General features: G+C 71.4%; 55 protein-coding genes (1 of these 55 only partly in view). 39 read left to right on the forward strand and 16 right to left on the reverse strand.

The genetic code is table 11. The annotated features are described in order from the left end of the window. The first annotated feature begins 398 nt into the window (after positions 1 to 398). From DEJ51_RS21550 to DEJ51_RS21565, 4 genes are all read left to right on the forward strand, one after another. A complete protein-coding gene (locus DEJ51_RS21550; RefSeq protein ID WP_150259052.1) occupies positions 399 to 584 on the forward strand; it encodes an SPOR domain-containing protein in 186 nt (61 codons plus the stop codon). Between the two features lie 39 nt (positions 585 to 623). Further along, positions 624 to 1,034, forward strand: a complete 411-nt coding sequence (locus tag DEJ51_RS21555; RefSeq protein ID WP_150259053.1) for a (deoxy)nucleoside triphosphate pyrophosphohydrolase — start codon at positions 624 to 626, stop codon at positions 1,032 to 1,034. A 153-nt stretch (positions 1,035 to 1,187) separates the two neighbouring features. After that, positions 1,188 to 1,616, forward strand: a complete 429-nt coding sequence (locus tag DEJ51_RS21560; protein ID WP_150259054.1) for an ATP-binding protein — start codon at positions 1,188 to 1,190, stop codon at positions 1,614 to 1,616. 209 nt (positions 1,617 to 1,825) lie between these two features. Then, positions 1,826 to 4,435, forward strand: coding sequence for a SpoIIE family protein phosphatase (locus tag DEJ51_RS21565; RefSeq protein ID WP_190620974.1), 2,610 nt, complete (start codon positions 1,826 to 1,828; stop codon positions 4,433 to 4,435). 171 nt (positions 4,436 to 4,606) lie between these two features. Here DEJ51_RS21565 and DEJ51_RS21570 read toward each other — a convergent pair whose 3' ends face one another. Together DEJ51_RS21570 and DEJ51_RS21575 are read right to left on the reverse strand one after the other, a co-directional pair. Next, positions 4,607 to 5,326: a PspA/IM30 family protein gene (locus tag DEJ51_RS21570; protein ID WP_150259055.1), complete on the reverse strand. Its 720-nt coding sequence runs from the start codon at positions 5,324 to 5,326 to the stop codon at positions 4,607 to 4,609. Positions 5,327 to 5,364: 38 nt separating this feature from the next. Then, on the reverse strand, positions 5,365 to 7,476 hold the full coding sequence (locus DEJ51_RS21575; RefSeq protein ID WP_411757335.1) for a TPM domain-containing protein: 2,112 nt from the start codon (positions 7,474 to 7,476) through the stop codon (positions 5,365 to 5,367). 84 nt (positions 7,477 to 7,560) lie between these two features. On the opposite strand from DEJ51_RS21575, the gene DEJ51_RS21580 reads away from it, so the two are divergent. Continuing rightward, on the forward strand, positions 7,561 to 7,800 hold the full coding sequence (locus tag DEJ51_RS21580) for a hypothetical protein (RefSeq protein ID WP_150259057.1): 240 nt from the start codon (positions 7,561 to 7,563) through the stop codon (positions 7,798 to 7,800). A 51-nt stretch (positions 7,801 to 7,851) separates the two neighbouring features. On the opposite strand, the gene DEJ51_RS21585 is transcribed toward DEJ51_RS21580, so the two are convergent. The 4 genes from DEJ51_RS21585 to DEJ51_RS21600 all read right to left on the reverse strand — a co-directional run bounded on the left by DEJ51_RS21585 (position 7,852) and on the right by DEJ51_RS21600 (position 11,721). Further along, positions 7,852 to 8,622, reverse strand: coding sequence for a succinate dehydrogenase/fumarate reductase iron-sulfur subunit (locus DEJ51_RS21585; RefSeq protein ID WP_150259058.1), 771 nt, complete (start codon positions 8,620 to 8,622; stop codon positions 7,852 to 7,854). Next, positions 8,619 to 10,541 (reverse strand): fumarate reductase/succinate dehydrogenase flavoprotein subunit, encoded by a 1,923-nt coding sequence (locus DEJ51_RS21590; protein WP_150259059.1) that lies wholly within the window; start codon positions 10,539 to 10,541, stop codon positions 8,619 to 8,621. Before DEJ51_RS21590 ends, DEJ51_RS21585 begins: the two co-directional genes overlap by 4 nt. Before the next feature lies 1 nt (position 10,542). Further along, on the reverse strand, positions 10,543 to 11,367 hold the full coding sequence (locus tag DEJ51_RS21595; protein WP_150259060.1) for a hypothetical protein: 825 nt from the start codon (positions 11,365 to 11,367) through the stop codon (positions 10,543 to 10,545). Between the two features lie 129 nt (positions 11,368 to 11,496). Beyond that, positions 11,497 to 11,721 carry a hypothetical protein gene (locus tag DEJ51_RS21600; RefSeq protein ID WP_150259061.1) on the reverse strand — a complete coding sequence of 75 codons (225 nt, stop codon included), beginning with the start codon at positions 11,719 to 11,721 and terminating at the stop codon, positions 11,497 to 11,499. Between the two features lie 345 nt (positions 11,722 to 12,066). On the opposite strand from DEJ51_RS21600, the gene DEJ51_RS21605 reads away from it, so the two are divergent. The 21 genes from DEJ51_RS21605 (at position 12,067) to DEJ51_RS21710 (ending at position 37,445) form a co-directional block, all read left to right on the forward strand. After that, the gene (locus tag DEJ51_RS21605; RefSeq protein ID WP_223835917.1) at positions 12,067 to 14,376 is read left to right on the forward strand and encodes an ABC transporter family substrate-binding protein; all 2,310 of its coding nucleotides are present in this window, start codon (positions 12,067 to 12,069) and stop codon (positions 14,374 to 14,376) included. A gap of 335 nt (positions 14,377 to 14,711) precedes the next feature. After that, positions 14,712 to 16,616 carry a translational GTPase TypA gene (typA, locus tag DEJ51_RS21610; protein ID WP_150259062.1) on the forward strand — a complete coding sequence of 635 codons (1,905 nt, stop codon included), beginning with the start codon at positions 14,712 to 14,714 and terminating at the stop codon, positions 16,614 to 16,616. Between the two features lie 471 nt (positions 16,617 to 17,087). After that, entirely contained in the window at positions 17,088 to 18,740 is a 1,653-nt protein-coding gene (locus tag DEJ51_RS21615) for an ABC transporter substrate-binding protein (protein ID WP_223835918.1), read from the forward strand. A gap of 198 nt (positions 18,741 to 18,938) precedes the next feature. Continuing rightward, positions 18,939 to 19,865 carry an ABC transporter permease gene (locus tag DEJ51_RS21620; protein ID WP_150259064.1) on the forward strand — a complete coding sequence of 309 codons (927 nt, stop codon included), beginning with the start codon at positions 18,939 to 18,941 and terminating at the stop codon, positions 19,863 to 19,865. A 23-nt stretch (positions 19,866 to 19,888) separates the two neighbouring features. Then, complete coding sequence (locus tag DEJ51_RS21625; protein WP_150259065.1) at positions 19,889 to 20,812, forward strand: ABC transporter permease; 924 nt, start codon at positions 19,889 to 19,891, stop codon at positions 20,810 to 20,812. 51 nt (positions 20,813 to 20,863) lie between these two features. Then, entirely contained in the window at positions 20,864 to 21,913 is a 1,050-nt protein-coding gene (locus DEJ51_RS21630) for an ABC transporter ATP-binding protein (protein ID WP_223835919.1), read from the forward strand. Further along, positions 21,906 to 22,958: an ABC transporter ATP-binding protein gene (locus DEJ51_RS21635; RefSeq protein WP_150259067.1), complete on the forward strand. Its 1,053-nt coding sequence runs from the start codon at positions 21,906 to 21,908 to the stop codon at positions 22,956 to 22,958. The genes DEJ51_RS21630 and DEJ51_RS21635 overlap by 8 nt, the downstream gene beginning before the upstream one ends. A gap of 131 nt (positions 22,959 to 23,089) precedes the next feature. Continuing rightward, the gene (locus DEJ51_RS21640) at positions 23,090 to 24,016 is read left to right on the forward strand and encodes a GNAT family N-acetyltransferase (protein WP_150259068.1); all 927 of its coding nucleotides are present in this window, start codon (positions 23,090 to 23,092) and stop codon (positions 24,014 to 24,016) included. Between the two features lie 107 nt (positions 24,017 to 24,123). Then, positions 24,124 to 25,752: an ABC transporter substrate-binding protein gene (locus tag DEJ51_RS21645; protein WP_150259069.1), complete on the forward strand. Its 1,629-nt coding sequence runs from the start codon at positions 24,124 to 24,126 to the stop codon at positions 25,750 to 25,752. Between the two features lie 31 nt (positions 25,753 to 25,783). Next, the gene (locus DEJ51_RS21650; RefSeq protein WP_150259070.1) at positions 25,784 to 26,707 is read left to right on the forward strand and encodes an ABC transporter permease; all 924 of its coding nucleotides are present in this window, start codon (positions 25,784 to 25,786) and stop codon (positions 26,705 to 26,707) included. Then, positions 26,700 to 27,722: an ABC transporter permease gene (locus DEJ51_RS21655; RefSeq protein ID WP_150259071.1), complete on the forward strand. Its 1,023-nt coding sequence runs from the start codon at positions 26,700 to 26,702 to the stop codon at positions 27,720 to 27,722. Before DEJ51_RS21650 ends, DEJ51_RS21655 begins: the two co-directional genes overlap by 8 nt. A gap of 12 nt (positions 27,723 to 27,734) precedes the next feature. Next, a complete protein-coding gene (locus DEJ51_RS21660; protein WP_150259072.1) occupies positions 27,735 to 28,718 on the forward strand; it encodes an ABC transporter ATP-binding protein in 984 nt (327 codons plus the stop codon). Further along, positions 28,711 to 29,769, forward strand: coding sequence for an ABC transporter ATP-binding protein (locus DEJ51_RS21665; RefSeq protein WP_150259073.1), 1,059 nt, complete (start codon positions 28,711 to 28,713; stop codon positions 29,767 to 29,769). The genes DEJ51_RS21660 and DEJ51_RS21665 overlap by 8 nt, the downstream gene beginning before the upstream one ends. A gap of 351 nt (positions 29,770 to 30,120) precedes the next feature. Further along, positions 30,121 to 30,315 (forward strand): hypothetical protein, encoded by a 195-nt coding sequence (locus tag DEJ51_RS21670; protein ID WP_030012369.1) that lies wholly within the window; start codon positions 30,121 to 30,123, stop codon positions 30,313 to 30,315. 23 nt (positions 30,316 to 30,338) lie between these two features. Then, positions 30,339 to 31,235 carry an N-acetyl-1-D-myo-inositol-2-amino-2-deoxy-alpha-D-glucopyranoside deacetylase gene (mshB, locus tag DEJ51_RS21675; protein ID WP_150259074.1) on the forward strand — a complete coding sequence of 299 codons (897 nt, stop codon included), beginning with the start codon at positions 30,339 to 30,341 and terminating at the stop codon, positions 31,233 to 31,235. Continuing rightward, positions 31,232 to 31,615, forward strand: a complete 384-nt coding sequence (locus tag DEJ51_RS21680; protein WP_223835920.1) for a DUF6113 family protein — start codon at positions 31,232 to 31,234, stop codon at positions 31,613 to 31,615. The genes mshB and DEJ51_RS21680 overlap by 4 nt, the downstream gene beginning before the upstream one ends. A 343-nt stretch (positions 31,616 to 31,958) precedes the next feature. Continuing rightward, positions 31,959 to 33,827 (forward strand): hypothetical protein, encoded by a 1,869-nt coding sequence (locus DEJ51_RS34620; RefSeq protein WP_317852413.1) that lies wholly within the window; start codon positions 31,959 to 31,961, stop codon positions 33,825 to 33,827. A gap of 130 nt (positions 33,828 to 33,957) precedes the next feature. Further along, a complete protein-coding gene (locus DEJ51_RS21695; protein WP_150259075.1) occupies positions 33,958 to 34,896 on the forward strand; it encodes an ABC transporter ATP-binding protein in 939 nt (312 codons plus the stop codon). Next, complete coding sequence (locus DEJ51_RS21700) at positions 34,893 to 35,657, forward strand: ABC transporter permease (RefSeq protein WP_150259076.1); 765 nt, start codon at positions 34,893 to 34,895, stop codon at positions 35,655 to 35,657. The genes DEJ51_RS21695 and DEJ51_RS21700 overlap by 4 nt, the downstream gene beginning before the upstream one ends. 4 nt (positions 35,658 to 35,661) lie before the next feature. Then, positions 35,662 to 36,828, forward strand: a complete 1,167-nt coding sequence (locus DEJ51_RS21705; protein WP_150259077.1) for a sensor histidine kinase — start codon at positions 35,662 to 35,664, stop codon at positions 36,826 to 36,828. After that, positions 36,825 to 37,445 carry a DNA-binding response regulator gene (locus DEJ51_RS21710; protein WP_150259078.1) on the forward strand — a complete coding sequence of 207 codons (621 nt, stop codon included), beginning with the start codon at positions 36,825 to 36,827 and terminating at the stop codon, positions 37,443 to 37,445. The genes DEJ51_RS21705 and DEJ51_RS21710 overlap by 4 nt, the downstream gene beginning before the upstream one ends. A gap of 223 nt (positions 37,446 to 37,668) precedes the next feature. Here the strand turns inward: DEJ51_RS21710 and DEJ51_RS21715 are convergent, their stop codons facing one another. Then, positions 37,669 to 38,463, reverse strand: coding sequence for a transglutaminase-like domain-containing protein (locus DEJ51_RS21715; protein ID WP_150259079.1), 795 nt, complete (start codon positions 38,461 to 38,463; stop codon positions 37,669 to 37,671). Next, positions 38,460 to 39,446 (reverse strand): GNAT family N-acetyltransferase, encoded by a 987-nt coding sequence (locus DEJ51_RS21720; RefSeq protein WP_150259080.1) that lies wholly within the window; start codon positions 39,444 to 39,446, stop codon positions 38,460 to 38,462. The genes DEJ51_RS21715 and DEJ51_RS21720 overlap by 4 nt, the downstream gene beginning before the upstream one ends. A gap of 117 nt (positions 39,447 to 39,563) precedes the next feature. On the opposite strand from DEJ51_RS21720, the gene fdxA reads away from it, so the two are divergent. Both fdxA and dapC read left to right on the forward strand, forming a co-directional pair. Beyond that, on the forward strand, positions 39,564 to 39,893 hold the full coding sequence (gene fdxA, locus DEJ51_RS21725) for a ferredoxin (protein ID WP_030011906.1): 330 nt from the start codon (positions 39,564 to 39,566) through the stop codon (positions 39,891 to 39,893). A gap of 113 nt (positions 39,894 to 40,006) precedes the next feature. Further along, positions 40,007 to 41,101 (forward strand): succinyldiaminopimelate transaminase, encoded by a 1,095-nt coding sequence (dapC, locus tag DEJ51_RS21730; RefSeq protein ID WP_150259081.1) that lies wholly within the window; start codon positions 40,007 to 40,009, stop codon positions 41,099 to 41,101. Positions 41,102 to 41,196: 95 nt separating this feature from the next. Here dapC and DEJ51_RS21735 read toward each other — a convergent pair whose 3' ends face one another. Both DEJ51_RS21735 and DEJ51_RS21740 read right to left on the reverse strand, forming a co-directional pair. Beyond that, entirely contained in the window at positions 41,197 to 41,565 is a 369-nt protein-coding gene (locus DEJ51_RS21735) for an ATP-binding protein (RefSeq protein ID WP_150259082.1), read from the reverse strand. A gap of 266 nt (positions 41,566 to 41,831) precedes the next feature. After that, positions 41,832 to 42,809, reverse strand: coding sequence for a hypothetical protein (locus DEJ51_RS21740; protein WP_223835921.1), 978 nt, complete (start codon positions 42,807 to 42,809; stop codon positions 41,832 to 41,834). 86 nt (positions 42,810 to 42,895) lie between these two features. On the opposite strand from DEJ51_RS21740, the gene dapE reads away from it, so the two are divergent. Next, entirely contained in the window at positions 42,896 to 43,975 is a 1,080-nt protein-coding gene (gene dapE / locus DEJ51_RS21745) for a succinyl-diaminopimelate desuccinylase (protein ID WP_150259083.1), read from the forward strand. Between the two features lie 64 nt (positions 43,976 to 44,039). After that, positions 44,040 to 44,807, forward strand: coding sequence for a TIGR00730 family Rossman fold protein (locus DEJ51_RS21750; protein WP_150259084.1), 768 nt, complete (start codon positions 44,040 to 44,042; stop codon positions 44,805 to 44,807). A gap of 109 nt (positions 44,808 to 44,916) precedes the next feature. Here DEJ51_RS21750 and folP read toward each other — a convergent pair whose 3' ends face one another. Continuing rightward, positions 44,917 to 45,777, reverse strand: a complete 861-nt coding sequence (gene folP / locus DEJ51_RS21755; RefSeq protein WP_150259085.1) for a dihydropteroate synthase — start codon at positions 45,775 to 45,777, stop codon at positions 44,917 to 44,919. Positions 45,778 to 45,853: 76 nt separating this feature from the next. On the opposite strand from folP, the gene DEJ51_RS21760 reads away from it, so the two are divergent. Both DEJ51_RS21760 and DEJ51_RS21765 read left to right on the forward strand, forming a co-directional pair. Then, entirely contained in the window at positions 45,854 to 46,207 is a 354-nt protein-coding gene (locus DEJ51_RS21760; RefSeq protein WP_150259086.1) for a DivIVA domain-containing protein, read from the forward strand. Then, on the forward strand, positions 46,204 to 46,782 hold the full coding sequence (locus DEJ51_RS21765) for a DNA-3-methyladenine glycosylase I (protein ID WP_150259087.1): 579 nt from the start codon (positions 46,204 to 46,206) through the stop codon (positions 46,780 to 46,782). The genes DEJ51_RS21760 and DEJ51_RS21765 overlap by 4 nt, the downstream gene beginning before the upstream one ends. A gap of 20 nt (positions 46,783 to 46,802) precedes the next feature. Here DEJ51_RS21765 and DEJ51_RS21770 read toward each other — a convergent pair whose 3' ends face one another. Then, positions 46,803 to 47,606, reverse strand: coding sequence for an enoyl-CoA hydratase/isomerase family protein (locus tag DEJ51_RS21770; protein ID WP_150259088.1), 804 nt, complete (start codon positions 47,604 to 47,606; stop codon positions 46,803 to 46,805). 333 nt (positions 47,607 to 47,939) lie between these two features. On the opposite strand from DEJ51_RS21770, the gene DEJ51_RS21775 reads away from it, so the two are divergent. Further along, on the forward strand, positions 47,940 to 48,107 hold the full coding sequence (locus tag DEJ51_RS21775) for a DUF3117 domain-containing protein (RefSeq protein WP_003966491.1): 168 nt from the start codon (positions 47,940 to 47,942) through the stop codon (positions 48,105 to 48,107). A gap of 137 nt (positions 48,108 to 48,244) precedes the next feature. Continuing rightward, positions 48,245 to 48,862, forward strand: a complete 618-nt coding sequence (locus DEJ51_RS21780) for a hypothetical protein (RefSeq protein ID WP_150259089.1) — start codon at positions 48,245 to 48,247, stop codon at positions 48,860 to 48,862. 31 nt (positions 48,863 to 48,893) lie between these two features. Here the strand turns inward: DEJ51_RS21780 and DEJ51_RS21785 are convergent, their stop codons facing one another. Continuing rightward, positions 48,894 to 49,556, reverse strand: a complete 663-nt coding sequence (locus tag DEJ51_RS21785; protein WP_030385883.1) for an O-methyltransferase — start codon at positions 49,554 to 49,556, stop codon at positions 48,894 to 48,896. A 178-nt stretch (positions 49,557 to 49,734) separates the two neighbouring features. Between DEJ51_RS21785 and sigE the strand changes: the two genes are divergently transcribed. From sigE to DEJ51_RS21810, 5 genes are all read left to right on the forward strand, one after another. Further along, entirely contained in the window at positions 49,735 to 50,514 is a 780-nt protein-coding gene (sigE, locus tag DEJ51_RS21790; RefSeq protein WP_190620549.1) for an RNA polymerase sigma factor SigE, read from the forward strand. After that, positions 50,511 to 51,185, forward strand: a complete 675-nt coding sequence (locus DEJ51_RS21795; RefSeq protein WP_150259090.1) for an anti-sigma factor family protein — start codon at positions 50,511 to 50,513, stop codon at positions 51,183 to 51,185. Before sigE ends, DEJ51_RS21795 begins: the two co-directional genes overlap by 4 nt. Positions 51,186 to 51,239: 54 nt before the next feature. Further along, positions 51,240 to 52,613 (forward strand): S1C family serine protease, encoded by a 1,374-nt coding sequence (locus DEJ51_RS21800; RefSeq protein ID WP_150259091.1) that lies wholly within the window; start codon positions 51,240 to 51,242, stop codon positions 52,611 to 52,613. Positions 52,614 to 52,760: 147 nt separating this feature from the next. Beyond that, positions 52,761 to 53,231 carry a sec-independent translocase gene (locus tag DEJ51_RS21805; RefSeq protein WP_150259092.1) on the forward strand — a complete coding sequence of 157 codons (471 nt, stop codon included), beginning with the start codon at positions 52,761 to 52,763 and terminating at the stop codon, positions 53,229 to 53,231. Between the two features lie 139 nt (positions 53,232 to 53,370). Beyond that, entirely contained in the window at positions 53,371 to 54,102 is a 732-nt protein-coding gene (locus DEJ51_RS21810; protein WP_150259093.1) for a hypothetical protein, read from the forward strand. Between the two features lie 84 nt (positions 54,103 to 54,186). On the opposite strand, the gene DEJ51_RS21815 is transcribed toward DEJ51_RS21810, so the two are convergent. The 3 genes from DEJ51_RS21815 to DEJ51_RS21825 all read right to left on the reverse strand — a co-directional run. Next, positions 54,187 to 55,302: an Mrp/NBP35 family ATP-binding protein gene (locus DEJ51_RS21815; RefSeq protein WP_190620979.1), complete on the reverse strand. Its 1,116-nt coding sequence runs from the start codon at positions 55,300 to 55,302 to the stop codon at positions 54,187 to 54,189. Between the two features lie 88 nt (positions 55,303 to 55,390). Continuing rightward, positions 55,391 to 55,897 (reverse strand): DUF1003 domain-containing protein, encoded by a 507-nt coding sequence (locus DEJ51_RS21820; RefSeq protein WP_223836202.1) that lies wholly within the window; start codon positions 55,895 to 55,897, stop codon positions 55,391 to 55,393. Positions 55,898 to 56,072: 175 nt separating this feature from the next. After that, positions 56,073 to 56,388: the end of a magnesium transporter MgtE N-terminal domain-containing protein gene (locus tag DEJ51_RS21825; protein WP_053613292.1), read on the reverse strand. It continues 956 nt past the right edge of the window; 316 of the gene's 1,272 nt are visible here — the last part of the coding sequence; its start codon lies beyond the right edge, outside the window; its stop codon occupies positions 56,073 to 56,075.

The raw sequence follows: 56,388 nt of genomic DNA on the forward strand, positions 1-56,388 counted from the left end.
CCCGGCTCCCGCCCCCGGCTCCCGTGACCCGGCGGGTTTCGGCGCGATGGTGAGGGCCCGTGCCGCCCCGGCGCCGGGCGTCCCCGGACCGTTCGGTCCGTATGCCGGGACCCGCTCCCCGCGCACCGCGGCCGGGGCCGCGCCGGGCCCGCCGCCGCTTCCTCGGTGCCACCTGCGCGGATCGGGGCCCTGCGGGGGTGCGTCGGCCCCGCCCGGGTCTCCGGTGCGCCCCCTTCGGACCGGCGCGCGCGGCCCACTCGTACGCGTGGCCGGATGCGTACGCCTGCGAGGTATCTCTTCGTAAAAAACCGTATCCGCTCCGTAAAGGTCGGGCGTAAGCTCGGGCATATGCGCAATGCGGTTTCCCGGACAGATGCGTCGGCGGAGGGTGAAACGCGATGAACGACAGCGGTGCGCTGCTTCCGTGGCTGGTCATACGCGAGGACGACAACGGCAACCGCTACCGGGTGGGCCGGTACGCCACCCGGTCCGAGGCCCAGAAGATCGCCGACAGCCTTGAGGACCGAGGGCACAAGCAGCTCTACTGGGTCGAGCGGATCGGTCAGACCGCCACGATGAACTGAGCGTCGCAGCGCCCCGCGACGCTGGCATAGGCTCCGCCCATGACGGTACGAGTGGTCGTGGGCGGAGCCCTTTGTCATGAGGGGCGCCTGCTGGCCGCCCGCCGCAGCGCACCGCCCGAACTCGCCGGCCGCTGGGAGCTGCCGGGCGGGAAGGCCGAACCGGGTGAGTCCGTCCCCGACGCGCTGGTGCGCGAACTGCGCGAGGAGCTCGGCGTGGAGGCCGAGCCGCTGGAGCGGATCCCGGGGGAGTGGCCGCTGCGGCCCGGGCTCGTCCTGCACGTGTGGACCGCCCGGCTGCTCTCCGGGGTGCCCGCGCCGCTGGAGGACCACGACGAGCTGCGCTGGCTCGGGCCCGAGGAGCTGGAGTCGGTGGACTGGCTGGACCAGGACCGCCCCGCCGTCGCCGAGGCGGGCCGCCGGCTGCGCCGGGACGGTGGCGGGGGCGCGTGACGCTCGCGGGATAGGCCGTCTGCGCCACAGTGCGCCGGTGGGCGGGGATCGAGTGGTACGACGCCCCGAATATCGGGTATGTCGCTATTAATCCCTATCTCGTCCCCCTTTCGTCCCCGACGAACCGGACTGGGGTCACTGCTGGCCCGGGAAGTGATCGGCGTGATCGACACAGACGGTGAATGCGCCGAGTGGGCCTTCCCCGCCGAGCCCGGTGCCGTCCGCACCGCCCGCCACGCCGTCCGTGGCGCCCTGCACGACTGGGGCCTGGAGGCCGTCGGCGATGTGACCGTCCTGCTGGTCAGCGAGCTCGTCACGAATTCCCTGCGGTACGCCTCCGGCCCCATCGGAGTCCGCCTGGAACGGCGCAATCCAGCCGTCGGCAGCCCCGCGGGCGGCCCCGCGCTGCTCGTGGAGGTTTCCGATCCGCTTCCGGATCCGCCCCGTGAGCGGGTGGCGAACCACGACGACGAGGGGGGCCGCGGCCTGCACCTGGTCGCCGTCTCCTCGCAGCGCTGGGGGACGCGGCACGGGAAATCGGGCAAGACTGTGTGGTTCGAATTGGCTATTCCTGGTGAGTAACAAGGTGAACGGTGGCGCGTGACCTTTCGGGAACACCACCTGGCGGCAGCCGGGGGGAGGGGCTCGGAGGAGATCGCGCGACATGGCTCGAAATCATCGAGACCGTGCTGTGATCGTGAACGCCGTGCCGTCCGGGGCCGTGGTGCTGAATACTTCGGTCATGGCCGGTCCGGTTGCGGTGAGCTGGAGGGGACGGTCGCGTGAGCGAGATACCTGCGCAGGCACATCAGACCGACGTGCCGCGAGAGACATGGCACGACGCCCTGTGGCACAGCAGTCCGCCTGGCTCGATATATGACTACATAAAGGTTGCCTCCTTCTCGATCGGGCCCGACGGGTTCATCGACCAGTGGAGCCTGCGCGCCGAGGAACTCTTCGGGCTCAGCGCCTCCCAGGCCGTGGGCCGCGACCCGGTCGACGCCTTCATGCCGCCCGAGCTGCGGCCCGACGCGCACCGCAAGGTCGCCGAGATCCTCGACGGCAAGGAATGGACGGGCCTGATCCCCTTCCGTATCCCGGGCGGGAACGGCGCGCACGGCGTGGCCGAGATCTATGTGATGCCCACCCAGACCGAGACCGCCGAGCGGGCCGCGCTGTGTGTCGTCGTCGACGTACGCGCGCTGCGCCGGATCGAATCCGACCTCGCGGCCTCGCAAGCGATATTCGGCCAATCTCCCTTCGGGTTCCTGCTCTTCGGCACGGACCTCACCGTCCAGCGGGCCAACCGCCGGTTCACCACCGTCTTCGGAGGCGCCGCCGAGGAGCACCGCGGCCGGACCGTGCACGACTACCTGCCGGCCCACGAGGCCGACCGGATGACCGAAGCCCTGCGCCGGGTCCTGGACACCGGCGACTCCGTCACCGATCTGCGGATCACCGGTGCCACTCCCCGCAGCCGGGAGAACCGCCACTGGTCCATCAACCTCTACCGCGTCCACGGCGGCAGCGGCCGTCCCATCGGCGTCGCCGGGATCGGCACCGACGTCACCCGCCGCCACCTCGCCGCCCGCGAGGCCGCCGGGGTCCGCCGCAACCTGGCTCTCCTCAACGAGGCCGGGCACCGCATCGGGAACTCCCTCGACCTGGAGACCACCGCCCGCGAACTCCTCGACGTCACCGTCCCCGGCTTCTGCGACCTGGCCGCCGTCGACCTCTACCAGGGCCTGCTGCTCGGCGACGACGACCGGCCCGCCCGGCCGCAGGGCCCGGGCGTGCCCAGCCTGCCCGGGCAGGGCCCGGCCCGGACGCCCTCGGCCGCCCTGCGCCGGGTGGCCTTCGCCTCCGCCGTCTCGGACGCCCCCCTGTCGGGTCCCGGCGCACTGGTCTCCGTAGGGGATGTCCACCGCTATCCGGCCGCGTCACCGGGCGCGCTGGCCCTGCGTACGGCGCGGCCGCGGCTGATCGAGGGCGGGGGACCGGAGGACCTCGTACAGTCCACCCTGGTCGTGCCGATGGTCGCCCACGACACGGTCGTCGGGCTCGCGCAGTTCTCCCGTACCAAGGGAAGCGAACCCTTCGGCGAACGCGACCGGGCGGTGGCCGTGGAACTGGCCGCGCGGGCCGCCGTCTGCATAGACAACGCCCGGCTCTACCGCCGCGAGCACGAGCGGGCGCTGATCCTGCAGCGCAGCCTGCTGCCCCCCGGCGACCCGGAGGCGGCCGGCCTCGACATCGCCTGCCGGTACCTGCCCGGCAACGCGGCCACCGAGGTCGGCGGCGACTGGTTCGACGTCATCGAGCTCCCCGGGCACCGCACCGCCCTGGTCGTCGGCGACGTCATGGGCCGTGGCCTGCGGGCCGCCGTGGCCATGGGAGAACTGCGCACCGCGGTACGGACCCTCGCGCTGCTCGACCTCGAACCGGCGGAGGTGCTGACCGCGCTCGACGAGATCGCCCGCGGCCTCGGCGCCCCCGGCGGCTCCCAGCAGGCCTCCCGGGCGGCCCTGCACTCGCGGGACGCGGACCGCTCCGAGGTGTATCTGGCGACCTGCGTGTACGCCGTCTACGACCCGGTGACACGGCGCTGCACCATCGCCAACGCGGGCCACATGCCGCCCGTGCTGGTCGAACCCCCGGACGAGGCCGGCGTCTCGCGGCCCGCGCTGCTCCTGGAGGTGCCGCCCGGGATGCCACTGGGCGTGGGGGGCGAACCCTTCGAGGAGGTCGAGGTCGACCTGCCGGAGGGAGCCCTGCTGGCCCTCTACACGGACGGGCTCGTGGAATCCCGCGACCATCCCCTGGAGGAGGGGCTGCGCGGACTGCGCGCGGCGCTCGCGGATCCGGTCCGGCCGCTGGAGGACGTCTGCGACCACGTGCTGAACACCCTCGACACCCGGCACGGCGAGGACGACATCGCCCTGCTCATGGCGCGGGTGCAGGGCCTGCCGCTGGACGCGGTCGGCGACTGGCAACTGCCGCGCGAGGCACGCTCGGTGGGCCGGGCCCGCGAACTGGCCCGGGCCAAGCTCCCGGCCTGGGGCCTGGAGGGGCTGCTGGACACGACCGAACTGCTGGTCAGCGAACTCGTCACCAACGCCCTGCGCTACGGGGAGGGCGAGATCCGGCTGCGGCTGCTGCTGGACCGCACCCTGGTGTGCGAGGTCTGGGACGCCAACCTGGTCCAGCCCCGCCGGCGCCGCGCCCGCGACACCGACGAGGGCGGCCGCGGCCTCCAGCTGGTCGGCCTGCTCTCCGCGGGCTGGGGCACGCGCCGCACCCACCGCGGCAAGACGGTCTGGTTCGAACTCCCGCTGCCCGGCGCGGCATCGGAGGCCGTCACCGAACTGTCGGCGGAGCAGCTGCTGAGCATGTACGGGTAACGGGTATCGGGTAACGGGTGGCGGCCGTGCGGGCCGCCGCTGCGGGGCGGGCCGCACGGTCCGGTTCGCGGATGCGGCCCAGCGCTCCGACCGGAGAGGTCCACGGCAGCGCGACGCCCGGACCCGGCCACGCGGCCGGGTGCCGGGCCGGCGCTGCTTTGCGGACACCCTTCAGGCTGCGCGGCCTTGCTTGAGGGCGGCCAGGCGGGCCTCGATCTCCGAGGTCCTGCCCAGGTCGTCCAGGGCTTCGAACTGGGCGTCCAGGGAGGACGCGGCCAGTTCCTGCCGGCCCAGGGCCCTGGCCTCCTCCCGCCGCACCTTGTCCTCGAAGCGCGCCAGGTCGCTCGTCGGGTCCATCACGTCGATGTTCTTCACCGCGTCCAGCATCGTGTTCTGCGCCTGGGCCGTCTTCGCCCGCGCCACCAGCTCGTCACGCTTCGCCTGGAGCTCCGTCAGCTTGTTGCGCATCGCGTCCAGGCCCGACTTGAGCTTCTCGACGACCTCCGTCTGGGCGGCGATCGTCGGTTCCGCCACGGTCGCCTCCTTCTCGGACTGGATCTGCCGGCCCAGTGCCACCTTCGCGAGGTTGTCGAAGGTGTCGGCTTCCGCCGCCGCCCCCGATGCCCGCAGCTCGTCCGCCTTCCGGCTGGCCGCCAGGGCCTTGCCGCCCCATTCGGCGGCCGCGTCCACGTCCTCCTTGTGGTCGGCCTCCAGCATCCGCAGGTTCCCGATCGTCGTCGCGACCGCCTGCTCCGCCTCCGAGATGTTGTTCGTGTAGTCCCGGATCAGCTGGTCCAGCATCTTCTGCGGATCCTCCGCCTGGTCCAGCAGTGCGTTGATGTTGGCCTTGGCGAGCTGGGTGACGCGGCCGAGGATGGTCTGCTTGCTCATGGTGGGTCTCTCCTGGTCAGGGCCGATGTGTGTGCCGTTCAGAAGCGGCCGCCGCCGCCCATACGGCCGCGGGTGCCGCCGCCGCCGAAGGAGCCGGGACCGCTGCCGCTGCCGCCCCCGCCGCCGAAGACCCCGCCCCTGCTCCCGCCGCCGAAGCCCCCGCCGCCCCGCAGGATCTCGCCGAGGATGATCCCGCCCAGCACGGCGCCGCCCTGGCCGCCGCCGGGCCGCCGGCCCGCGTACGGGTCCTGGTACGCGCGTACGTCCTGCTCCGCCAGCTGCTGCGCCTCCCGCGCGAGCGCATCCGCCCGCTGGGCCTCCGCCAGCGCCCCCGTCGGGTCGGCCGCCGTCAGGGACACCGCCCGCTCCAGGTGCCGGCCCGCTTCCGCCAGCCGGGTCCGGGCCTGGCTGCCCACCGCGCCCCGGGTGGTGGTGACGTAGTCCGTCGCCGCGCCGATCGAGCTCCGCGCCGCCAGCATGGCCTGGTCGAGCAGGGCCACCGCCCGCTGCCGCCCCGACTCCCGCTCCCGCGCCCCCGCCAGCGCCTCGTCGAGGGCCGCGTCGGCCTCCTCGATCCGGCGCAGGGCGTCGATCGGGTCGTAGCGGCCGGCCGCCTCCTCCCGGCGTACGTCGGCCAGTACCGCCTCCGCCCGGCCGATCCGCCCGCGCAGGTCCGCCGTCGAGGTGCCCTCCGCGGTGCCGGCGAGCAGCCCGCGGGCGTCCGCGAGGTCGGTGTCCGTCTCGGTCAGCGCGCCCGGCAGCTTCCCGGCCGCCTCCGCCAGCTCCTGGGCGCGCCGCTCGACCGCGTCCACCAGGGTCGCCGCCTGGTCCACCGCGCCCTCGGCGGCCCGTACGTGTACGGCCCCCGTGCCCTTCTCGCCCGCGTCGAGGGCCGCGTGGGCCAGGCCCAGGTTGGTCGCCGCGAACAGCAGCCGGTCCTTGGCCTGTTCGGCGTTGGAGGCAACGGGCGCGGACGCCGAGTCCGCGTACCGCCCGGCCAGCGCGGTCAGGGTCGCCTCGGCGGTGCTCGCGCGCCCGGTCAGGTCGAGATAGCCCTGCTCCACGTTCGCCAACGCCTGCGGGGCGTTCTTCTCCAGGTCCCGCAGCCGGTCGAAGTCCGCCGACTCGGCGTCCAGCCGCCGGTTCGCCTCGGTGCACCGGGCGACGATCTCGTCCAGCATCCGGCGCCGGGTCGCGTCGTCCTCCGGGTAGGCGTCGTCGAGCTGCTGGCGCAGCCGGAAGGCGTGCGTCAGCTCGTCCTTGGCGTATGCCACGGCCGCGATGAACGGGCGGGCCGCCTCCTCGCCGAACTGGGCCGTGGCGAAGCCGAGTTCCTCGACGCTGGTGCGGACCGCGTCGTCGGTCTCCACCAGCAGGGCCTTGGCCCTGGAGTCCAGTTCCGGGAGCGGCAGCCGGTCCGGCGCCCCTTCGGGCCAGCCGGGCCCGGTCGTCGTACCCCGCCCGCCGCCGGCGGCGTCCTTGCGCTTGCGGCGGCTGTACGTGTACGCCGCGAGCGCCCCGGCCGCGCCGACCGCGACCACCGGGAGCACGAGGTCACCGGCCCCGCTCTCGCCGTCCGCCGCGCCGCCGGGGTTCGCCGGGCCGGGGGTGATGGTCGGCACCGGGACGGGCTGACCGCCGAGGACCGCGTTGTAGCCGTTGGCCGCGCCGATGGCGGCGCCCGCCCAGTCGTTCTGCGTCAGGGCGGGCTCGATGGCGGTCTGCGCGACGGTGGCCAGCTGCTGCTCGGTGAGACCGGAGTCGACGTCGGCCGAATAGGCGTACTGGCGGGCACCGGTCGCCACGGCCAGCAGGACGTCGTTCTGGCCGAGGCCGTTGCGCTGTGCGGTGGCGTCGGCCCAGCTCTGGGGGGAGCGCCCGGAGAAGTCCCGTACGTAGGCGACGAAGAGCTGGATCCTGCGGTCGGCGTACAGCTTGTCGAGCGCGGCGGTGACCGCGCCCTTCCGGTCGCCCAGGGCCCCCACGAGGTCGGTGATCTGCCCCTGCTGCGACAGGGTGACGGGATCCTCGGCCCGCGCGGGCGGGGCTCCGGCCACGCCCCAGCCGCCGACCGCGAGCAGCCCGGCCGCCAGGGCGAGCGCGGCCCGTACGAACGTCCTGTGGCGTGGCCTGGTTCTCGGCGGAGTCACAATGGGGAGGGTATGGGGGCTTTCGCGGTGTCGCATTCGGAGGCGTCGTCCGTGACCGGCCGGTGTCCGCCTCGTTGGCAGCCCATGAAGAAGATCGTTTCCGCCGCCGCGCTCGCCGTGGCCGCGCTCGCCCTCGCCACGCCCGCCCACGCCGACAACGACAGCAACTTCGGCGGCGGGGTGAACGCGGCCAACAACTGGAACTTCACCGCGGCCGCCGTCTGCCTCCAGGAGGTGGCCGTGGTCCCCGTGCTCGGCGACTACGTCTCGGACCACGCGAACAACTGCTCGAACGGCAACGTCATCGACCACTCCGGCCGCTGACCCGCTCCGGGCCCGGGCCCCACGAGGGCCCGGGCCCGGCCCGGCCGGCGCCTATCCCCGCCGACGGCCGATCTTGTTCCCCAGCCACACCAGCGGGTCGTACTTGCGGTCCACCGCCCGCTCCTTCAGCGGGATCAGCGCATTGTCGGTGATCTTGATGCCTTCCGGGCAGACCTCCGTGCAGCACTTGGTGATGTTGCAGTAGCCGAGCCCGTGCTCCTCCTGCGCCGTACGTTTGCGGTCCAGGCCCGCCTCCGCCGCCGCGTCCAGCGGGTGCATGTCCAGCTCGGCCACCCGCATCAGGAAGCGCGGACCGGCGAAGGCGCCCTTGTTCTCCTCGTGGTCGCGCACCACGTGACAGGTGTCCTGGCACAGGAAGCACTCGATGCACTTGCGGAACTCCTGCGAGCGCTCCACGTCGATCTGCTGCATCCGGTACTCGCCCGGGGCCACCCCCTGCGGCGGCACGAAGGCCGGGACCTCCCGCGCCTTGGCGTAGTTGAAGGACACGTCCGTCACCAGGTCCCGGACGACCGGGAACGCACGCAGCGGGGTGACCGTGATCGTCTCGGACCGCTCGAAGGTCGACATGCGCGTCATGCACATCAGCCGCGGCCGGCCGTTGACCTCCGCACTGCACGAGCCGCACTTGCCGGCCTTGCAGTTCCAGCGCACCGCCAGGTCCGGGGCCTGGGTGGCCTGCAGCCGGTGGACGATGTCCAGGACCACCTCCCCGTCGTGCACCTCGACGGTGAAGTCCCGCAGTTCCCCGCCCTCCGCGTCGCCCCGCCAGATCCGGAAGCTCGCGTCGTACGTACTCATCCGTACAGCTCCTCTTCGGCGAGGTACTTGGCCAGCTCTTCCTTCTCGAACAGCGCGAGCAGGTCGGGGCGGATCGGCTCGGTGCGGGTGCGTTCCAACGCGATCCGGTCGGCCGCCGGATCCGCCGGCACCGGGTCCACCGGCCGGCACAGCAGGTTCACCGGGCGCCAGCCCCGCTCCATCGACGGGCAGTCCTCCCGGGTGTGCCCGCCCCGGCTCTCCGTGCGCTCCAGGGCCGCCCGGGCCACGCACTCGCTGACCAGCAGCATGTTCCGCAGGTCCAGGGCGAGGTGCCAGCCGGGGTTGAACTGCCGGTGCCCCTCGACCCCGGCCCGGGAGGCCCGGACGCGCAGGGCCGCGAGCTTCTCCAGCGCCTCGGCCATCTCGCCCGCGCGCCGGATGATGCCGACGAGGTCGTTCATGGTCGTCTGCAGTTCCTGGTGCAGCGTGTACGGGTTCTCCGCGCCCTCGGCGGCGTGGAACGGTGCCAGCGCCTCCGTCGCCGCCGCGTCGACCTCCGCCTGGGCGACCGCCGGGCGCGGCGCGGACGTGGCGTACCGCGCCGCGTGCAGCCCGGCCCGCCGTCCGAAGACCAGCAGGTCGGAGAGGGAGTTCCCGCCGAGCCGGTTCGAGCCGTGCATCCCGCCCGCGACCTCCCCGGCCGCGAACAGGCCGGGGACCCCGACGGTGGCGGCGGTGTCGGAGTCCACCGCGATCCCGCCCATCACGTAGTGGCAGGTCGGTCCGACCTCCATCGGCTCCGCCGTGATGTCCACGTCCGCCAGCTCCTTGAACTGGTGGTACATCGACGGGAGCCGCCGCCTGATCTTCTCGGCCGGCATCCTGGTGGACACGTCGAGGAAGACCCCGCCGTGCGGGGAGCCGCGGCCCGCCTTCACCTCGGAGTTGATCGCCCGCGCCACCTCGTCGCGCGGCAGCAGCTCGGGCGGGCGCCGGTTGTGGTCCGGGTCCTCGTACCAGCGGTCGCCCTCCGCCTCCGACTCGGCGTACTTCTCCTTGAAGACGTCGGGCACGTAGTCGAACATGAACCGCTTGCCCTCGGAGTTGCGCAGCACCCCGCCGTCACCGCGCACCGACTCGGTGACGAGGATGCCCTTGACGGAGGGCGGCCAGACCATGCCGGTCGGGTGGAACTGCACGAACTCCATGTTGAGCAACGACGCCCCCGCGAGCAGGGCGAGCGCGTGGCCGTCGCCCGTGTACTCCCAGGAGTTGGAGGTGGTCTTGAACGACTTGCCGATCCCGCCCGTGGCGAGGACCACCGCCGGGGCCTCCAGCACGAAGAAGCGGCCGGACTCGCGCTCGTAGCAGAAGGTCCCCGAGACCCGCTGCTCCGCGGCCGGACCGCTGCCGGACACCGTCTTCAGGACCCGGGTGACCGTGCATTCCTGGAAGACCTTGAGCCGGGCCTCGTAGTCCCCGTACTCCTTGAAGTCCTCCTGCTGGAGCTGGACCATCTTCTGCTGGAGCGTACGGATCAGCTCCAGGCCGGTGCGGTCGCCGACGTGGGCGAGGCGCGGGTACTCGTGTCCGCCGAAGTTGCGCTGGGATATCTTCCCGTCGGGCGTCCGGTCGAAGAGCGCGCCCCAGGTCTCCAGCTCCCAGACCCGGTCCGGGGCCTCCTTCGCGTGGAGTTCCGCCATCCGCCACTGGTTCAGGAACTTGCCCCCGCGCATGGTGTCGCGGAAGTGCACCTGCCAGTTGTCGCCCTCGTTGACGTTGCCCATGGAAGCGGCGATCCCGCCCTCCGCCATCACCGTATGGGCCTTGCCGAACAGGGACTTGCAGATCACGGCCGTACGGGCGCCGCGCTCGCGGGCCTCGATCGCGGCGCGCAGCCCGGCGCCGCCCGCGCCGACCACGACCACGTCCCACTGCTGCCGTTCCACTTGAGCCATGTCAGAAGAACCTCGGATCGGTGAAGGCGCCGCTCGCCAGGAGGTACACGTAGAAGTCGCACAGGGCCACGCTGATCAGCGAGGCCCACGCCAGCTGCATGTGGCGGGCGTTGAGCCGGCTGACCCAGCCCCAGAGCCGGTAGCGCACCGGGTGCTTGGAGAAGTGCTTCAGCCGGCCGCCCATGATGTGCCGGCAGGAGTGGCAGGACAGGGTGTAGGCCCAGATCAGCGCGATGTTGACGAGGAACAGCAGGGTGCCGAGGCCCATGTGGCCCCAGGCGTAGTGCGCGTCGCGGAAGGTCAGCACCGTGTCGTACGTGAGGATGCCCGCGACCGGGACCGCCGCGTAGAAGAAGTACCGGTGCGCGTTCTGCAGGACCAGCGGGAAGCGGGTCTCGCCGGTGTACCTGGTGTGCGGTTCGGCGACGGCGCAGGCGGGCGGTGAGGCCCAGAAGCCCCGGTAGTAGGCCTTGCGGTAGTAGTAGCAGGTCAGCCGGAAGCCGAGCGGGAAGATCAGGATCAGCAGGGCGGGGGAGAGGCCCCACCAGCTGCCGAAGAGCTCCCAGTTGGGCCCGCCCTTCATCGGGACGCAGTTCTCCGCGAGACACGGGGAGTAGAAGGGGGAGACGTACGGGGCCGCGTAGTAGTCGGCGTTCGCGAAGGCCCGCCAGGTCGAGTAGACGATGAAGGCGAACAGCCCGGCCGCGGTGCCGGCGGGGGCCAGCCACCACCGGTCGGTCCGCAGGTGCCGGGCCGTGATGGCGGCCCGTGAGGCGTCGTGGACGCCGCCGGGCCGCTGCTGGGGTCGTTCCGTGCCTGTGGCCAAAGAAGACTCCGGGAGGAGTGACGAGGGGTGCCCGGTCCGGCCCGGCCGCGGACGGCCGGACGGGACGGGGGGAGGGTGGATGCGTGGATGCGTGGACGCGTGGACGTGACGCCTGGTGCTCCGACCGGACTAGGGGGCGCGGCGGTCGCGGGCGCCGAGGCCCTCGTCGTCGGAGTCCGTCCACAGGGAGCTGTCGTAGGGGGTGTCCGGGACCGTCACCATCCGGGACGGGTCAGGACCCGCCGCCGTCGTCGACGGCTTCCCGCGGGCGGCCTGCCGTTCCAGCCGCTCGACCTTGCGCGTCAGCTCGTCCAGGTTGCGCCGTACAGCACTCAGATCGTCTTGCAGGGACATGATTTGCCCTCACTTCCGCCAGGTGCGGTGGCAACGCTCATGTGCGCCTGCGAGTGTCGCGCCTCCCGTCCCCCGTTGTGAAGGGACGTGCAGCGATTGCGGGCGCGCAGGCGTGAACCGTGCGCCCCTCCCCGAACCTCATTCTCATCCCTCTCCCGGGGGAACGCCTCCTGCCCCGCAAGCGGGATTGGTCCGCACGGGTGGGGTTCGCGGCGTGGCGAGAGGCGGCTGCGAGGGGTGCGGCTGAGCGTCTATTTCAGTGGGTTCCGGCAACCGGTGTGATCAGCCCATATACCGCCGAACGTGATCATGCTTCCCCCACGCCCCGCCCCGGAGGTACCACCCATGTCCCAGAGAAGGCGCAGGTCCTTGGCGCTCCTGACCTCGGGAGTCCTCGCACTGCCGCTGCTCACGGGCTGCGGCGCGGGTGACGACGAGGGCGGCCAGGCCGCCGCAGGCCAGGACATCGCCACGACCACCCGCGACAAGGTCGCGGACGGAGGTGTGCTGCGCTGGGCGGTGGACAGCCTCCCGGACACCCTCAACACCTTCCAGGCCGACGCGGACGCCACCACCAACAGGATCGCCGGCGCCGTGCTGCCCCACCTGTTCGTACTGGACGCCAAGGGGCGGCCGGTGGCCAATCCGGACTACCTGGAGAAGGCCGAGGTCATCGAGCGGGAGCCCAAGCAGGTCGTCCAGTACAAGCTGAACCAGAAGGCGGTGTGGAGCGACGGGCGCGAGATCGGCGCCGCCGACTTCGTGGCGCAGTGGCGCGCCCTCAACGGCAAGGACTCGGCGTACTGGACGGCGCGCAACGCCGGCTACGACCGCATCGAGAAGATCGAGAAGGGCAAGACCGACCTGGAGGTCAGGGTCACCTTCAACAAGCCGTACGCCGACTGGCGCTCCCTGTTCACCCCGCTCTACCCCAAGCAGGTCACCGGTACCCCGGACGCCTTCAACGAGGGAGCCCGCGGCGCGCTGAAGGTCACCGCCGGACCCTTCGCGCTCGGCGCGATCGACAAGAAGACCGGTACCGCCGCGCTGACCCGCAACGCCCGCTGGTGGGGCCGGCAGGCCAAGCTGGACTCGCTGGTCCTGACGGCCGTCCCGCGGGCCGAGCGCCCGGCCGCGCTGGCCGCCGGGAAGCTCGACCTGGCGGAGATCGACCGGGCCGGGGCCGACCGGATCGCACTGGCCCGCCGGGACGCAGCCGCCAAGAAGGGTCCGGGCGCGGGCGGCGCACCGGCCCACGGCCCGGGGGCCGCGCTGACCCCGGCGCAGGCCACGCTCTCGTGGGCGACGGCCTTCGGGGCGGACGAGGAGAAGGCGGCGGCGGAGACGGAGAGCCGCGAGAAGCACCTCGCCTCGGTCAAGCGGTACGCGCAGGAGCAGGCGGCGCTGAAGGCCTTCACCGTACGGAAGTCCCTGGAGCCGGCCTACACCCAGCTCGCGATGAACGGGGCCTCCGGCCCGCTGGCGGACGAGCGGGTTCGCCGGGCGGTGGCCCGGGCCCTGGACCGCCAGGCCCTGGCCGAGGTCGTACTGAAGCCGCTCGGCCTGCCCGCGAAGCCGGTCGGCAGCCACCTGGCCCTGGCCGGGCAGCGGGCGTACGCCGACAACAGCGACGCGCTCGGCGGCCAGGACACCCAGGCCGCCCAGGCCCTGTTCGCGGACGCGGGCTGGCGCAAGGGCGGCAAGATCACCGAGCCCGTGGGCGCCAAGGCCGGCCCGGAGAGCGAGCAGCAGGACGACTCGAAGACCCCGTCGGGCCCGGGCACCGGCAACGACGGGCTCTACATCGTCGGCCAGGACGACGGGGCCAACGGCGAACCGCGGCCGGCGACCGCGGCCCGGCCGGAGGCCGCAGCCCCGGCGGCCCAGGACGAGCCCTCCCCGGTGCTCGCCCCGGCGCCCTTCGGAGCCGAGCAGAGGGCGTCCCTGCTCGCCCAGGCGGCCCGCGTCGCCCGGGCCGCCCGGGCGGAGGCCACCGACGACGGCAAGGGCGCCTTGGCCCGCGACGAGGCCGACCCCGCCAAGGCCTCCCCGGCCCCGGCCCCCGCCAAGCAGCCCGTCCGCACCTCCGGCAACATGCTCGCCAAGGACGGCAAGGCGCTCAGCCTGCGCTTCGTCCTCCCGGCGGGCCCCGGCTCGGAGTCCCTGCGTACGGTCGGCGAGCGGATCGCCGGGATGCTCCGCACGGTCGGCGTGAACACCGAGACGATCAAGGTGGCCGACGACAGCTTCTTCAAGGACCACATCGCCTCCGGCCAGTACGACCTGGCCCTGTACTCCTGGCCCGCGACGGCCTACCCGGCCACCGACGCCCGGCCCATCTTCGCCAAGCCGGAGCCGGCCGCGGACGGCTCGCTCCTCGTCGAACAGAACTACACGCGGGTCGGCACCGACCACATCGACCAGCTGTTCGACCAGGCGGTCGGCGAACTGGACGAGGAGCAGTCCCGTGAGCTGATGCGCAAGGCGGACGCCCGGATCTGGGCCGCGGCCGGCTCCATCCCCCTCTTCCAGCGCCCCGAGCTGGTGGCGGTCAAGCCGGGCCTCGCCAACGCCGGCGCCTTCGGCCTCGGCGCCCCCCGCTACCAGGACATCGGCTGGAAGAAGGCTCCGACCGCGAAGGACAAGAAGAAGTAGAGGGGGCGAAGAAGTGGTGACAAAGCGGTGCCTGTCTGGTTGACCGCGGGGTCACAAGCTCAGATGTGACTCAAGTCCCTTGCCCGCCGGATCTCCCGGCGGGCAAGGTCGTGCATACCCGTTGACCCGCGTGATTTCAGGCAGGAACTGCGGTCGAGGCACCCCACGCAGCCCTCGGCCGCACTCATGCATCCGGCCTCTTGACAGACCCCCCGGCAGGCGGTTCCCGCCATTCGACGTACCATGGGGTAAGGCCGTGGCAGGTTTTCGCCCGGCCGAGGCGCGCGTGCCGGACCGTACGCGACGCCATCCACGATCCCGGGAGAAGCGCCGAAGTGCCCACGCGCCACGACATCCGTAACGTCGCCATCGTCGCCCACGTCGACCATGGCAAGACGACCATCGTCGATGCCATGCTCAAGCAGGCCGGTGCCTTCGCCGCCCACCAGCAGCTCGACGACCGCATGATGGACTCGAACGACCTGGAGCGTGAGAAGGGCATCACGATCCTCGCCAAGAACACGGCGGTGAAGTATCACCCCAAGGACGGCGGGGCCCCGATCACGATCAACATCATCGACACCCCCGGCCACGCCGACTTCGGTGGTGAGGTCGAGCGCGGTCTGTCGATGGTGGACGCCGTCGTCCTGCTGGTGGACGCCTCCGAGGGTCCGCTGCCCCAGACCCGCTTCGTCCTGCGCAAGGCCCTGCAGGCGAACATGCCGGTCATCCTCTGCATCAACAAGACGGACCGCCCGGACTCCCGGATCGACGAGGTCGTCAACGACACCTACGACCTGTTCCTGGACCTGGACGCCACCGAGGACCAGATCGAGTTCCCGATCGTCTACGCCTGCGGCCGTGACGGCATCGCCTCGCTGACCAAGCCGGAGGACGGCACCGTCCCCGCGGACAGCGACAGCCTGGAGCCGTTCTTCTCCACGATCCTGGAGCACGTCCCGGCCCCGACGTTCGACGACGAGGCCCCGCTGCAGGCCCACGTCACCAACCTCGACGCCGACAACTTCCTCGGCCGCATCGCGCTGCTCCGCGTCGAGCAGGGCGAGCTGCGCAAGGGCCAGACGGTCGCGTGGATCAAGCGTGACGGCTCGATCTCCAACGTGCGCATCACCGAGCTGATGATGACCGAGGCGCTCACCCGCAAGCCGGCCGAGGTGGCGGGCCCGGGCGACATCTGCGCGGTCGCCGGTATCCCCGACATCATGATCGGTGAGACCCTGGCCGACCCGGAGAACCCGATCGCGCTCCCGCTGATCTCGGTCGACGAGCCGGCGATCTCCATGACCATCGGTACGAACACCTCCCCGATGGTCGGCCGCGGCGGCACCGGCAAGGGCGCGGACGCCAAGTCCGCGGTCAAGGACCGCAAGGTCACCGCCCGCCAGGTCAAGGACCGCCTCGACCGCGAGCTCATCGGTAACGTCTCGCTGCGCGTCCTGGACACCGAGCGTCCGGACGCCTGGGAGGTCCAGGGCCGCGGTGAGCTCGCGCTCGCCATCCTGGTCGAGCAGATGCGCCGCGAGGGCTTCGAGCTCACCATCGGCAAGCCGCAGGTCGTCACGCAGGAGATCGACGGCAAGGTGCACGAGCCGGTCGAGCGCATGACGGTCGACGTCCCCGAGGAGCACATGGGCGCGGTCACGCAGCTCATGGGCGTCCGCAAGGGCCGCATGGACAACATGTCGAACCACGGCTCCGGTTGGGTCCGCATGGAGTTCGTCGTCCCGTCGCGCGGTCTCATCGGCTTTCGTACGGAGTTCCTGACGAACACCCGCGGTACGGGCATCGCCCACTCGATCCACGAGGGCCACGAGCCGTGGTTCGGCCAGCTGGTGACCCGTAACAACGGTTCCCTGGTCGCCGACCGCTCCGGTGCGGTCACGCCGTTCGCGATGATCAACCTGCAGGAGCGCGGTGTCCTGTTCACCGAGCCCGGTACCGAGGTGTACGAGGGCATGATCGTCGGCGAGAACTCGCGCTCCGACGACATGGACGTGAACATCACCAAGGAGAAGAAGCTCACCAACATGCGTGCGGCTTCCGCGGACAACACGGAGAACGTGATCCCGCCGCGCAAGCTGTCGCTGGAGCAGTCCCTGGAGTTCTGCCGCGACGACGAGTGCGTCGAGGTGACCCCGGAGGCCGTCCGCATCCGCAAGGTCGTCCTGGACCAGAAGGAGCGCTCGCGCACCGCGTCGCGCGCCAAGTCCGCCAAGTAACAACAGTCGTACGGCAGTTCGGCCCGAGTTTGCTCGGGCCGCGGCCGCGGCGGCCGCAACCGGCCACAGGGCCTGGTAAAGCAGCAGCCCCTCCCCTCACGGACTCCGTGAGGGGAGGGGCTGTTCGCTTCTGTCAAGCGGATTTTTGCGTTCAGGTGTCCGCATACCGACCGTGACACTCCGGAAGATGAGCTAACCGTCCGTTTCGCACGTGTCTGTCTCCTATCCGTTTGTCCGGATTTCGGGTTTCTGGCGCGGATCGATGTTGTGAAAACGAGACCACTTAAGTGTGGTTTACGGCCTGACCGTCCCTGAGGATGGCTCCATTGAGCTCGGGTCAATGGGTCACGCGATGTGGGGATCGCGCCGACTCACGAGCACACTATGGGCACGGAAATGCTCGCCGTCAGGGGTGTCGGCGAGGTTTTTTTGCCCCTCAAGTCGATCAGTGGACTCATGAGGAGGAAACCCATGCGCGGTGCCAAGAGCGCCAAGTGGGTCGTGGGCGCGGTTGTCGTCGCCCTGGCCGCTACCGCCTGTGGCGGCGGTGACGGTGACAGCAAGGACAAGGGCAGCGCCGACGGTGGCGTGTTCCGGCTCGGTAGCACGGAGCCGGACACCATCGACCCGGGGCGTGCCCACGAGTCCACCGGCGTGCTGCTGGCCAACGCCCTGTTCACCGGCCTGTACGGCAACACGCCGGACGGCCTGGCCGAGCCCGCGCTCGCCGAGTCGGCGACGTCGGACGAGGGTTGCACCTCCTGGACCTTCAAGATCAAGCCCGACACCAAGTTCTCCAACGGCGAGGTCGTCGACGCCGAGTCGTTCGCCCGTGGTTGGGCCCGTGCCGCGCACAAGGCCGCCGCGTCCGACGTGGCGTACCACTTCGCCGGCATCAAGGGTTACGAGCAGCTGCAGGACGGCTCCGCCAAGACCTTCTCCGGTGTCACCACGCCGGACCCGACCACCATCAAGGTCGACCTGTCGAAGGCGGACTGCGAGTTCGTCCTGAAGACGGCGCACAACGCCTACAGCCCGGTCCCGAAGGTCGCCAAGGTCGGCGAAGAGGACAAGGCGTTCGGCGAGGCCCCCATCGGTAACGGTCCGTTCAAGATGGACGGTACGTGGGAGCACAACAAGGCGATCAACCTCGTCCGCAACGACGACTACTCGCTGCAGAAGGCCTCCCTCGCGAAGGTCCAGGTCACGCTGCTCAACGACAAGACCGCGCAGCAGCTCGAGTACGACGGCTTCCAGGCCGGCACGTTCGACTACGCGCACATCCCGACGCCGATGCTGAAGACGGCCGAGGCGAAGTACAAGCCGCAGAACAAGTGGTTCGCCAAGGACACCAACGGCATGAACTTCGTTCTGCCGATCGGTGACAACGGTCCGACCAACAACAAGGACGCCCGTCTGGCGATCTCCTACGCGATCGACCGTCAGGCCATCGCCAAGGGTGTCTTCCAGGGCTACCAGACCCCGTCGACGACCATCGTGCCGCCGGCGTTCCCGAAGGCGTACCAGAAGGACCTGTGCACCTCCTGCGTCAAGCAGGACGTCGCCAAGGCCAAGGAGTACGCCGAGAAGGGCGGCCTGAAGCCGGGTACCGAGATCAAGTTCAGCTTCAACACCGGTGCGGGCCACGAAGAGTGGGTCCAGGCCATCGCGAAGCAGCTTGAGGACGTCCTCGGCCTGAAGGTCAAGCTGGACGGCAAGGACTTCCCGGGCATGCTCAAGGAGCAGCAGAGCCCGGGCGCGACCGGCATCTACCGCTTCGCGTGGGGCGCGGACTACCCGACCCCGGAGAACTTCCTGTTCCCGCTGCTGCACTCGGCGTCGATGAACAAGGACGCCGAGGGCAACGTGGCCGGTGACAACCGCGTCCGCTACAACAACCCGGCGTTCGACAAGCTGATCGACACCGCTCGTGCCACCAAGGACGAGGCCGCTCGTACGGCGATGTACAAGGAAGCCGAGAAGATGGCCATGGACGACATGGCCCTCATCCCGACCTTCAACCGTTCCCAGTTCCGCCTGATGGCGACCGACAAGTTCAACGGTCTGGACGACATCAACTTCAACGAGGACCCGATCCTCGAGAAGATCTCGCTCAAGAAGTAATCGGTTCGGACGGTATATCCGTCAGGAGCGAACGTGCCGCGGCCCCCGGGTGACCGGTGGGCCGCGGCCCCGCTCGGCAGGCCGTTTTCACTTCGGCACCCCTCACATCCGCGGGCAATCCCCGCTGGCCGAGAGCCGGCCCGTTCCTTGGGTCGGAGGCCGCTGCTCCCAGAAGCGGCCAGGTAGAGAGGCACAAACATGGGAAGGTACGTCGCCCGTCGCCTCGGGCAGATGGTCATAGTCCTCATCGGCGCGACCATGGTTCTGTTCGCGTGTCTGTTCGTTCTCCCCGGTGACCCCGTGGGTTCGATCGCGGGCAGCGACAAGGCACGCGACCCCGCAGTGGTCGCGGAACTGAAGGCGCGTTACGGGCTCGACAAGTCGCTGCCCGAGCAGTACGTGAACTACGTCGCGAAGGTCGCGACCGGAGACCTCGGTGAGGACTTCATCCAGCGGCGCGAGGTTTCCGAGATCCTCGGCCCGAAGCTGCAGAACACCGCGAAGCTGGCCCTGCTGGCCATCGTTCTCGTCACGGCGTTCGGCATGGGCGTGGGCATCATCTCCGCGCTCTACAGATACAGCATGCTGGACATGACCACGACGTTTTTCACGACCATGGCGGTCGGTTTCCCAACCTTCGTCATCGGCATGCTGCTCAAGAAGTACTTTGCCGTCGAACTCGGCTGGTTCCCCCCGATGAGCGGTGATCAGCTCGACGGCATGATCCTTCCCGCGGTCACCCTCGCCATCACCGACATCGCCTTCGTGGCCCGCCTCACCCGCGGCACGATGCTCGAGGTGCTGCGCGCGGACTACGTGAAGACGGCCGTGGCCAAGGGACTTCCGCGCCGGCGTGTGCTGTTCAAGCACGTGCTCCGCAACTCGTCCATTCCCGTGGTCACCTACCTGGGTATCTCGTTCGGCGGACTCCTCGGTGGTGCGCTCATCACCGAGGCGATCTTCAACTGGGACGGTGTCGGTCTGGCACTGGTTCAGGCGATTCAGCAGCAGAACAACCCGATCGTGGTCGGCGTCGTGACGTACAGCGTCGCCATCTTCGTCGTCCTCAGCCTCATCGTGGACCTGCTGTACGCGGCCCTCGACCCGCGTATCCGCCTCAGCTGACCGCCCCCAAGGAGGATTTCCTCATGTCTGAGCTCGCAACGAGCCCGGCGATCGGGGACGAGAACCCCGTGTCGTCCGCTTCGGCCAAGGCCGAACCCGCACCCAAGCAACTGACCCAGTGGGGCGAGATCCGCCACCGCTTCGTTCAGAACAAGCTGGCCGTCGTCGGCCTCGTGATCATCACCCTGCTGTTCCTGACCGCCATCTTCGGGGACATGCTCGCCCCGTTCGACCCCGGTGCGCAGGACCTGGAGAAGACCCTGGTCGCGCCCAACGGCACCCACTGGATGGGCACCGACGCCCTGGGCCGCGACATGTTCTCGCGCCTCATAGCCGGTACCCGTGTGGCCATGTTCGTCGGCCTCGCCTCGATCTTCTTCGCGGTGCTGATCGGTGTCATCCTCGGCGCCATCGCCGGCTACTTCCCCGGCTTCGCCGACACCCTCGTCATGCGCGTCGCGGACGTCTTCCTCGCGTTCCCGCTGATGATCGGTGCCATCGTCATCATCCTGGTCACCGGTCGTGGCATCACCCCGGTGATCATCTCGCTCGCGATCTTCTCGTGGGCCACCGTGGCCAGGCTCCTGCGCAGCTCGATCCTGTCCGTGCGCGAGATGGACTACGTCCACGCGGCCAAGGCACTGGGCGCGAGCGGCTGGCGCATCGTGCGCACGCACATCCTGCCCAACTCGCTGACCGCCGTGCTCGTCTACGCGACCTTCAACGTCGGCACCACGATCGTCGGCGTCGCGGCGCTCTCCTTCCTCGGCGCCGGTGTTCCCGTCGACGTCCCGGAGTGGGGCAACATGCTGGCGGCCGGCCAGGGCTTCATCGGCGTCAACGACTACCTGTGGTACTTCCCCAGCCTCTTCGTCGTCGTCACCGTGCTCGGCTTCGCCTTCGTCGGCGACGGCCTGCGTGACGCACTCGACCCGAAGCTCCGGTAGGGCCGCCCGATGCCCCGAGACAACATCAGCAAGCAGGACGAAGGTGGCGGCGTGACCACGTCGGAGATTCTCAGCGTTGCGGAGACGGGCGGCGGATCCGCCGTGCCGCTGCTGGAGGTGGACAACCTCCAGGTCGAGTTCAAGACCCGTGACGGGGTCGCCAAGGCCGTCAACGGCGTGAGCTACAGCGTCAACGCCGGCGAGACCCTCGCCGTGCTCGGCGAGTCCGGCTCCGGCAAGTCCGTCACCGCCCAGGCGATCATGGGCATCCTCGACAGCCCGCCCGGACGCGTGTCCGGCGGCGAGGTGCGCTTCCACGGCAAGGACATCCTCAAGATGTCCGACGAGGAGCGCCGTAAGCTCCGCGGCGACAAGATGGCGATGATCTTCCAGGACGCGCTGTCCTCGCTGAACCCCGTCTACTCGGTGGGCGACCAGCTCGGCGAGATGTTCCGGGTCCACCGCGGAGCTTCCAAGAAGGAAGCGAAGCTCAAGGCCATCGAGCTCATGGACCGCGTGAAGATCCCCGCCGCCAAGGCGCGCGTGGGTGACTACCCGCACCAGTTCTCCGGCGGTATGCGCCAGCGCATCATGATCGCCATGGCGCTGGCCCTGGAGCCGGACCTGATCATCGCCGACGAGCCGACCACGGCCCTCGACGTGACGGTCCAGGCGCAGGTCATGGACCTGCTCGCGGAGCTCCAGCGCGAGATGAACATGGGCCTGATCCTGATCACCCACGACCTCGGCGTCGTCGCCGACGTCGCGGACAAGATCGCGGTCATGTACGCGGGCCGGATCGTCGAGACCGCTCCGGTCCACGAGATCTACAAGCGACCTTCCCACCCGTACACCCGTGGCCTGCTGGACTCGATCCCGCGCCTGGACCAGAAGGGCCAGGAGCTCTACGCGATCAAGGGTCTGCCGCCCAACCTGCTCCGCATTCCCTCGGGTTGCGCCTTCAGCCCCCGCTGCCCCAAGGCGCAGGACATCTGCCGCACCGAGATCCCGGTGCTGCACCCGGTCACCGAGCAGGACGGCACCGAACTGCCCGGCCGCGGCAGCGCGTGCCACTTCTGGAAGGACCAGATCCATGGCTGAGCTCACCAAGAACGCCACCGAGCGCGAGCCGATCCTCCAGGTCCGTAACCTGGTCAAGCACTTCCCGCTGACCCAGGGAATCCTGTTCAAGAAGCAGGTCGGTGCGGTCAAGGCGGTCGACGGGGTCTCCTTCGACCTGTACCAGGGCGAGACCCTCGGCATCGTCGGCGAGTCCGGCTGTGGCAAGTCCACGGTCGCCAAGCTCCTGATGAACCTGGAGCGGGCCACCGCGGGCGAGGTCTTCTACAAGGGCCAGGACATCACCAAGCTGTCCGGCCGCGCGCTGAAGGCCGTGCGCCGCAACATCCAGATGGTGTTCCAGGACCCGTACACCTCGCTGAACCCGCGCATGACGGTCGGCGACATCATCGGGGAGACCTTCGAGATCCACCCCGAGGTGGCCCCGAAGGGCGACCGGCGCCGCAAGGTCCAGGAGCTCCTGGACGTCGTGGGCCTGAACCCGGAGTACATCAACCGGTACCCGCACCAGTTCTCCGGCGGCCAGCGCCAGCGCATCGGCATCGCCCGCGGCCTCGCCCTGCAGCCCGAGATCATCATCTGCGACGAGCCGGTCTCCGCGCTCGACGTGTCGGTGCAGGCCCAGGTCATCAACCTGATGGAGAAGCTGCAGGACGAGTTCAACCTCTCCTACCTCTTCATCGCGCACGACCTCTCGATCGTCCGGCACATCTCGGACCGCGTGGGCGTCATGTACCTCGGCAAGATGGCCGAGATCGGCACCGACGCCCAGATCTACGAGCACCCGACCCACCCGTACACCCAGGCGCTGCTGTCCGCCGTCCCGGTCCCGGACCCGGACGCGCGCGAGGGCCGCGAGCGGATCATCCTCACCGGTGACGTACCGTCCCCGGCCAACCCGCCGTCGGGCTGCCGTTTCCGCACCCGCTGCTGGAAGGCCCAGGACAAGTGCTCCACCGAGGAGCCGCTGCTGGCGATCCCGGAGCGCTTCAAGGGCGTGAACACGCTGGCCGCGCACGATTCCGCGTGCCACTTCGCCGAGGAGAAGGCCATCCTGGCCGTCTGACCGGCGCGTTCCTTCCCGACGGCCGGCTCCCGGTGCCTCACGGCGCCGGGAGCCGGCCGTTCGCGTACCCGTCGACCGGAGCCGGGGGAAACCGGTTGCGTGCCCGGGATCCGGGGACGGAGAGTGACGGCATGACCCTCACCGTACGGGCCGCCGGGCCCGGGGACGCGTCCGACATCTGCGCGCTGCTCAACGCCGTCGACGTGATCGAGATCGGCCGCCCGGAGACCGATCTGGGCACTGTCGAGTCCGACCTCAACGCCCCCGACGTGGACCTGGCCACCGACTCCTGGCTCGCCTTCCAGGGCGGGAGACTCGTCGCCTACGCCCTCGTCTGGGCGGACTCCGGCCCGGGGCGCGTCGACGGGGACCACTACGTGCTGCCCGGCCACCACGAGGCCGCCGGCCTGCTGCTGGAGCGCATGGAGGCCAGGGCCCGGGAGCTGTCCGGCGGGCCCGGCGTCCTGAGGCTCCAGCTCAACGTGAAGCCCACCCTCGACCTCTCCCTCCTCAGCGGGCGCGGCTACCGCACCATCCGGCGCTACCAGGTCATGACCCGCGCGCTGTCCCCGGCCGCCGATCCGGCACCGGTCCCGCCGGCCGGGCTCACCCTGCGGCACTGCGCCGACGACGAGGCCGACCGTCACCGGGCCCACGCCCTGGTCGAGCGGACCTTCGCCGCGCACTTCGGCCACGTGGACCGCCCGTACGAGACCTGGCTCGACCACATAGACGGCCGCAAGATCGACTGGTCGCTGGTGTGGATCGCGAGCCTGCCCGGCCACGGCGACGCGGCCGTGCTGCTCACGCGGGACGACCGTACGAGCATGGCCTGGGTCAGCCACATCGGCGTGGCCGAGGAGGTGCGCGGCCGGGGCGTCGGCGGTTTCCTGCTGCGCCACTGCTTCGCCGTCTACGCGGAGCGCGGCCGGGACTGCGTGGGTCTCGGGGTGGACACGCACAACGTGACCGGCGCGCTCGCACTGTACGAGGCGCACGGCATGGGCCTGCACTACGCGGTCGACTCGTGGGAGCTCGTGTTGCACCCCCAGGGGTGACAGGGGCGTGACGCGCGGGTGCAATCGGTCCAACCAGGAGTGTGCGGAGCCCCACATAGGGTGACATAGGCCCCTAAGCGAGTCTTGGGATCCCTAGGAGGCACTCCATGCGCGGAGCCACCCACGCCACGTGGGCCGCATGTGCGGTGGCCGTCGCCCTCGCGGCGACGGCCTGCGGCGGCGGCAGCGACAGCGGCGGAGGCGGCGAGGCGGGAATCGTCAGCTCCTCGTGGGGCGACCCGCAGAACCCGCTGGAGCCCGCCAACACCAACGAGGTGCAGGGCGGCAAGGTGCTCGACATGCTCTTCCGGGGCCTCAAGCGCTACGACCCGAAGACCGGCGAGGCCCTCGACATGGTCGCCGAGAAGATCGAGACGACGGACAGTCAGAACTTCACCATCACGCTGAAGGACGGCTGGAAGTTCAGCAACGACGAGCCGGTCACCGCGCAGTCCTTCGTCGACGCCTGGAACTACGGCGCGGACGTGCGCAACAAGCAGAACAACTCGCCGTTCTTCTCCGACATCGTCGGCTACGCGGACGTCCACCCCGCCTCCGGTGAGCCCAAGGCCAAGACGATGTCCGGACTGGTCGTCAAGAACGACAAGACCTTCACGGTCGCCCTGAAGAACAAGTTCTCCACCTGGCCCGAGACCCTCGGCTACCAGGCCTTCTCCCCCCTGCCCAAGGCCTTCTTCACCGACCACGCCGCCTGGCTGGACAAGCCGATCGGCAACGGCCCGTACACGGTGGACTCGTACACCAAGGGCACCGGTATGAAGCTGCGCAAGTGGGACACCTACCCCGGCCCGGACAAGGCGCAGAACGGTGGTGTGGACCTGAAGGTCTACACCGACAACAACACCGCCTACACCGACCTGATCTCCGGCAACCTCGACCTCGTCGACGACATCCCGGCGCAGCAGCTCAAGAACGTCAAGAACGACCTCGGTGACCGGTACATCAACCAGCCGGCCCTCATCATCCAGACCCTCACCTTCCCGCTGTACGACCCGCAGTGGAGCAAGGAAGGGATGGAGAACGTCCGGATCGGCATCTCGCGGGCCATCAACCGCGACGAGATCACCAAGCAGATCTTCCGCGAGACCCGCACCCCGGCCAAGGACTGGACCTCCCCGGCCCTCGGCGAGAAGGGCGGCTTCTCCTCCACGGTCTGCGGCGACGCCTGCGTCTACGACCCGGCCGCGGCCAAGAAGCTCATCACGGACGCCGGCGGGCTCCCCGGCGGCAAGGTCACGCTGACCTCCAACGTGGACACCGGCTCGCACCGCGACTGGATGGACGCCGTCTGCAACAGCATCAACAACGCGCTGGGCGAGGGCCCGGTCTGCACGGTCAACCCGGTCGGCACCTTCGCGGACTTCCGCAACCAGCAGAGCAGCTTCAAGCTGACCGGTCCCTTCCGCTCCGGCTGGCAGGCCGACTACCCCCTGATCCAGAACTTCCTCCAGCCGCTCTACTACACAGGGGCCTCCTCCAACTACGGGAAGTTCAGCAACCCGGAGTTCGACAAGCTCGTCGACGAGGCCAACCAGGAGAGCGACCCGGCCAAGGCCGTCGCGAAGTTCCAGGACTCCGAGAAGATCCTCGCGGCGCAGATGCCGTCGATCCCGCTCTGGTACCAGAACGGCAGCGCGGGCTACGCGGAGCGGCTCTCGGACGTCGCGCTCAACCAGTTCAGCGTCCCCGTGTACGACCAGATCAAGGTCGGCTGACCCGCGTTTCGGATCGATCCTGGAGCAGTCCATGGGACGTTACGTGATCCGGCGGCTGCTCCAGATGATCCCGGTGTTCATCGGCAGCACGTTCCTGATCTTCTTCATGGTGTACGCGCTCGGTGACCCGGTCGCGGCCCTCTTCGGCGACAAGGCGCCCGACCCCGCCACCGCCGCGCGCATCCGCAAGGACCTCTTCCTCGACCAGCCCCTGTGGAAGCAGTACCTCCACTACATGGGCCAGATCTTCCAGGGCGACTTCGGCACGGCCTTCAACGGCCAGCCGGTCACCGAGCTGATGGCCAGCGCCTTCCCCGTCACCCTGCGCCTGACCATCGTGGCGATCTTCTTCGAGATCGTCATCGGCATCACCCTCGGCGTGGTCAGCGGCCTGCGCCGAGGCAAGTCCGTCGACACCACCGTCCTGGTGCTCACCCTCGTCGTCATCTCCGTACCGACGTTCGTGACGGGCTACCTGCTCCAGTACCTCTTCGGCGTCAAATGGGGCTGGGTGCGGCCGACCGTCTCCCCGGACGCCCCCTTCAACGAACTGATCCTGCCCGGCATCGTGCTCGCGCTGGTCTCCCTCGCCTACGTCACCCGGCTCTCGCGCACCTCCATCGCCGAGAACGTCAAGGCCGACTACGTGCGCACGGCCGTCGCCAAGGGCCTGCCGCGCCGGCGCGTCGTCACCCGCCACCTCCTGCGCAACTCGCTCATCCCCGTCATCACCTTCATCGGCACCGACATCGGCGCCCTGATGGGCGGCGCCATCGTCACCGAGCGGATCTTCAACATCCACGGCGTCGGATACCAGCTCTACCAGGGGATCCTGCGCAACAACTCCCCGACGGTGGTCGGCTTCGTGACCATCCTCGTCATCGTCTTCCTGCTGGCGAACCTGCTCGTCGACCTGCTGTACGCGGTCCTGGACCCGAGGATCCGGTATGCCTGACCCCGAGCGTCCCGAAGGGCCCGGCGGCTACGATCCCGTCGGCCCCCGCCCGCACGAGGCCGTCTCCCCGACCGGCCAGGGCGGACCCATAGACCTGGCCATCGAGGCGGCCGAGAGCGTCGAGGGCATCGAGAAGACGGCCGCGCCGGGCGGGACGGGCCCCGGCCACAAGCCCCGCTCCCTGTGGTCCGACGCCTGGCACCAGCTGCGCCGCAACCCCGTCTTCGTCATCTCCTCGCTGATGATCCTCTTCCTCGTGGTCATCGCGATCTGGCCGCAGCTCATCGCGAGCGGCGACCCGCTGCAGTGCGACCTGTCCAAATCGCAGCAGGGCTCCTCACCGGGCCACCCCTTCGGCTACGACACCCAGGGCTGCGACGTGTACACCCGTACCGTCTACGGGGCCCGCGCCTCCATCACCGTCGGCGTCTGCGCCACCCTCGGCGCCGCGCTGCTCGGCGCGCTGCTCGGCGGGCTCGCCGGGTTCTTCGGCGGGTGGGGCGACGCGCTGCTCTCCCGGGTCGCCGACATCTTCTTCGGTATCCCCGTCGTCCTCGGCGGCCTGGTCTTCCTGTCCGTGGTCACCAGCACCACCGTCTGGCCGGTGGTCGGATTCATCGTGCTCCTCGGCTGGCCGCAGATCGCCCGCATCGGCCGCGGTTCCGTCATCACCGCCAAGCAGAACGACTACGTCCAGGCGGCCCGGGCGCTGGGCGCCGGGAACGGCCGGATGATGCTCCGGCACGTGGCGCCCAACGCCGTCGCCCCGGTCATCGTCGTCGCGACCATCGCGCTCGGCACCTACATCGCCCTGGAAGCCACCCTGTCCTTCCTCGGCGTCGGCCTGCGCCCGCCCACCGTCTCCTGGGGCATCGACATCTCCAACGCGGCCTCGCAGATCCGCAACGCCCCCCACATGCTGCTCTGGCCGGCGGGCGCGCTGAGCCTGACCGTGCTCGCCTTCATCATGCTCGGCGACGCGGTGCGCGACGCCCTCGACCCCAAGCTGCGCTGAGGAGCCCCGGACATGCTGCTCGAAGTCCGCGACCTGCACGTGGAATTCAAGACGCGCGACGGAGTCGCCAAGGCCGTCAACGGCGTCGACTACTCGGTGGCCGAGGGCGAGACGCTGGCCGTGCTCGGCGAGTCGGGCTCCGGCAAGTCGGTCACCGCCCAGGCCGTGATGGGCATCCTCGACACGCCCCCGGGCCGGATCGCGGGCGGCGAGATCCTCTTCAAGGGCAGGGACCTCCTGAAGATGAAGGAGGAGGAGCGGCGCAGGATCCGCGGCGCCGAGATGGCGATGATCTTCCAGGACGCGCTCTCCTCCCTGAACCCGGTCCTGAGCGTGGGCGCGCAGCTCGGCGAGATGTACGAGGTGCACCGCGGGATGTCCCGCAAGGACGCCAGGGGCAGGGCCGTCGAGCTGATGGACCGGGTGAAGATCCCGGCGGCGAAGGAGCGGGTGGGGGACTACCCGCACCAGTTCTCGGGCGGCATGCGCCAGCGCATCATGATCGCCATGGCGCTGGCCCTGGAGCCCTCGCTGATCATCGCGGACGAGCCGACGACGGCCCTGGACGTCACCGTCCAGGCCCAGGTGATGGACCTGCTCGCGGAGCTCCAGCGCGAGCTGAACATGGGCCTCATCCTGATCACCCACGACCTCGGCGTGGTCGCGGACGTGGCCGACAAGATCGCGGTCATGTACGCGGGCCGGATCGTCGAGGCGGCCCCGGTCCACGAGATCTACAAGGCGCCCGCGCACCCGTACACGCGCGGCCTGCTGGACTCGATCCCGCGCCTGGACCAGAAGGGCCAGGAGCTGTACGCCATCAAGGGACTGCCGCCGAACCTGGTGGCCATCCCGCCCGGCTGCGCCTTCAACCCGCGCTGCCCGATGGCGCAGGCGGTGTGCCGCACCGACGTCCCGCCGCTGTACCGGGTGACCGAGTCCCCGGTGGAGCGGACCAGCGCCTGCCACTTCTGGAAGGAGTGCCTCCATGGCTGAGTCCCTGCTGGAGGTGAAGGACCTGGTCAAGCACTATCCGCTGACCCGGGGCATCGTCTTCCGCAAGCAGGTCGGCGCGGTCAAGGCGGTCGACGGGGTCTCCTTCGGCCTGCGTGCCGGTGAGACGCTCGGCATCGTCGGCGAGTCCGGCTGCGGGAAGTCCACCGTGGCCAAGATGCTGGTCAACCTGGAGCGGCCGACGGCGGGGGTGATCGCGTACAAGGGCGAGGACATCACCAGGCTGTCGGGGCGGGCCCTGAAGGCCGTGCGCCGCAACATCCAGATGGTGTTCCAGGACCCGTACACCTCGCTGAACCCGCGCATGACGGTCGGCGACATCATCGGGGAGCCGTTCGAGATCCACCCCGAGGTGGCGCCCAAGGGCTCGCGGCGGCAACGCGTCCAGGAGCTCCTGGACGTCGTGGGACTGAATCCGGAGTACATCAACCGCTACCCGCACCAGTTCTCCGGCGGCCAGCGCCAGCGCATCGGCATCGCCCGCGGCCTCGCCCTCCAGCCCGAGATCATCGTCGCCGACGAGCCCGTCTCGGCGCTGGACGTCTCCGTCCAGGCCCAGGTGATCAACCTGCTGGACCGGCTGCAGAGCGATTTCGACCTGTCCTACGTCTTCATCGCGCACGACCTCTCGATCGTCCGGCACATCTCCGACCGGGTCGGCGTCATGTACCTGGGCCGGATCGTCGAGATCGGCACCGACAGCCAGATCTACGACCACCCGACGCACCCGTACACCCAGGCGCTGCTCTCGGCCGTCCCGGTCCCCGATCCGGAGGCCCGCGCCCACCGCGAGCGGATCATCCTCACCGGTGACGTCCCGTCCCCGGCCAACCCGCCGTCGGGCTGCCCCTTCCGCACCCGCTGCTGGAAGGCGGAGCCCCGCTGCACGGCGGAGGTCCCGCTGCTGGCGGTTCCGCAGGTCTTCCCCTCGGGCCCGGCGGCGCACCCGTCGGCCTGCCACTTCGCGGCGGAGAAACAGGTGGTCCCGCCGTCGGACCAGCCGCCACCGCCGTCCCCCCTGGCGAAGGAGTAGTCGCCGACCGATCATTTCCGGCCACGGCTGCGCGGCGGGCGGCGCGGGGCGGGAATGCCCGGCAACTCCGTTAACGTGAGGGCAACTTGACCGTTTCTGCCCCGAGATCTGGGGCGTGCAGTCTGGACGGCGTGCGGCCGTGCGGGTGCCGACGGCCGGCCGGGGAGGCGTACGGCCTCGCCGGCCGGCCTCCCCGTGCCCCCACTCATGCGCGGCATGCGCCCCTCGTGCTGCCGGATTTCGATCGATGCGCTGGTACGGATAGTTATGATCCGTAGCGCACGGTGGGTATGACTCCTGCCGAGCACGAATACGCGTACCGATGTCCGCTCGACGTGGAGGTGAAACGCCGTGGCACTCTCGATCTCCGCCGTGGTGCTGCTGGCGATCATCGTCTTCCTGCTGGTCCGAAGGGCGGGCCTGAAGGCGGGACATGCGGTGGTCTGCGTACTGCTCGGCTTCTACCTGGCGAGTTCCACCATCGCCCCGACCCTGAGCCAGCTCACCTCCAACGTGGCGAGCATGATCAGTGGCCTCAAGTTCTAGGTCCCGCCTCGTAGGCTGGCCCCATGAACGGTCTTCCTGCCCGTCGTCTGCTCCTCGTGCACGCGCACCCCGACGACGAGTCGATCAACAACGGCGTCACCATGGCCAAGTACGCGGCCGAGGGCGCCCACGTCGCGCTGGTGACCTGCACCCTCGGCGAGGAGGGTGAGGTCATCCCGCCCGGGCTCGCCCACCTGGCGGCCGACCGCGACGACACGCTCGGCGCCCACCGCGTCGGCGAGCTCGCCGCGGCCATGGCGGAACTGGGCGTCCAGGACCACCGGTTCCTCGGCGGCCCCGGCCGCTTCCGGGACTCCGGGATGATGGGCGCCCCGCAGAACCACCGCCCGGAGGCCTTCTGGGCCGCCGACGTGGACGAGGCCGCCGCGTACCTGGTGGAGATCATCCGGGAGCTGCGGCCGCAGGTGCTCGTCACCTACGACCCGGACGGCGGATACGGGCACCCCGACCACATCCAGGCCCACCGGGTCGCCATGCGCGCCGCCGAACTGGCCGCGGAGACCGCCTACCGGCGCGACCTCGGCGCACCCCACACCATCGGGAAGATCTACTGGAACCGGGTCCCGCGCTCGGTCGTCGAGGAGGGCTTCGCCCGGCTGCACGCCGCCGGGGGAGAGGCGCCCTTCCCCGCGGTGGGCTCGCCCGGGGACGTGCCGGGGGTCGTCGCCGACGAACGGATCACCACCGAGATCGACGCCAAGGACACCTTCGTGGCGGCGAAGGCGGCCGCCATGCGGGCCCACGCCACCCAGATCGCCGTGGACGGCCCCTTCTTCGCCCTCTCCAACGACCTGGCGCAGCCGCTGTTCACCCGTGAGTACTACGAACTGGTCGCGGGCCGGCCGGGCGCCCCGGCGGGCGAACGCGAACACGACCTCTTCGCGGGGGTGGACGCGTGAGCGGCACGGCCAGGGCCGGACGGATCGCCGGCTGCCTGGGCATGCTGGTCGCCGGAGCGCTGACCGGCGCGGCCGGCTGGCTGGTGGTCGACCTCTGGTTCCCCGGCGGTCTGCTGCTCGCCCTGCTGGCCGTCTTCGGGCTGTTCCTCGGCGGCCGGATCGCCCTCGGGACCGGCTTCGGGGTGGGCGGCGCGGCCGCGGGCTGGTTCCTCGCGTACGTGATGCTCAGCCTTCCGCGCCCTGAGGGAGACTTCCTCCTCGGTTCGTCCGGAATCGGCGTGTACGTCTACCTTTTGGGGGGAACCGTTCTCGCTGTGATGTGTGCCACGGTGCGCACTCCGCTGGATCGGCCGGTTTCCGTCTCCCGGCCTGCCAAGTGACGTGGTGTCGGACCTCGTAGGGAGGTTCGCCGAGAGGTGCGCGCGGCGGCCCGCCGGGTGCTTCAGGGGGGTTTGACGGGCGCTATCAGGAACCCCTGATTCCCGCCAGTCAGTTGCGTGCGGGCGGCGGCCAGTATGGTGGACGGGCCGCCGAGCTGCCCGCGCACGGTATGACGGGCGGCGGAGCCAACCGGGAGAACCTGCCTTGAGTCGTGAAACCGACAGTTCGTCCTCCGGGCCCAAGGGGCACGGTGGAGCCGCTTACCCCTCGGGTACACCGCCGTACGGAACCGGCCAGTACCCGTCCACGGACGCTGCGGCGACCGCTCCGGAGGAGAACGCTGTGACCTCGAAGCCGTCCACGCCCGACGCCGACGGGCCCAAGACCGAGACCACCCTGACGACCCGGATCCGGATCAACATCCCGGGTTCGCGGCCGATCCCGCCGGTGGTCGTGCGCAAGGCGATGGGCACCAGCTCCGGCTCGGCCGGTGCCGGCGAGCGGACCGGGCCGGACCCGGCCCCGGAACAGGCCTCCCCGCCCCCGCTCGCGCAGCGGCGCGGACCGCAGCCGACCCGGATCGAGGCGGCCCCGGAGCCCGCCGGCCCCCAGGCGCCCGCCCCGGCCGCCGAAGCCGAGGAAGCGGCCAGCAACTGGTTCGCCCCCCGCAAGCCGGCCGCCCAGGCCCCCGCACCGGCCCCGGCCGCCCCGATGCCGCCGGCCGCGGCCGCCCCGCCGCTCGCACAGCGTCCGCTGCCCACCCGGACGCCGTCTCCCACGCCCACTCCGACGCCCACGCCGCCGCCGGCCGGGCCCGGCGCGGGCTTCGCCCCGCCGCAGCGGACCCAGGCCCCGCAGGCGCCCGGACCGGACGCCGCCTACGCGCCGCGGCGCACCCCGCCGCCGCCCGTGGCGGACTACGGCCAGGGCTTCGCGCAGGCTTCCGCACCCGCCCCCGCCGCCCCGATGCCCGGCGGTCCGGGCGTCGGGAGCACCACCCAGGGCTTCCCCGTCTACGACGACCAGGGCGACGGCGGCCCCGTCACCGAGGCGTTCCCCGCGTACGGCGGCGGCCCCGCCGGCCCCACCGGCGGCCCCGGCTTCGGCACCGGCCCCGTCGGCGGCCCGGCCGGCGCGGCCGCCTTCGACGAGGCTCCGCAGTGGCCCGGCCCCGACCTGGACGGCCCGCTGCCGACCCCGGTGCCGGCCCCCGCCCCGGCCGCCCCCCGGCCCGCGGCGGCCCAGCCCAAGGCCACCGCCAAGCCCGCCAAGAAGGGCCGCTCCAAACTGGTCCTGCTCGGCGGCGGTGTCGTCGCCCTCATCGGCGTGGCCTACGGCGCCGGGCTGCTCCTGAACCACTCCGACGTCCCCAAGGGCACCACCGTCCTCGGCGTCGACATCAGCGGCAGCCGCGACGAGGCCGTCTCCAAGCTCCAGACGGCCTTCGGCACCCGCGCCGCCGCCCCGATCCAGCTCAGCGTCGGCGGGAAGCCGGTCGAGCTGAAGCCCGAGAAGGCCGGCCTGACGCTGGACGCCCAGACCACCGTCCGCAACGCGGCGGGCAGCGACTACAACCCGATCACGGTCATCGGCTCGCTCCTCGGCAACGAGCGGGTCGCCGACCCCGTGATGCCGACCGACGAGGAGAAGCTCCAGGTCGCACTCCAGGAGCTCGCGGGCGCCTCCGGCACGGCCACCGAGGGCACGATCAAGTTCGACACCGGCAAGGCCGTCGCCGTCCCCGGCACCCCCGGCACCACCCTCGACGTCGACGCCTCCGTGCAGCTGGTGGCCAAGACCTTCAAGGACCAGGTCGCCACCGGCAAGGCGGCCGTGGCCGAACTGCCGACCACCACCAAGGCGCCGGCCATCGGCCAGGCCGAACTGGACCGGGCCATGAAGGAGTTCGCCGAGCCCGCGATGTCCGCGAACGCCACGGTCAAGGTGGGCACCAAGTCCATCGCCTTCGGTGCCAGGTCCCTCCCCAAGATCCTGAGCATGCAGCCCGTAGACGGCCGCCTGGTCGAGAAGTTCGACCTGGAGGCGCTCAAGGCGACCTACGGGAACACCTTCGACGGGATCCTGATCACCCGCGGCACCGGCGAGAAGACCGCCGTCACCCCGCAGGACGTCGCGGGCGCCCTCGGCAAGGCGCTGCGCGGCAAGACCACGGCCGAGCGCACCGTGGTCGTCGACACCAGCCCCAACTGACGGACACCTCGGTGCCCCCGCCCGGACCCCGGGCGGGGGCACTGTCACGTCCGCCGCATGACATCTGTCATCCGGCACGCACGACGCCCGACACTGCCGCGCGGGACCCCGTACGGGCGAACCTCTTCCCATGACGACGACGACCGCGGTACCCACCGTGAAGGCCGCCACCGACAGCGTGGTCGCCTTCGAGAACGTGACCAAGAGCTACGGCACGGTCCGGGCGGTGGACGGCCTCTCCCTCACGCTGCACCCGGGCGAGACCGTCGCGCTCCTCGGCCCCAACGGCGCCGGCAAGTCCTCCACCCTCGACCTCCTCCTGGGCCTGCGCCCCGCCGATTCCGGCACCGTCAGCCTCTTCGGCACCACCCCCCGCGAGGCCCTCGCGGCCGGCCGCGTCGGGGCCATGCTCCAGAGCGGTGGCCTGATGGAGGAGGTGACCGTACGCGAACTCGTCACCCTCGGCTGCGCCCTGCACCCGCGGCCGCACCCCGTGGAGGAGGTCCTGCACCGCGCCGCCCTCACCGAGATCGCCGACCGCATGGTCAACAAGCTCTCCGGCGGCCAGGAGCAGCGCGTGCGCTTCGCCCTGGCCACCGCCGGCGAGAACGACCTGATCGTCCTCGACGAGCCGACCACCGGCATGGACGTCACCGCCCGCCAGGCCTTCTGGGCCACCATGCGCGAGCAGGCCGCCCAGGGACGCACCGTCCTCTTCGCCACCCACTACCTGGAAGAGGCCGACGCGATCGCCGACCGGGTGCTGGTGCTCAGCAAGGGCAAGCTCCTCGCCGACGGCACCGCGGCCGAGATCAAGGCCAGGGCGGGCGCCCGGAAGATCGCCTTCGACCTGGACGGCGACGTCGACGAAGCGCTGCTGCGCGCCCTGCCCGGCCTCACCGCCTTCGAACGCACCGGCGCCACCGTGCGCCTGCAGTCGCGCGACGCCGACGCCACGGTCCAGGCCGTCTACGCGCTCGGCCTGTACCCCCGAAACCTGGAGGTCGCCGGCCTCGGCCTGGAACAGGCCTTCATCGCTCTCACCGAGGCCGAGGAGGCCACCCGATGACGCAGTCCGCCACCGCCGGAACCCTTCGCCTGGTCAGCCTGGAAGTCACCCGGGCCCGCCGCAACAAGAAGTACCTGTTCTTCACCGTCCTCTACCCGGCCGCGCTCTTCCTGATGCTCGGCGGCACCCTCGACGGCACCACGAAGGTCCTCGGCACCGACCTGACGATGCCCGCCTTCTACATGGTCGCGATGGCCTCCTTCGGCGCCCTCACCGCCGTCCTGGTCGGCAACAGCGAGCGCATCGCCAAGGAACGCGAATCGGGCTGGGTCCGCCAGCTGAGGCTGACCGCACTGCCCGGCCACGGCTACGTCCTCGCCAAGACCGCCAGCGCCGGCGTGCTGTCGCTGCCCGCGATCGTCGTCGTCTTCGCCGTGGCCGCCGGCGTCAAGGGCGTGCGCTTCGAGGTCTGGCAGTGGCTCGCCCTGACCGGCGCCATCTGGGCCGGGAGCCTGGTCTTCGCCGCCCTCGGGGTGGCCATCGGCTACCTGGCCAGCGGCGACAACGTCCGCCCGATCACCATGCTGTTCTACTTCGCCCTGTCGATCCTCGGCGGCCTGTGGATGCCCACCGCGAACTTCCCGCAGTGGCTGCAGAACATCTGCGAGTGGCTCCCCACCCACGCCTACGCGGGCCTCGGCCAGGCCATCGAGCTCGGGGGCGCACCCCACCTGAAGGACGTGGCGATCCTCGCCGTCTACTTCGTACTGTTCACCGGTGCGGCCGCCTGGCTGTACCGCAAGGACTCACTGAAGGCATGAACCCGTGGCGCTGACGAAGGAAGCCGATGACGGAGCCGGCCGGGCCGGCCGCGTAGCGGACAACAACCGGCACAAGACGGCCCGGATCGTCTGGACCGGCATCTGGCTCTTCTACCTCAGCGCCCCCGTCACCGACCTGATCAGCGGCGGGCACGGCACCACCGCCCGGGTGCTCGGCGCCCTGGGTCTCGCCTCCTTCGTCGCCTGGTACCTCGTCCTGGTCCTGCGCGCCGCCCGCGAGATGGACCCGCGCAGGGTCCTGCTCTCCCTGTCCGTGCTCGCCGCCCTGGCCACGGTGCTCTCCCTGGCCCTGGGCCGCGAGTGGCTGGTCCTCTTCGTCTACGTGGCGATCGCCTCCGGGGCCGCGCTGCCCGGCACGATCTCCCGCTGGACCGTCCCCGGCACCACGGCACTGCTGGCCGTCACCGCCAACGCGGTTCCCGACGGCGACGCCTACCTCGCGGGGCTGCTCATCCCGGCCCTCATGGGCGGCTTCGCGATGGCCGGGGTCCGCGCGATGATCCGCACCACCATCGAACTGCGGGAGGCCCGGGCCACCGTCGCCCAGCTCGCCGCCAACGAGGAACGCCTGCGGATGGCCCGGGACCTGCACGACCTGCTGGGACACTCGCTGTCGCTGATCACGCTCAAGAGCGAGCTGGCGGGCCGGATGCTCCCCGACCACCCCGACCGGGCCGCCCAGCAGGTCGCGGACATCGAACAGGTCAGCAGACAGGCGCTGGTCGACGTACGGGAGGCCGTCAGCGGCTACCGGCGGCCCACCCTGCCCGGTGAACTGGCCGGTGCGCGCACGGCGCTGACGGCCGCCGGAGTCATGGCCGACCTGCCCGTGGACGCCCCCGAGGACCTGCCCGAGGAAGCGGAGACCGCACTGGCCTGGTCGCTGCGCGAGGCCGTCACGAACATCGTCCGGCACAGCGGCGCCCGACGCTGCACGGTGACGCTGCGCACCTTCCAGACCCTCGACGGCCCCGTGCTCGAACTGACGGTCGCCGACGACGGCTCCGGCGGTACGGGGGAAGGCCCCGGCAACGGTCTGGCAGGCCTGACGGAACGTCTGGAGGCGGTCGGCGGGACGCTGTCGGCCGGTCCGGCCGGCCGGACCGGCTTCAGGCTGCTGGCCCGAGTCCCCCTAGGATCCCCCTCATGACCGAACCCGCGCCGATCCGCATCCTGCTGGCCGAGGACCAGTCGATGGTCCGCGAGGCGCTGGCCGCGCTGCTCGGCCTGGAGCCCGACATCGAGGTCCTCGCCCAGGTCGCCCGGGGCGACCAGGTGGTGCCGGCCGCCCGCTCGCACGACGTGAACGTCGCGCTCCTGGACATCGAGATGCCGGGCATGACGGGGATCGAGGCGGCGGCCGCCCTGCGCGACTCCCTGCCCGACCTGAAGATCGTCATCCTGACCACCTTCGGCCGCCCCGGCTACCTCCGCGGCGCGATGGAGGCGGGCGCCTCCGCCTTCCTGGTCAAGGACGCCCCGGCCGCCCAACTCGCCGCCGCGGTACGCAAGGTCCTGCAGGGGGAGCGCGTCATCGACCCCACCCTGGCCGCGGCCGCCCTCGCGGAAGGCGCGAACCCGCTGACGGACCGCGAGCGGGAGGTCCTGCGGGAAGCGGAGAACGGCGCGACCAACGCGGAACTCGCGGCGCGGCTCCACCTGTCCCAGGGCACGGTCCGCAACTACCTCTCGACGGCGATCCAGAAACTGGCGGCCCGCAACCGCGCCGAAGCCGTCCGCACGGCCCGCGAAAAGGGCTGGCTCTAGCCCTCCCCCCGGCCCCATCCGCACCCCGGCTCCGCCGGGCCGTCTCCAGCCTCGCCGGCGTTTGAGGCGCGGGGTCTGGGGCGGCGCCCCAGGAAACCCGGCTCCGCCGGGCACCGGGCTCCGCCCGGACCCTCCCCCAGCTACCGCTGGGAGGTGCCCCCTGCTCAAACGCCGGCGAGGCTGGGAGTGGCGCCGGCGAGGCGGGGGCCGGGGCGGGCCCCGGTCAGTTCAGGAGGGCACGGGCCGAAAGGGCCTCCGCACGGATCCGGGCCGCCGCGTCGGCGTCCACCACCGCAACCACCCCGGCGTACGCGTCGAGCTCGGCCGCCCCCTCCTGGAAGGAGCCCCGCTCCACCAGCAGCCGCGCCCGCTCGTACCGCAGCGCCGCCGGATGCGACGGCAGCAGCAGCGACAGCTCCACCGCCCACAGGGCCACCCCCGACTGCTCCGGGCGGGCCGAGGCCCAGGCCCGGATGTTCGCCAGGATCCGCTGCACGATGTCCAGCGTGCGGGCCGGCTCGCGCGGCCCCGACGCCAGCTCCGCCGGCCCGGTGCCCAGGGACGCGCCGCCCGCGAACGGGTCCACCACGATGCCCTCCTGCGGGTCCCCGAAGCCCACCACGAAGTGCCCCGGCAGCCCCAGCCCGTACACCGGCGCCCCGGCCCGCCGGGCGACCTCCAGCCACACCACCGACAACAGGATCGGCAGCCCGCGCCGCCGTCTCAGTACCTCGTGCAGCAGCGAGGACGACAGCCGGTCGTAGTCCGCCGGGGTGCCGTGGAACCCGAGGCGCCCGCCCAGCAGCTCCGTCACCGCGGACGCCCACGCCCGTCCGCCGCGCAGCCCGTACGGCAGCATCCCCGCCAGCCGGTCCAGCTCGATCTGCGCCCAGTCCATGGCGCGTTCGTCCAGCTCCGGGTCCCCCTCGGTGGCCAGCAGCAGGCACAGCAGCGCCAGGTCGGGCCGCTCCGCCCGGACCTCGGCCGCGAACTGCTCCCGCCAGGCCGCCGGACTCACGAGGCCGCCCGGTAGTGGTGGTACATGTGGTGCGTGGCGAAGCCCAGCCCGTCGTACAGCTTCAGCGCCCCGGGATTGTCCGTCTCGACCTGGAGCCAGGCCGCCGACGCGCCCTCCTCCAGCGCCCGCCGGGCCAGCGCGGCCATCACCGCCGTCGCCAGGCCCTCGCGCCGGTGCGCGGGATCCACCGTCACCGCCGCGAATCCGGCCCACCGCCCGTCCACCACGCAGCGCCCGATCGCCCGGCCCCCGGGCAGCGCGGCGAACCACACCGACGGGCCCTCCACCAGCATCCGCCGGGCCAGGTCCGGGTCGCGCACCTTCCCGTAGCGCCCGAGCCACTGCTCGTCCGGCACCCGGGTCAGGCGGACGTCGGCGGCCGCGGGCGCGTCCACGTCGCCCACCGGCGCCAGGGCCCCGGTCCGTACCTCCGCCGACGCCTCGTTCACCCAGCCGCGCCGCTCCAGCTCCGCGCCGAGCACCTCCTGGGTTCCGGCGGCCCCCGTCGCGACCTGTACGTAGGCCGGGAGTGAGCGTTCCGCGTACCAGGAGGTCACTCGCGCGAGTGCATCGTCCAGGGGTATCCCCGGGTCGCCGAGCGGCAGCACGGAATTGGCCCGCCGGGTGAATCCGGCGGCCGCCCGCAGCGTCCAGTCGCCCAGCCGCTCGCTCTCCAGCGGCTGCCAGGCCCGCGCGGCGACCCGCGACAGCTCCTCGAAGGAGGCCGCCGGACCCCGCCGCCGGGCCGGGGCCGCAGGCACGACCTTGCCCGCCACCAGCGAGGATTCCGCGATGCGGACGGATCGTCCGTCCTTCTTTGTGATCAGCAGCACACCCTGGTCCCAGGATGTGAGAACCCCGACGGTGTCCGTGAACTCGGGTGATCCGCTCACTACGGCCTCCACCCGTCGTACAGAGACTCGTTTACCCACGTCAGCCGGGGTGATACGGACCTCCAGCAGTCCACCGGCAGTGATTTCCACAGCTCTGTCCGCCCCTCCTGTTCGGATCGTGCCCGGGAACGGAGATACTAGGTGCGGGCATCGACGACGCCGCGCTCCCGCGCGATATGGAAAGCCCTACCGAGGAGGAACGAGAGCGTGACCTACGTCATCGCGGAGCCTTGTGTCGACGTCAAGGACAAGGCATGCATCGAAGAGTGCCCCGTCGACTGCATCTACGAGGGCCAGCGGTCCTTGTACATCCACCCGGACGAGTGCGTCGACTGCGGCGCGTGTGAGCCGGTCTGCCCGGTCGAGGCCATCTTCTACGAGGACGACACCCCGGAGGAGTGGAAGGACTACTACAAGGCGAACGTCGAGTTCTTCGACGAGCTCGGTTCGCCCGGTGGTGCCTCCAAGCTGGGCCTGATCGAGCGCGACCACCCCTTCGTCGCGGCGCTGCCCGCCGGCATCAACGGCGAGCACTGACCTTCCAGGCAGCTGCGCCCCTCGGTCCCGTACGGCCTTCCCGCCGCACGGGACCGATGTGTTTTCCGACCCGCACACCCCAGCACCAGCACTCAGAGAGAGCAGAGACCACCGTGGCCGCAGTATCCGACCGTCTTCCCGCCTTCCCCTGGGACAAGCTGGAGCCGTACAAGAAGACGGCGGCTGCCCACCCGGACGGCATCGTCGACCTGTCGGTCGGCACGCCCGTGGACCCGGTCCCGGAGCTGATCCGGCGCGCCCTGATCGAGGCCGCCGACTCCCCGGGCTACCCGACCGTGTGGGGCACCGTCGCCCTGCGCGACGCGATCACCGGCTGGGTGCGCGGCCGCCTCGGCGCGAGCGCCACGGAACACCGCAACGTCCTGCCGGTCGTCGGCTCCAAGGAGCTGGTGGCCTGGCTGCCCACCCAGCTGGGGCTGGGCGCCGGCGACAAGGTCGCCTACCCCCGGCTCGCCTACCCGACGTACGAGGTCGGCGCGCGGCTGTGCGGCGCCGAGGCGGTGGTCTACGACGACCCGACCGAGCTCGACCCGGCCGGTGTGAAGCTGCTGTGGCTCAACTCCCCGTCCAACCCCACCGGCAAGGTCCTCGCCAAGGAGGACCTCGTCCGGATCGTGGCCTGGGCGCGCGAGCACGGGATCCTGCTCTTCAGCGACGAGTGCTACCTGGAGCTGGGCTGGGAGGCCGAGCCCGTCTCCGTCCTCCACGACGACGTCTGCGGCGGCTCGTACGAGGGCCTCGTGGCCGTCCACTCCCTCTCCAAGCGGTCCAACCTGGCGGGCTACCGGGCGGCCTTCGTCGCCGGTGACGCGGCCGTGCTCGGCGAGCTGCTGGAGATCCGCAAGCACGGCGGGATGATGACCCCGGCCCCGGTGCAGGCGGCCACCGTCGCCGCCCTCGGCGACGACGCCCACGTCGAGGAGCAGCGCGCGCGCTACGCGGCCCGCCGCGCGGCGCTGCGCACGGCCCTGGAGGCGCACGGCTTCCGGGTCGAGCACAGCGAGGCCAGCCTGTACCTGTGGGTGACCCGCGACGAGCCCTGCTGGGACACCGTCGCCCACCTCGCGGACCTGGGCATCCTCGTCGCGCCGGGCGACTTCTACGGCGAGGCGGGCGCGCGGTTCGTGCGCGTCGCCTTCACCGCCACCGACGAGCGGGTCGAGGCGGCGGTCAAGCGCCTCGGCTGAGCCCGGGCCGGTCCGCCCGGCCGGACGCCACGCCGGACGCGCCGGAGGGGGCCGGGAGTTCGCACTCCCGGCCCCCTCGGCTGTTTCCCGCGGCGTCAGCCGCCCAGCGGCAGGCCACCGGGCAGACCGCCCGGCAGGACACCGGAGGTCGGCAGCGAGGACGTCGGCAGCGAGGACACCGGAAGCTCCTGCGTCGTGGGGAGCCCGCCGAGCAGGCCCTGCGCGGTACCGGCCACGTCGGCGGCGGGGGCCGGCAGGTCCTTGGTGGCGCCGCCGGCGGTGTCCACGAGGCCCGCGGCCGCGTCCGTGGGCGCGGCCGTGTCGGTGGCGGTGAGCTGGCCCAGCTGCGGCACGGACTCCAGACCGGCGGCGCTGGCCGCACCGGCCGCACCGACCACGGGCGCTGCCCCGGCTGCGATCAGCAGCGCGGCACGGGCGATCCGACGGGTCAGGGGGAGAGACATGTTGCTCCTAAGCGGTAGCGGCTGAGTACGCCATGACTAACCGCTCACGGGGCGGGTGGAGTTGCGGTGCCGATGGGTAAAGGATCGGTAACGCATCGTTTAATCGGCTTCCGCGAAAAGCGCATTGGATGGGCGCCGACCAGGGATTCCGTCCGTTTCCGGGATCCGTGACCCGCTACACGGATCCCCCCGCAGGAGTGATCACTCGTACGTGCGCCCGGGCGCCTCCGGTGCGTGCCCCGCCGTGTGCCCGGCCGCGGAGCGGATCAGCGGGCCATGAAGATCCGTACCACGCCCGGACCCGCGTAGTGCGGGTCCCCGGCACCGTCCTTGGCCCCCGGGCCGCCCTTGTCCTGCCACCGCCCCCGGTCCTTGCCCGCGGTCCAGCCGTGCCGGTCGTACGACACCCGGGAGATGCCCATCGCCTTCGCGTGGGCCACCGCCCAGTGGGCCATGGCCCGGCTGCGGCGGACCACGGCCTCGTCGCCGCCCTTCTTCTCCGTCAGGGTGACCTCGGCCTCCGGTGCGGTCCGCCCCCCGCCGGTGTTCCGGCCGGCCTGGCCGCCCTGCGGGGACATGGTGTGCATGCCGTCCTGGCCGAAGATCCGGACCAGGTCGGCCCGTACCCGCTCCGGGTCGCCCGGGCCGGTGGGCGCGGGCCCGCCGCAGTTCAGGGTGCCGCCGCCGGCGAAGGCCGCCGTCAGCACGGTCGCGTCGGGCTCGTGCTTCGCGTACGCCTGCGGGAACCCGCTGCGCTGCACCTTCTGCGCGGCCACCGTCAGCGGCAGGCGCGAGTACCCCGGAACGTCGACGAGGTGGTCGTAGAAGATCCCGGCCGAGTACACCGGATCCGTGATCTGCGCCGGAGTGCCCCAGCCCATCGACGGCCGTTGCTGGAAGAGGCCCAGCGAGTCCCGGTCGCCGTGGTCGAGATTGCGCAGCGCGGACTCCTGCATGGCGGTCGCCAGCGCGATGGTCACCGCCCGGTCGGGCAGGCCCTTGGCGACGCCGACGGCGGCTATCGTCGCCGCGTTCGCCGCCTGCTCCGGCGACATCTCGTACGTTTCGGAGGTTTCGTCCTCCCCGACCGGATCCGCGCTGGCCACGCAGAACGGAGCACCGCCGCCGCCGTTCGAATCGTGCTGCACGGCGAAGTACCCGATCACCGCGAGGAGAACGAGCAGGCCGACGGCCGCCCGGACCAGCCGGCGGCGACGAGGACGGGGATCACGGGTCTCGGACACGCGGCCCACCGTACTTGAGGCATATGACGCGTCCACCGGCCGGACGTACGGGGCTTCGGCGCATCCCGGGGCGTTAGGGTCGGTTCATGTCCGAATCCGAGCTGGACCTCACCCTGGACGCCGCCGAGCTGACCGCCCGGCTCGTCGACATTCCGTCCGTGAGCGGCGACGAGAAGGTACTCGCCGACCTCGTGGAACACGCGTTGCGCGGCCTGCCGCACCTCACGGTGGACCGTTTCGGCAACAACGTCGTCGCCCGTACCGACCTCGGCCGCGCCGAGCGCGTCGTGCTGGCCGGCCACCTCGACACCGTGCCGATCGCCGACAACGTCCCCTCCCGCCTCGACGAGAACGGCGTGCTGTGGGGCTGCGGCACCACCGACATGAAGTCCGGTGTCGCCGTGCAGCTGCGCATCGCCGCGACCGTGCCGGAGCCGAACCGGGACCTCACCTTCGTCTTCTACGACCAGGAGGAGGTCGCCGCCGACCTCAACGGCCTCGGCAAGGTCGCGGCCGCCCACCCCGACTGGCTGACCGGCGACTTCGCGGTCCTGCTGGAACCCTCGAACGCCGAGGTCGAGGGCGGCTGCCAGGGCACCCTGCGCGTCCTGCTCCGCACCGCGGGCGAGCGCGCCCACTCCGCCCGCAGCTGGATGGGCTCCAACGCCATCCACTCGGCGAGCCCGATCCTCGCCCGCCTCGCGGCCTACGAGCCCCGCAAGCCGGTCATCGACGGCCTGGAGTACCACGAGGGCCTCAACGCGGTCCGCATCGAGGGCGGCGTCGCCAACAACGTCATCCCCGACGCGTGCACGGTGACCGTCAACTTCCGCTACGCCCCGGACCGGACCGAGGCCGAGGCGCTGGCCCACGTACAGGAGGTGTTCGCGGACTGCGACATCGCCGAGTTCGTGGTCGACGACTCCTCGCCCGGAGCCCTCCCCGGCCTCTCCCACCCGGCGGCCAAGGCCTTCATGGACGCGGTCGGCGGCCGCGCCATGCCCAAGTTCGGCTGGACGGACGTCTCCCGCTTCAGCGCCCTCGGCGTTCCGGCGGTCAACTACGGCCCGGGCGACGCCCTGCTGGCGCACAAGGTCGACGAACGCGTCGAGACGAAGGCGATCCTGCACTGCGAGGAACGACTCCGCGCCTGGCTGACCTCCTGAATTCCGCTTCTCGTCACCTTTGTGCGCCTACCCTGATCCAACGATCAGCAGGAGGGAGCACAGCATGGGCAACCACGGCAGTCCCGAGGGTTCCGCTCGTCGTCGGCCCGAGGAGCAGCAGCTCGGGCCGGTGCTGAGGAGGCGGAGCCAGGTGCAGGCGGGCAGCACGACGGACCAGCGGCTGCTGGATTCGGCCGGGCCCTCCGAGTGGGTGCACACCGATCCCTGGCGGGTCCTGCGCATCCAGTCGGAGTTCATCGAGGGTTTCGGCACGCTGGCCGAGCTGCCGCCCGCGATCAGCGTGTTCGGATCGGCCCGTACGCCGGAGGGCTCGCCCGAGTACGACGCGGGCGTACGGATCGGCAGCGCGCTGGTCGACGCCGGCTTCGCGGTGATCACCGGAGGCGGTCCGGGAGCCATGGAGGCGGCCAACCGGGGCGCCCGCGAGGCGAACGGCATCTCGGTCGGCCTCGGCATCGAGCTGCCCTTCGAGCAGGGACTCAACCAGCACGTCGATCTCGGCCTGAACTTCCGGTACTTCTTCGTCCGCAAGACGATGTTCGTGAAGTACAGCCAGGGCTTCGTGGTCCTGCCGGGCGGGCTGGGCACGCTGGACGAGCTGTTCGAGGCGCTGACCCTGGTCCAGACCCAGAAGATCACCCGCTTCCCGATCGTGCTGTTCGGCACGGAGTACTGGAGCGGCCTGATCGACTGGCTGCGGGGCACGGTGATCGCCCAGGGCAAGGCGTCGGAGAAGGACCTCTACCTGTTCCACGTCACCGACGACGTGGACGAGGCCATCGCGCTGGTGACGAAGGAAGTCGGCAAGTAGCCACCGGGCCCGGGCCGCGGCCCGGGCCCCACAGGCCGCGGGCGGCCGCGCCGGCCTCCGGCCGCCGAGGGGTCGGGCGAGGGCGCGGCGGGCCGTGGCCGGCGGGCGGTCAGGCGAGGCCGCGGCGGGCGACGGCCGGAGGGCGGTGCCCCTGGATGGACCGGACCATGTCGAGGATCTGCCGGGTCTCCTCGACCTCGTGGACGCGGTAGACCTGCGCGCCCAGCCAGGCGGAGACGGCCGTCGTGGCCAGGGTGCCCAGCAGGCGCTCCTTGACCGGCTTGTCGAGGGTCTCGCCGACGAAGTCCTTGTTGGACAGGGAGACCAGGACCGGCCAGCCCGTGGCCGTCATCTCGTCCAGCCGGCGCGTGGCCTCCAGCGAGTGGCGGGTGTTCTTCCCGAAGTCGTGTCCGGGGTCGATCATGATCGCGTCCCGGCGCACGCCGAGAGCCGCCGCCCGCTCCGCCAGCCCGACCGTCACGCGCAGCACGTCCTCCATGACGTCCTCGTACGCGATCCGGTGCGGCCGGGTGCGCGGCTCCACACCGCCCGCGTGGGTGCAGACCAGGCCCGCGCCGTACCGCGCGGCGACCTCCGCGAGCTTGGGGTCCACCCCGCCCCAGGCGTCGTTGAGTACGTCGGCCCCGGCCTCGCACACCGCCTCGCCGACCTCGTGCCGCCAGGTGTCCACGCTGATCACCACGTCCGGGTGGCGGCGCCGGACCTCCGCCACGAACCCGACCGTGCGCCGTGCCTCCTCGGCCGCGTCCACGTGCTCGCCCGGCCCCGCCTTGACCCCGCCGATGTCGATGATCGCGGCACCCTCGGCGATCGCGTGCTCGACCCGGTCCAGTGCCGGCTCGTCGCGGAACGTCGCGCCCTGGTCGTAGAAGGAGTCCGGCGTCCGGTTCACGATGGCCATGATCACCGGCTCGTGGGTGTCGAACTCGCGCCTGCCCAGTCGCAGCATCCTGCTCTTTCCTCCTTCGGCGGCCCCCCCGCCTCATCTGCGACCTTAACCTGGTGGTCGGAGTCTCTCGTGGGGAGTGATCGTGTTCTTCTTCTTGATGATCGCGCTGGTCGTGGTCGTGGCAGCGGTCACCCTGGCGGTGATCGGCGGCGGCTCGGAGGCCGTGCTGCCGGAAGCGGAGCCGGACCGGGTCGCGGACGGGCTGCCGGAGACCCGGCCCGTCGTACGGGCCGACATCGACGCGCTGCGACTGCCGGTCGCCCCGCGCGGCTACCGGATGGCCGAGGTGGACGACGTACTGGAGCGGCTCGCGGCCGAACTGGCCGAGCGGGACGCGCGGATCGCCCAGCTCACGGCCGCGGCGGCGCCCGCCGCGGCTCCGTCGGACGCGCCCGGGCACGTCGACCTCACCAAGGGCGGCGAACGGTGAGCGGTTCGGTCGCGGGCCCGGACGGGCTGCTGCGCTGTCCGTGGGGGCTGTCCACGCCGGACTACGTCGCCTACCACGACACCGAGTGGGGCCGTCCCGTGCACGGGGACGACGCGCTCTATGAACGGCTGTGCCTGGAGGCGTTCCAGTCGGGGCTGTCCTGGATCACGATCCTGCGGCGCCGCGAGGGATTCCGTAAGGCCTTCGCGGACTTCTCGATCGCGGCGGTCGCGGAGTTCGACGAGCGCGACGCGGAGCGGCTGCTGGCCGACGAGGGGATCATCCGCAACCGGGCCAAGATCGAGGCGACCCTGGCCAACGCGAAGGTCCTCGCCGGGTGGGAGCCGGGCGAACTGGACACCCTGATCTGGTCCCACGCCCCCGGGGAACCGGGACCGGCCCCGCTGACGGTCACCGAGGTCCCGGCGGTCACGCCGGAGTCCACGTCCCTCGCCAAGGCACTGAAGAAGGCCGGCATCCGCTTCGTCGGCCCCACGACGGCCTACGCCCTCATGCAGGCCTGCGGGCTGGTCAACGACCACCTGGCCGACTGCGTCTCCCGCGACCCGGCCTGAGCCGGATCGCGGGACGCGCGTCAGCGGCCGAGGTACTTCGGCGGCTGCTTCGCCAGGAAGGCCTGGACGGCGATGGCGTGGTCCTCGGAGGCCCCCGCGCGGGTCTGGAGGACGTCCTCGTGGGTCAGCGCCTCGGAGAGCGTGTGGGAGGCCCCGTAGGCCAGGGACTCCTTCAGCGCGGCGTACGCGACCGTCGGACCGGCGGCCAGCGTGCGGGCCACGGCCTCCGCCTCGGCGTGCAGGGAGTCCGAGGGCACGAGACGGTTGACGATGCCGAGCTCGTACGCCTCCTGCGCCTTGACCGAGCGCGGGAACAGCAGCAGGTCCGAGGCGCGGGAGGCGCCGATCAGGCGGGGGAGGGTCCACGAGACCCCGGAGTCGGCGGTCAGCGCCACCCCGGCGAACGAGGTGTTGAAGGAGGCGGTGTCGGCGACGACCCGGAAGTCCGCCGCCAGCGCGAAGCCGAAGCCCGCACCGGCCGCGACGCCGTTCACGCCGGCCACGACGGGCTTCGGCATCTCGGTGAGCGCCCGCACGATGGGGTTGTAGTGGTCGGCCACCGTGGTCATCGTCAGGGAGGTGCCCGTCTCGCGGTCCGAGGCGAGGTTCCCGATGTGCTCCTTGAGGTCCTGACCCACGCAGAAGGCCCGGTTCCCGGCCGCGGTGAGCAGCACGGCCCGTACGGCGGTGTCGGCGGCCGCCGCCTGGACCGCGTCGCGCAGGGCGACCTTGGCCTCGGTGTTCATCGCGTTCATCGCGTCCGGGCGGTTGATCGTGATGGTCGCGAGTCCGTCGGTCGTTTCGTAGAGCACGCTGTCGGCCATGGCAGGGGGTCCCCCTTCGTCGCGGGCTTGGCTACCGGTCGGTACCGTCCGGTGCAAGGGTCAGCATGGCGGACCGGACGTGGCACGCACATGTGATGTGCGTCAAAGAAAGCCGGTGCCGCTTCCCGGGTGCGGCGGCGAAGTATCGCAGGCGGATCCCCGAAATGAGTGGTTTTGGTCGAGCGCGTTGCCCAAGCGTTCCCATGCGATGTTGGTCATCGGGTCCTGACATGCGGGATAATGGCTGGGAAGCAATGTGTTCGATGCCGGGTATTAGGCGCCTGAACGGGGCCGTCGGCTGACGATGAGCTGGTTTCAGGAAGGGGAACGAGCATGGCGGCCATGAAGCCGCGGACGGGCGACGGCCCGCTCGAGGTCACCAAGGAGGGGCGGGGCATCGTCATGCGCGTACCGCTCGAGGGCGGCGGTCGGCTTGTCGTCGAGCTGACCCCTGATGAGGCGGACGCCCTGGGTGACGCCCTGAAGAAGGTCGTCGGCTGACCCCACGGGGACACCGACAGCACTTCCACCTTCTGCTTTTCCGCATTCTCTGCGCTGCCCCGACCGCGACCCGCGGCCGGGGCAGCGTTGTGTCGTGTCCGAGGACCCCTGTCCCCAGCATCCCGGCGGAGCCGCACGTGACCTTCTCCCCGCCCGCGCCCCCGGCCTTCGCCGACTGCACCCCCCGCCAGAAGGCGGCCCGCGTCCTGTCCGACGGACTGGCACCGGCGAACCTGGTGGTCGCCCTGCTCCTGGTGGTCGGGTGGCACAGCACCGGCTCGTGGACGGGGCTCGGCTGGGGCCTGCTCGCCGCCCTGTTCTGCGGCGTCGTCCCGATCGGCATCATCGCCCTGGGGGTCAGGCGGGGGGCGCTGACCGACCAGCACATCCGGGTGCGGCGCCAGCGGGTGGTGCCCATGGCGCTGAGCCTGGTCTCCGTCCTGGCCGGGGTCGCCCTGCTGCGCCTGCTGGGCGCCCCGGCGGACGTCTTCGCGCTCGTCGTCGCGATGCTCGTCGGCCTGGTCTCGTCCCTGCTGGTGACCGTGGCCTGGCAGATATCCATCCACATGTCGGTGGCCGGCGGCACCGTGATGATCCTGCTGCTCGTCTTCGGCCCGGCGGTCCTCCCGGCGGCCGCGGTCGCCGCCGCGGTCGGATGGTCCCGTCTGACGCTGCGGGCGCACACCCCGGCCCAGCTGCTCGCCGGCACCGCCCTGGGCGGCACGGCGGCGCTCACCTTCGCGCTGCTGGGCTGACCCGGCCCCGGCAGGATCCGAAAGGGACGGCCTAGCGGCGCACGGCGCACAGCAGCCCGTCGCCCACCGGGAGCAGCGCGGCCTCCAGCGCGGGGCTCTCGCGGACGCTGCGCAGCAGCTCGCGGACGCGCAGCACCTCCACCGGCTGGGCCGCGGAGTCGACCGTGCGGCCGTCGGAGAAGACCCCCTCGAAGCACACCAGTCCGCCGGGGCGCAGCAGCCGCAACGATTCGGCGAGGTAGTCGAGGGACTCGGAGGGGTCCCCGTCACAGAAGACGAGGTCGTATCCGCCGTCGGCGAGCCGTGGCAGGACGTCGAGGGCGCGGCCGGGGATGAAGCGGGCGCGGTTGCCCGCGAAGCCGGCGGCGCGGAAGGCCTGGCGGGCGAAGGCCTGCCGGTCCGCTTCGGGATCCACCGTGGTCAGCACCCCGTCGGGGCGCATTCCGTGCAGCAGGTGGATGCCGGAGACGCCGGTTCCGGTGCCGATCTCGGCGACCGCTTTGGCGTCCGCGGTGGCGGCCAGCAGGCGCAGCGCGGCCCCGGTGCCGGGGGAGACGGACCTCAGGCCCGCTTCCCTGGACCGGTCGCGGGCCCATCGCAGAGCGTCGTCCTCGGCGACAAACGCGTCGGCGAACGCCCAGCTCGTCTGCCGGTTGCCGGTAATGACCCTCTCCTGTCCCCATAGTTGGCGCAACGGTGACTGTATCCGTTGACGTCGGGAACCCGCAGATGGGACCGGGCGTTGTGAAGGGTGGAGGCGGGATAAGAGGGGACGGTGCCGGGCAGATCGACGGCCGGTGCCGCTCCAGGGCTTAAGTCTCGCGTAAAGATACTGCAAAAACGCTTATCCGGAGCTGACAGAGGGGGTGGCTATGGTAGGGACTCCACTGGACACCACCAGAGCCGACAGGGGAGGTGCGGCTGCGCCTGTGGATCGTCGGGGCGCACTGAGACGCCTCTTCCGGTCGGCGGGTGAGCCGAAATCCGTGACCTACATTGCTGACCGCTTCCACACCGCCGACGCCGCGACCACCGCGACCTTTGCCGCCGATGCGGGCTCCCAGGCGTGGACCCCTCCTTCATGGGAGGAGATCGTCAGCACGCACAGCGCGCGGGTCTACCGCCTTGCCTACCGTCTGACAGGTAACCAGCACGACGCCGAGGACCTGACGCAGGAAGTCTTCGTCCGCGTCTTCCGCTCGCTGTCCACGTACACCCCCGGCACGTTCGAGGGCTGGCTGCACCGCATCACGACGAACCTGTTCCTGGACATGGTGCGCCGCAAGCAGCGGATCCGCTTCGACGCGCTCGGCGACGACGCGGCCGACCGGCTCCCGAGCCGTGAGCCCTCCCCGCAACAGGTCCTGCACGACACCCACTTCGACGCGGACGTCCAGCAGGCGCTGGACACCCTCGCCCCCGAGTTCCGCGCGGCCGTGGTGCTGTGCGACATCGAGGGCCTGTCGTACGAGGAGATCGCCGCGACGCTGGGCGTGAAGCTCGGCACCGTGCGCAGCCGTATCCACCGGGGGCGTTCACACCTGCGCAAGGCACTCAAGCACCGGTCCCCGCAGGCCCGCGCCGAGCAGCGCGCGCTGGCGGGAGTGGCGACGGGCGCCCCCGGCGCCGGGGGAGAGGGCGGAGCCGAGTGAGCGAGGTCAGTCCGTCACCCGCCGAACAGCACCTGGGCGACCGGCTCGCCGCCCTGGTGGACGGGGAGCTGAAACACGACGCCCGTGACCGGGTCCTGGCCCATCTGGCCACCTGTGCCCGGTGCAAGGCCGAGGCCGATGCCCAGCGGCGCCTGAAGACCATGTTCGTGGAGAGCGCGCCGCCGCCGCTGTCCGCGGGGCTGCTGGCGCGGTTGCAAGGGCTGCCGGGCGGCGGCCTCGACGACCCGCAGGGCCCCTCCGGCCCCGGCCGCTCCGCCGGCCCGGCCGGTACCGCGGGGCCCGACCCCTTCGGCACGTTCGCCTACGGGCTGCCCGTCGCCGCCCGGCCACGGCCGCAGGAGGGCTTCCGCATCCACGAAGTGGGCCGTCCGCGCCGCCGGTTCGCCTTCGTCGCCGCAGGGGCCGTCTCGCTGGCCGCTCTGGCGCTCGGCGGCGCCCTGCCGTTGGAGGTGGACCCGAACCTGCGGGGTGATTCCCCGGCCCCGGCCTCCAGGCCCGGGCCTGCCCTGCCGGTGGCCGACCAGGGGGCCCGTGACCGCCTTCCCAGCCCCGAGGCGGTCCCGACCCTCCTGTCGGCCGTGGCGACCCCGCTGCCGCCGCTCCAGCCCTCCCCGCAGCATCCGGCTCGCCCGGTCTCCCTGCTGCGCTGACGCGGGACCTGGTTGAATCTGCGGCACATGCGCACAAGCACGCGGGGAGCGCCCATGGCCGACAGCCAGCAGACCGACCCGGCTCCGCAGTGGTGGAGCCGGCCCGAGGGGACGGCCGAGGACGGCCGCCGCGCGGCGGTTCCCGCGCCGCGGCCCGGAACCGGGGGCGAGGACCGCGTACAGGACACGCCCCCGGCCCCGGACGTCCCGGCCCCGGACGGGGCCGCCTCTGACGTGCCCGCCGCGGACGTGCCTGCCGCGGCCCCCGCGGTGCGGTACGACCCCTGGAGCACCGAGCCCCTGCAGGTCGTGGACCGGGGCCGGACGCCGCACGGGATCCGGCTGTGGCAGGTGGTGGCCCTCAGCCTCGGAACGGCCCTGCTCGCCGGCGGGATCGGCGGCTACCTCGGCGTGCTCGCCGAGCGGCAGAGCAACACCCGGCTGGAGCTCCCCCAGGCCGCCGCCGCTGCCGACCACGGCCGGGCCCCCGAGAGCGTGGCCGGGATCGCGGCCACCGCGCTCCCCGGCGTGGTGACCCTGCACGTACGGGGCACGAAGGGCAGCGGTACGGGCACCGGCTTCGTGCTCGACCAGCAGGGCCACATCCTGACCAACAGCCACGTGGTCGCCGACTCCCAGGAGATAACGGTCACCTTCAGCACCGGCGAGAGCGTCACCGCCGAGCTGGTCGGCCGCGACTCCGGTTACGACCTGGCCGTGGTCAAGGTCGGCGGGGTGCGCGGGCTCCGGCCCCTGACCCTGGGGAACTCCGAGAACGTGCAGGTCGGTGACCCGGTGGTGGCCATCGGCGCGCCCTTCGACCTGTCGAACACCGTCACCGCCGGCATCATCAGCGCCACCGGCCGGCCCGTCACCGCAGGGGGCGACAAGGGCGACGGCAGCGACATCAGCTACGTCGACGCGCTGCAGACCGACGCGCCCATCAACCCGGGGAACTCCGGCGGCCCGCTCCTCGACGCGAAGGCCCACGTGGTCGGCATCAACAGCGCGATCCGCGGCGCCGACAAGGAGGACCCCACCCGCCAGGGCGGCTCCATCGGGCTCGGCTTCGCCATCCCCGTCAACCAGGGCAAGCGCGTCGCCGAAGAACTCATCCGCACCGGCCGCGCCACGCACCCGGTCATCGGGGTCACCCTCGACATGGACTACGCGGGCGACGGTGCCCGGGTCGGGGAGAAGGGCGAGGACGGCAAGCCGTCCGTCGTCGCCGACGGACCGGGCGCGCGCGCCGGGATCCGGGCCGGGGACGTGATCACCAAGGTGGACGGCCAGCGGGTCCGCGGCGGCGACGAGCTGATCATCAAGATCCGGGCCCACCGCCCGGGCGACCCGCTCACCCTCACCGTGCTCCGAGCCGGCCGCGAAAGCACACTGAAGGTGGTCCTCGGATCGGCAGACGGCTCATGAGCACGGGACGACGGCCCCGGAGGGCGCCTCACGGACGCGGTCCGGGGGAGAAACCGCCACGGAGGCGGTACGCAGGTATGGGCTCGTGGACAACGCCGGGTACCGTGTGTCGGGGCCCGAAGTGATACAGAGCCGAGGAGCGGCAAGGTGTTCAACGACATAGGCGCACTCGAACTCGTCACGATCGTGGTGCTCGGCATCCTCGTCTTCGGACCGGACAAGCTGCCCAAGGTCATCCAGGACGTCACGGGCTTCATCCGGAAGGTCCGGGCGTTCTCGGACAGCGCGAAGAACGACATCCGCTCGGAACTCGGCCCGGAGTTCAAGGATTTCGAGTTCGAGGACCTGAACCCGAAGACCTTCATCCGCAAGCAGCTCACCGAGAACGAGGACCTCAGGGAGATCCGCACCAGCTTCGATCTCCGCAAGGAGCTCAGCGACGTCTCCGACGCGGTCAAGAGCTCGGCGTCCGACAGCGACGCGGCCGCCCCGGCCTCCTCGGCCGCGGCCGCCACGCCCGCCGCCGCCGCGCCCGCCGTGACCGGCCCGGACCTGCTGAAGAAGCCCGCCGCCCCCGCCCCGGACGCACGCTCGCGCTTCGACGCCGACGCCACCTGACGCGCGGCCTTCCCGGCGATCCGCGGTCGGATGGCTATCCTCCATCTGTCCGGATCGCAGGACGCCCGAGGGAGGGGGTCCCCCCAGCACAGCGAGGGGGAGGGCCGTTCCGGACCCCACGGAACGAGAGGCCGCCCAGATGGAGACGACGAGCAGCAGCCGGGTAGGGGCACAGACCGCGGAGGCCCCCGCCTCCGCAGGCGCACCCGACCAGGAGCCGGATACCGGTCCCGACAGCCATACGCAGCCACAGGAGGCCGCCGCGCCCGTACCGGCGGCCCGCCGGACGGCCGAGGGGTTCCTGGCGGCCGACTTCCCCTGGTACGGGCTGGACGGGGCCTTCACGGGCCCCCGCTGGCTCATGCAGGTCGCGGTGGCCGCCGACGGCACCGTGGAGCACGGCTCCACCGGCCACGGCGACGAGCCCTCCGCCCGGGGCGAGATCGCCACGGGTGAGAAGGAGCGCTTCGCGGTGGTCATCACCGTGGCGAGCAACCCGCTGCGCCGCAGCGGCGACGGCACCGGCGTCCTGGAGGCCACCTCGGTCGCCTCGGCCGCCTGGCTGGCCGGCTCCGGGCTGCTGGCGTACAGCTGGCCCGGGCAGATGGACCACTCGCTGCGCGACGACTGGCTGGACCAGCAGACCGAGGCCGCCTGGGAGCTGGCGGACGACCTGGACGGCGAGGACTGGTCCACGCTGTCGCTGCCGGTGGACGGGGAGCCGACGCCGTTCCACTACCGCGAGTCGGAGTTCGGGTGGGTGCTGGCGGGTTCCACCGGGAGCGGGGTTCACCTGGGTGCCTACGGGCGCGGGATGAGCGCGTACGGGCTCGGCTTCTCCGCGATCGCGGACCTCGGCTCGTACGAGTAGGACCGGAGTACGGGAAAGGGCACCGCCTCCTGGCGGTGCCCTTCCACGCTGCGCCGACCCTGCGGGCCGCCGGTCCGGTGGTTGCTAGAACTTGTTGCGCGGGGTGATGCCCAGGGACATGCCCGACAGGCCGCGGGCGCGGCCGCCCAGCTTGCCCGCGATCGCGCGCAGGGCCGCGCCGGCCGGGGAGTCCGGGTCGGACAGGACGACGGGCTTGCCCTCGTCGCCGCCCTCGCGCAGCCGGACGTCGATCGGGATGGAGCCCAGCACCGGCACCGTCGCGCCGACCGTCTTGGTCAGGCCGTCGGCGACCTTCTGGCCACCGCCCGAGCCGAAGACGTCCACCATCTCGTCGCAGTGCGGGCACGGCAGGCCCGACATGTTCTCGACCACGCCGACGATCTTCTGGTGGGTCTGCACGGCGATGGAACCGGCCCGCTCCGCGACCTCGGCCGCGGCCTGCTGCGGGGTGGTGACGACGAGGATCTCCGCGTTCGGCACGAGCTGGGCCACGGAGATCGCGATGTCACCCGTACCCGGCGGCAGGTCCAGCAGCAGCACGTCCAGGTCGCCCCAGAAGACGTCGGCCAGGAACTGCTGCAGAGCGCGGTGCAGCATGGGCCCGCGCCACACGACCGGGGCGTTGCCTGGGGTGAACATGCCGATGGAAATGACCTTCACGCCGTGCGCGGACGGCGGCATGATCATGTTCTCGACCTGGGTGGGACGGCCGTCCGCACCCAGCATGCGCGGGACGCTGTGGCCGTAGATGTCCGCGTCGACCACGCCGACCTTCAGACCGTCCGCCGCCATCGCCGCGGCCAGGTTCACCGTGACGGAGGACTTGCCGACACCGCCCTTGCCGGACGCGACCGCGTACACACGGGTCAGCGAGCCCGGCTTGGCGAAGGGCACCTCGCGCTCGGCGGTGCCGCCGCGCAGCGTCGCCGCGAGGTCCTTGCGCTGCTCGTCGCTCATCACGTCGAGGGAGACGGCGACGGAGGTGACGCCCGCGACCTTCTCGACGGCCTCGGTGACGTTCTTGGTGATGGTCTCGCGCATGGGACAGCCCGACACCGTCAGGTAGACCGTGACGGCGACCTCGCCGCCCTCGCCGATCTCCACCGATTTGACCATGCCGAGCTCGGTGATCGGCCGGTGGATCTCGGGGTCGTTCACCGTCGCCAGCGCGTCCAGGATCGCGTCCTGCTCGGGCACGGCGGCGGAGCTTGTGTCGGTAGCCATGTACCCGATGGTACGGCTCGGTAGCAGGGCTCAGGAAAGCCCGTCAGCGGTCGCCTTCATCACGTTCCGCCGGGAATAGACGGCGCTCGTCCATCTCCTTGATCAGGTCCTGGAACTCCGACCTGATCCAGTCGCGGGTGGCGACCTCGCCCAGGCCCATCCGCAGGGCGGCGATCTCCCGGGTCAGGTACTCCGTGTCGGCGATGGACCGCTCGTTCTGCTTGCGGTCCTGCTCGTGGGTGACCCGGTCGCGGTCGTCCTGCCGGTTCTGCGCGAGCAGGATCAGCGGGGCCGCGTAGGAGGCCTGGAGCGACAGCATCAGCGTCAGGAAGATGAACGGGTACGGGTCGAACCGCAGTCCGTCCGGCGCGAAGATGTTCCACAGCACCCAGACGATGATGACCAGGGTCATCCAGACGATGAACCGGCCCGTGCCCAGGAAGCGCGCCACCCGCTCCGACAGCCGCCCGAAGGCCTCCGGGTCGTACTCGGGCAGCAGTGACCGGCGCGGCGCGCGCGGCAGGTCCAGGCGCACCCGCGAGCGCGTCAGCGCGCTCGACCCGGTGCCCGACGACTTCGCCGTGCGCTCGCCGGAACGTTCCGCCGCGTCCGCCGCGAGCCCGTGCTCGCGCGCCTGCGTACGGGCCTGCTCGCGCCGCTCCCGGATCTGCTCCCGGCGCCGCTCGCGCGCCTGCTCGCCCCGCCCCCGGTCGAAGCGCCCTCGCTCAGCGGCCACCGACGGCCTCCTCGGAATGGAAGTCCGTCTCCCGCCAGTCGTCCGGCAGCAGGTGGTCCAGCACGTCGTCGACGGTCACCGCGCCCAGCAGCGAGCCGCTCTCGTCGACCACGGGCACCGCCACCATGTTGTAGGCGGCGAGGTGCGTGGTCACCGCGGGCAGCGAGGCGTCCGGCCGCAGCGGCGGCAGGTCGGTGTCCACGATGGAGCTGACCAGCGTGAACGGCGGGTCGCGCAGCAGCCGCTGGAAGTGCACCGTGCCCAGGTACTTGCCCGTCGGCGTCTCGTCCGGCGGCCGGCACACG

Source organism: Streptomyces venezuelae, from assembly GCF_008642275.1.
In the GTDB taxonomy this organism is placed as follows: Bacteria; Actinomycetota; Actinomycetes; order Streptomycetales; family Streptomycetaceae; genus Streptomyces; species Streptomyces venezuelae_E.

Excerpts from the sequence above, each read along its gene's own strand:
- DEJ51_RS21620 (WP_150259064.1), top strand. The coding sequence starts at position 18,939 with ATGGGAAGGTACGTCGCCCGTCGCCTCGGGCAGATGGTCATAGTCCTC.
- DEJ51_RS21605 (WP_223835917.1), top strand. The coding sequence starts at position 12,067 with ATGTCCCAGAGAAGGCGCAGGTCCTTGGCGCTCCTGACCTCGGGAGTC.
- DEJ51_RS21710 (WP_150259078.1), top strand. The coding sequence starts at position 36,825 with ATGACCGAACCCGCGCCGATCCGCATCCTGCTGGCCGAGGACCAGTCG.
- DEJ51_RS21645 (WP_150259069.1), top strand. The coding sequence starts at position 24,124 with ATGCGCGGAGCCACCCACGCCACGTGGGCCGCATGTGCGGTGGCCGTC.
- DEJ51_RS21810 (WP_150259093.1), top strand. The coding sequence starts at position 53,371 with ATGGAGACGACGAGCAGCAGCCGGGTAGGGGCACAGACCGCGGAGGCC.
- DEJ51_RS21750 (WP_150259084.1), top strand. The coding sequence starts at position 44,040 with ATGGGCAACCACGGCAGTCCCGAGGGTTCCGCTCGTCGTCGGCCCGAG.
- dapE (WP_150259083.1), top strand. The coding sequence starts at position 42,896 with ATGTCCGAATCCGAGCTGGACCTCACCCTGGACGCCGCCGAGCTGACC.
- DEJ51_RS21770 (WP_150259088.1), bottom strand. The coding sequence starts at position 47,606 with ATGGCCGACAGCGTGCTCTACGAAACGACCGACGGACTCGCGACCATC.
- DEJ51_RS21665 (WP_150259073.1), top strand. The coding sequence starts at position 28,711 with ATGGCTGAGTCCCTGCTGGAGGTGAAGGACCTGGTCAAGCACTATCCG.
- DEJ51_RS21585 (WP_150259058.1), bottom strand. The coding sequence starts at position 8,622 with ATGAGTACGTACGACGCGAGCTTCCGGATCTGGCGGGGCGACGCGGAG.
- DEJ51_RS21640 (WP_150259068.1), top strand. The coding sequence starts at position 23,090 with ATGACCCTCACCGTACGGGCCGCCGGGCCCGGGGACGCGTCCGACATC.
- sigE (WP_190620549.1), top strand. The coding sequence starts at position 49,735 with ATGGTAGGGACTCCACTGGACACCACCAGAGCCGACAGGGGAGGTGCG.
- DEJ51_RS21655 (WP_150259071.1), top strand. The coding sequence starts at position 26,700 with ATGCCTGACCCCGAGCGTCCCGAAGGGCCCGGCGGCTACGATCCCGTC.
- DEJ51_RS21615 (WP_223835918.1), top strand. The coding sequence starts at position 17,088 with ATGCGCGGTGCCAAGAGCGCCAAGTGGGTCGTGGGCGCGGTTGTCGTC.
- DEJ51_RS21695 (WP_150259075.1), top strand. The coding sequence starts at position 33,958 with ATGACGACGACGACCGCGGTACCCACCGTGAAGGCCGCCACCGACAGC.
- DEJ51_RS21625 (WP_150259065.1), top strand. The coding sequence starts at position 19,889 with ATGTCTGAGCTCGCAACGAGCCCGGCGATCGGGGACGAGAACCCCGTG.
- DEJ51_RS21735 (WP_150259082.1), bottom strand. The coding sequence starts at position 41,565 with ATGTCTCTCCCCCTGACCCGTCGGATCGCCCGTGCCGCGCTGCTGATC.
- folP (WP_150259085.1), bottom strand. The coding sequence starts at position 45,777 with ATGCTGCGACTGGGCAGGCGCGAGTTCGACACCCACGAGCCGGTGATC.
- mshB (WP_150259074.1), top strand. The coding sequence starts at position 30,339 with ATGAACGGTCTTCCTGCCCGTCGTCTGCTCCTCGTGCACGCGCACCCC.
- DEJ51_RS21570 (WP_150259055.1), bottom strand. The coding sequence starts at position 5,326 with ATGAGCAAGCAGACCATCCTCGGCCGCGTCACCCAGCTCGCCAAGGCC.
- DEJ51_RS21700 (WP_150259076.1), top strand. The coding sequence starts at position 34,893 with ATGACGCAGTCCGCCACCGCCGGAACCCTTCGCCTGGTCAGCCTGGAA.
- DEJ51_RS21635 (WP_150259067.1), top strand. The coding sequence starts at position 21,906 with ATGGCTGAGCTCACCAAGAACGCCACCGAGCGCGAGCCGATCCTCCAG.
- DEJ51_RS21800 (WP_150259091.1), top strand. The coding sequence starts at position 51,240 with ATGGCCGACAGCCAGCAGACCGACCCGGCTCCGCAGTGGTGGAGCCGG.
- DEJ51_RS21580 (WP_150259057.1), top strand. The coding sequence starts at position 7,561 with ATGAAGAAGATCGTTTCCGCCGCCGCGCTCGCCGTGGCCGCGCTCGCC.
- DEJ51_RS21650 (WP_150259070.1), top strand. The coding sequence starts at position 25,784 with ATGGGACGTTACGTGATCCGGCGGCTGCTCCAGATGATCCCGGTGTTC.
- DEJ51_RS21555 (WP_150259053.1), top strand. The coding sequence starts at position 624 with ATGACGGTACGAGTGGTCGTGGGCGGAGCCCTTTGTCATGAGGGGCGC.
- DEJ51_RS21590 (WP_150259059.1), bottom strand. The coding sequence starts at position 10,541 with ATGGCTCAAGTGGAACGGCAGCAGTGGGACGTGGTCGTGGTCGGCGCG.
- DEJ51_RS21550 (WP_150259052.1), top strand. The coding sequence starts at position 399 with ATGAACGACAGCGGTGCGCTGCTTCCGTGGCTGGTCATACGCGAGGAC.
- DEJ51_RS21660 (WP_150259072.1), top strand. The coding sequence starts at position 27,735 with ATGCTGCTCGAAGTCCGCGACCTGCACGTGGAATTCAAGACGCGCGAC.
- DEJ51_RS21775 (WP_003966491.1), top strand. The coding sequence starts at position 47,940 with ATGGCGGCCATGAAGCCGCGGACGGGCGACGGCCCGCTCGAGGTCACC.
- DEJ51_RS21600 (WP_150259061.1), bottom strand. The coding sequence starts at position 11,721 with ATGTCCCTGCAAGACGATCTGAGTGCTGTACGGCGCAACCTGGACGAG.